This is a genomic window from Candidatus Gastranaerophilales bacterium, assembly GCA_028693235.1.
Classification (GTDB): Bacteria; Cyanobacteriota; Vampirovibrionia; order Gastranaerophilales; family Gastranaerophilaceae; genus JAQUVW01.
In genome coordinates this window covers 57,672-115,342 of record JAQUVW010000001.1, presented here as the reverse complement: position 1 = coordinate 115,342, position 57,671 = coordinate 57,672, and the positions used below count along the sequence as shown (strand labels likewise).

Annotated in this window: 60 protein-coding genes (2 of these 60 cut by a window edge); 13 read left to right on the top strand and 47 right to left on the bottom strand. The window is 35.1% G+C overall.

The window, feature by feature from the left end; all coding sequences use genetic code 11:
- From fliP to rpmH, 5 genes are all read right to left on the bottom strand, one after another.
- On the bottom strand, positions 1-361 hold the 5' portion of the coding sequence (gene fliP, locus PHV37_00580) for a flagellar type III secretion system pore protein FliP (protein ID MDD3236575.1). Its footprint begins 281 nt before the window's first position; the window shows 361 of its 642 coding nt (coding positions 1-361); it begins with the start codon at positions 359-361; its stop codon lies off the left edge, out of view.
- A gap of 42 nt (positions 362-403) precedes the next feature.
- A complete protein-coding gene (locus tag PHV37_00575) occupies positions 404-829 on the bottom strand; it encodes a flagellar biosynthetic protein FliO (GenBank protein ID MDD3236574.1) in 426 nt (141 codons plus the stop codon).
- A 33-nt stretch (positions 830-862) separates the two neighbouring features.
- Positions 863-1,933: a FliM/FliN family flagellar motor switch protein gene (locus PHV37_00570; protein ID MDD3236573.1), complete on the bottom strand. Its 1,071-nt coding sequence runs from the start codon at positions 1,931-1,933 to the stop codon at positions 863-865.
- Positions 1,934-2,189: 256 nt separating this feature from the next.
- Positions 2,190-2,543 carry a ribonuclease P protein component gene (rnpA, locus tag PHV37_00565; protein ID MDD3236572.1) on the bottom strand — a complete coding sequence of 118 codons (354 nt, stop codon included), beginning with the start codon at positions 2,541-2,543 and terminating at the stop codon, positions 2,190-2,192.
- 88 nt (positions 2,544-2,631) lie between these two features.
- Complete coding sequence (gene rpmH / locus PHV37_00560; protein MDD3236571.1) at positions 2,632-2,784, bottom strand: 50S ribosomal protein L34; 153 nt, start codon at positions 2,782-2,784, stop codon at positions 2,632-2,634.
- Between the two features lie 95 nt (positions 2,785-2,879).
- Here rpmH and proC point away from each other — a divergent pair, with 95 nt between their 5' ends.
- From proC to PHV37_00545, 3 genes are all read left to right on the top strand, one after another.
- On the top strand, positions 2,880-3,686 hold the full coding sequence (gene proC / locus PHV37_00555; protein MDD3236570.1) for a pyrroline-5-carboxylate reductase: 807 nt from the start codon (positions 2,880-2,882) through the stop codon (positions 3,684-3,686).
- The gene (locus PHV37_00550; protein ID MDD3236569.1) at positions 3,686-4,762 is read left to right on the top strand and encodes a DNA recombination protein RmuC; all 1,077 of its coding nucleotides are present in this window, start codon (positions 3,686-3,688) and stop codon (positions 4,760-4,762) included. Before proC ends, PHV37_00550 begins: the two co-directional genes overlap by 1 nt.
- A gap of 86 nt (positions 4,763-4,848) precedes the next feature.
- Positions 4,849-5,235 carry a zinc-ribbon domain-containing protein gene (locus tag PHV37_00545; GenBank protein MDD3236568.1) on the top strand — a complete coding sequence of 129 codons (387 nt, stop codon included), beginning with the start codon at positions 4,849-4,851 and terminating at the stop codon, positions 5,233-5,235.
- Positions 5,236-5,237: 2 nt separating this feature from the next.
- Here the strand turns inward: PHV37_00545 and PHV37_00540 are convergent, their stop codons facing one another.
- The gene (locus tag PHV37_00540) at positions 5,238-6,077 is read right to left on the bottom strand and encodes a ZIP family metal transporter (protein MDD3236567.1); all 840 of its coding nucleotides are present in this window, start codon (positions 6,075-6,077) and stop codon (positions 5,238-5,240) included.
- 55 nt (positions 6,078-6,132) lie between these two features.
- Entirely contained in the window at positions 6,133-6,783 is a 651-nt protein-coding gene (locus PHV37_00535; GenBank protein ID MDD3236566.1) for a hypothetical protein, read from the bottom strand.
- A 97-nt stretch (positions 6,784-6,880) separates the two neighbouring features.
- Here PHV37_00535 and PHV37_00530 point away from each other — a divergent pair, with 97 nt between their 5' ends.
- Positions 6,881-7,543 (top strand): hypothetical protein, encoded by a 663-nt coding sequence (locus tag PHV37_00530; protein ID MDD3236565.1) that lies wholly within the window; start codon positions 6,881-6,883, stop codon positions 7,541-7,543.
- Here the strand turns inward: PHV37_00530 and PHV37_00525 are convergent.
- From PHV37_00525 to mfd, 13 genes are all read right to left on the bottom strand, one after another.
- Positions 7,533-8,297, bottom strand: coding sequence for a hypothetical protein (locus PHV37_00525; GenBank protein ID MDD3236564.1), 765 nt, complete (start codon positions 8,295-8,297; stop codon positions 7,533-7,535). The two genes, PHV37_00530 and PHV37_00525, sit on opposite strands and share 11 nt — an antisense overlap.
- 87 nt (positions 8,298-8,384) lie before the next feature.
- Positions 8,385-10,166: a threonine--tRNA ligase gene (gene thrS, locus PHV37_00520; GenBank protein MDD3236563.1), complete on the bottom strand. Its 1,782-nt coding sequence runs from the start codon at positions 10,164-10,166 to the stop codon at positions 8,385-8,387.
- A 172-nt stretch (positions 10,167-10,338) separates the two neighbouring features.
- A complete protein-coding gene (locus tag PHV37_00515; protein MDD3236562.1) occupies positions 10,339-12,018 on the bottom strand; it encodes a diphosphate--fructose-6-phosphate 1-phosphotransferase in 1,680 nt (559 codons plus the stop codon).
- Between the two features lie 103 nt (positions 12,019-12,121).
- A complete protein-coding gene (locus PHV37_00510) occupies positions 12,122-12,868 on the bottom strand; it encodes a type II secretion system protein (protein ID MDD3236561.1) in 747 nt (248 codons plus the stop codon).
- Between the two features lie 77 nt (positions 12,869-12,945).
- Positions 12,946-13,224, bottom strand: coding sequence for a hypothetical protein (locus PHV37_00505; GenBank protein ID MDD3236560.1), 279 nt, complete (start codon positions 13,222-13,224; stop codon positions 12,946-12,948).
- 91 nt (positions 13,225-13,315) lie between these two features.
- Positions 13,316-14,425: an aminopeptidase gene (locus PHV37_00500; protein ID MDD3236559.1), complete on the bottom strand. Its 1,110-nt coding sequence runs from the start codon at positions 14,423-14,425 to the stop codon at positions 13,316-13,318.
- A 20-nt stretch (positions 14,426-14,445) separates the two neighbouring features.
- Positions 14,446-15,225, bottom strand: a complete 780-nt coding sequence (gene lpxA / locus PHV37_00495) for an acyl-ACP--UDP-N-acetylglucosamine O-acyltransferase (GenBank protein MDD3236558.1) — start codon at positions 15,223-15,225, stop codon at positions 14,446-14,448.
- Between the two features lie 27 nt (positions 15,226-15,252).
- Positions 15,253-15,702, bottom strand: coding sequence for a 3-hydroxyacyl-ACP dehydratase FabZ (gene fabZ / locus PHV37_00490; GenBank protein MDD3236557.1), 450 nt, complete (start codon positions 15,700-15,702; stop codon positions 15,253-15,255).
- Positions 15,703-16,515, bottom strand: coding sequence for a UDP-3-O-acyl-N-acetylglucosamine deacetylase (locus PHV37_00485; protein ID MDD3236556.1), 813 nt, complete (start codon positions 16,513-16,515; stop codon positions 15,703-15,705). It lies immediately after the preceding gene.
- A 9-nt stretch (positions 16,516-16,524) separates the two neighbouring features.
- The gene (gene lpxD, locus PHV37_00480) at positions 16,525-17,601 is read right to left on the bottom strand and encodes a UDP-3-O-(3-hydroxymyristoyl)glucosamine N-acyltransferase (GenBank protein ID MDD3236555.1); all 1,077 of its coding nucleotides are present in this window, start codon (positions 17,599-17,601) and stop codon (positions 16,525-16,527) included.
- A gap of 87 nt (positions 17,602-17,688) precedes the next feature.
- A complete protein-coding gene (gene rfaE2, locus PHV37_00475) occupies positions 17,689-18,156 on the bottom strand; it encodes a D-glycero-beta-D-manno-heptose 1-phosphate adenylyltransferase (GenBank protein ID MDD3236554.1) in 468 nt (155 codons plus the stop codon).
- Positions 18,157-18,243: 87 nt separating this feature from the next.
- The gene (locus tag PHV37_00470) at positions 18,244-19,380 is read right to left on the bottom strand and encodes a peptidylprolyl isomerase (protein MDD3236553.1); all 1,137 of its coding nucleotides are present in this window, start codon (positions 19,378-19,380) and stop codon (positions 18,244-18,246) included.
- A gap of 27 nt (positions 19,381-19,407) precedes the next feature.
- The gene (gene mfd / locus PHV37_00465) at positions 19,408-22,914 is read right to left on the bottom strand and encodes a transcription-repair coupling factor (protein ID MDD3236552.1); all 3,507 of its coding nucleotides are present in this window, start codon (positions 22,912-22,914) and stop codon (positions 19,408-19,410) included.
- Between the two features lie 113 nt (positions 22,915-23,027).
- On the opposite strand from mfd, the gene PHV37_00460 reads away from it, so the two are divergent.
- The gene (locus PHV37_00460; GenBank protein ID MDD3236551.1) at positions 23,028-23,456 is read left to right on the top strand and encodes a hypothetical protein; all 429 of its coding nucleotides are present in this window, start codon (positions 23,028-23,030) and stop codon (positions 23,454-23,456) included.
- A gap of 81 nt (positions 23,457-23,537) precedes the next feature.
- Here the strand turns inward: PHV37_00460 and recJ are convergent, their stop codons facing one another.
- From recJ to PHV37_00430, 6 genes are all read right to left on the bottom strand, one after another.
- On the bottom strand, positions 23,538-25,940 hold the full coding sequence (gene recJ / locus PHV37_00455; protein MDD3236550.1) for a single-stranded-DNA-specific exonuclease RecJ: 2,403 nt from the start codon (positions 25,938-25,940) through the stop codon (positions 23,538-23,540).
- A 22-nt stretch (positions 25,941-25,962) separates the two neighbouring features.
- Positions 25,963-26,355, bottom strand: a complete 393-nt coding sequence (locus tag PHV37_00450) for a hypothetical protein (GenBank protein MDD3236549.1) — start codon at positions 26,353-26,355, stop codon at positions 25,963-25,965.
- A gap of 14 nt (positions 26,356-26,369) precedes the next feature.
- On the bottom strand, positions 26,370-26,669 hold the full coding sequence (locus PHV37_00445) for a 4Fe-4S dicluster domain-containing protein (GenBank protein MDD3236548.1): 300 nt from the start codon (positions 26,667-26,669) through the stop codon (positions 26,370-26,372).
- The gene (locus PHV37_00440; protein MDD3236547.1) at positions 26,669-27,970 is read right to left on the bottom strand and encodes an FAD-dependent oxidoreductase; all 1,302 of its coding nucleotides are present in this window, start codon (positions 27,968-27,970) and stop codon (positions 26,669-26,671) included. The genes PHV37_00445 and PHV37_00440 overlap by 1 nt, the downstream gene beginning before the upstream one ends.
- Before the next feature lie 100 nt (positions 27,971-28,070).
- Complete coding sequence (locus PHV37_00435) at positions 28,071-28,841, bottom strand: hypothetical protein (GenBank protein MDD3236546.1); 771 nt, start codon at positions 28,839-28,841, stop codon at positions 28,071-28,073.
- A gap of 34 nt (positions 28,842-28,875) precedes the next feature.
- A complete protein-coding gene (locus PHV37_00430) occupies positions 28,876-29,658 on the bottom strand; it encodes a hypothetical protein (GenBank protein ID MDD3236545.1) in 783 nt (260 codons plus the stop codon).
- 52 nt (positions 29,659-29,710) lie between these two features.
- On the opposite strand from PHV37_00430, the gene PHV37_00425 reads away from it, so the two are divergent.
- The gene (locus tag PHV37_00425; protein MDD3236544.1) at positions 29,711-31,168 is read left to right on the top strand and encodes an N-acetylmuramoyl-L-alanine amidase; all 1,458 of its coding nucleotides are present in this window, start codon (positions 29,711-29,713) and stop codon (positions 31,166-31,168) included.
- On the opposite strand, the gene PHV37_00420 is transcribed toward PHV37_00425, so the two are convergent.
- Positions 31,165-31,665, bottom strand: coding sequence for a hypothetical protein (locus PHV37_00420; protein MDD3236543.1), 501 nt, complete (start codon positions 31,663-31,665; stop codon positions 31,165-31,167). The two genes, PHV37_00425 and PHV37_00420, sit on opposite strands and share 4 nt — an antisense overlap.
- A 134-nt stretch (positions 31,666-31,799) precedes the next feature.
- Here PHV37_00420 and mnmG point away from each other — a divergent pair, with 134 nt between their 5' ends.
- Together mnmG and PHV37_00410 are read left to right on the top strand one after the other, a co-directional pair.
- Positions 31,800-33,674, top strand: a complete 1,875-nt coding sequence (gene mnmG / locus PHV37_00415; GenBank protein ID MDD3236542.1) for a tRNA uridine-5-carboxymethylaminomethyl(34) synthesis enzyme MnmG — start codon at positions 31,800-31,802, stop codon at positions 33,672-33,674.
- A gap of 323 nt (positions 33,675-33,997) precedes the next feature.
- Complete coding sequence (locus PHV37_00410) at positions 33,998-34,774, top strand: hypothetical protein (protein MDD3236541.1); 777 nt, start codon at positions 33,998-34,000, stop codon at positions 34,772-34,774.
- A gap of 12 nt (positions 34,775-34,786) precedes the next feature.
- Here the strand turns inward: PHV37_00410 and PHV37_00405 are convergent, their stop codons facing one another.
- From PHV37_00405 to PHV37_00395, 3 genes are read right to left on the bottom strand one after another with little or no spacing between them, the layout of a single operon-like run.
- Positions 34,787-36,088 carry an NCS2 family permease gene (locus PHV37_00405; protein MDD3236540.1) on the bottom strand — a complete coding sequence of 434 codons (1,302 nt, stop codon included), beginning with the start codon at positions 36,086-36,088 and terminating at the stop codon, positions 34,787-34,789.
- A gap of 7 nt (positions 36,089-36,095) precedes the next feature.
- The gene (locus tag PHV37_00400; protein ID MDD3236539.1) at positions 36,096-37,319 is read right to left on the bottom strand and encodes a sugar ABC transporter substrate-binding protein; all 1,224 of its coding nucleotides are present in this window, start codon (positions 37,317-37,319) and stop codon (positions 36,096-36,098) included.
- Positions 37,320-37,323: 4 nt separating this feature from the next.
- Positions 37,324-38,571, bottom strand: coding sequence for a hypothetical protein (locus tag PHV37_00395; GenBank protein MDD3236538.1), 1,248 nt, complete (start codon positions 38,569-38,571; stop codon positions 37,324-37,326).
- A gap of 276 nt (positions 38,572-38,847) precedes the next feature.
- On the opposite strand from PHV37_00395, the gene rpsB reads away from it, so the two are divergent.
- The 3 genes from rpsB (at position 38,848) to PHV37_00380 (ending at position 41,678) form a co-directional block, all read left to right on the top strand.
- Positions 38,848-39,645, top strand: coding sequence for a 30S ribosomal protein S2 (gene rpsB / locus PHV37_00390; protein ID MDD3236537.1), 798 nt, complete (start codon positions 38,848-38,850; stop codon positions 39,643-39,645).
- A gap of 86 nt (positions 39,646-39,731) precedes the next feature.
- Positions 39,732-40,592 carry a translation elongation factor Ts gene (gene tsf / locus PHV37_00385; protein ID MDD3236536.1) on the top strand — a complete coding sequence of 287 codons (861 nt, stop codon included), beginning with the start codon at positions 39,732-39,734 and terminating at the stop codon, positions 40,590-40,592.
- Positions 40,593-40,679: 87 nt separating this feature from the next.
- On the top strand, positions 40,680-41,678 hold the full coding sequence (locus tag PHV37_00380) for a HAMP domain-containing sensor histidine kinase (protein MDD3236535.1): 999 nt from the start codon (positions 40,680-40,682) through the stop codon (positions 41,676-41,678).
- On the opposite strand, the gene ricT is transcribed toward PHV37_00380, so the two are convergent.
- A complete protein-coding gene (gene ricT, locus PHV37_00375) occupies positions 41,675-42,592 on the bottom strand; it encodes a regulatory iron-sulfur-containing complex subunit RicT (GenBank protein ID MDD3236534.1) in 918 nt (305 codons plus the stop codon). The two genes, PHV37_00380 and ricT, sit on opposite strands and share 4 nt — an antisense overlap.
- A 157-nt stretch (positions 42,593-42,749) precedes the next feature.
- Between ricT and PHV37_00370 the strand changes: the two genes are divergently transcribed.
- Positions 42,750-42,902 (top strand): hypothetical protein, encoded by a 153-nt coding sequence (locus PHV37_00370; protein MDD3236533.1) that lies wholly within the window; start codon positions 42,750-42,752, stop codon positions 42,900-42,902.
- Positions 42,903-43,062: 160 nt separating this feature from the next.
- Here PHV37_00370 and PHV37_00365 read toward each other — a convergent pair whose 3' ends face one another.
- From PHV37_00365 to murC, 12 genes are all read right to left on the bottom strand, one after another.
- Positions 43,063-43,260, bottom strand: coding sequence for a DUF1858 domain-containing protein (locus PHV37_00365; protein ID MDD3236532.1), 198 nt, complete (start codon positions 43,258-43,260; stop codon positions 43,063-43,065).
- A gap of 237 nt (positions 43,261-43,497) precedes the next feature.
- Positions 43,498-44,007: a bifunctional nuclease family protein gene (locus PHV37_00360; protein ID MDD3236531.1), complete on the bottom strand. Its 510-nt coding sequence runs from the start codon at positions 44,005-44,007 to the stop codon at positions 43,498-43,500.
- A 56-nt stretch (positions 44,008-44,063) separates the two neighbouring features.
- Positions 44,064-44,816 carry a type I methionyl aminopeptidase gene (gene map, locus PHV37_00355; protein MDD3236530.1) on the bottom strand — a complete coding sequence of 251 codons (753 nt, stop codon included), beginning with the start codon at positions 44,814-44,816 and terminating at the stop codon, positions 44,064-44,066.
- Positions 44,816-45,457 carry an adenylate kinase gene (locus PHV37_00350; GenBank protein MDD3236529.1) on the bottom strand — a complete coding sequence of 214 codons (642 nt, stop codon included), beginning with the start codon at positions 45,455-45,457 and terminating at the stop codon, positions 44,816-44,818. Before PHV37_00350 ends, map begins: the two co-directional genes overlap by 1 nt.
- 102 nt (positions 45,458-45,559) lie before the next feature.
- Complete coding sequence (gene secY, locus PHV37_00345; GenBank protein ID MDD3236528.1) at positions 45,560-46,903, bottom strand: preprotein translocase subunit SecY; 1,344 nt, start codon at positions 46,901-46,903, stop codon at positions 45,560-45,562.
- Positions 46,903-47,355: a 50S ribosomal protein L15 gene (gene rplO, locus PHV37_00340; GenBank protein MDD3236527.1), complete on the bottom strand. Its 453-nt coding sequence runs from the start codon at positions 47,353-47,355 to the stop codon at positions 46,903-46,905. The genes secY and rplO overlap by 1 nt, the downstream gene beginning before the upstream one ends.
- A gap of 32 nt (positions 47,356-47,387) precedes the next feature.
- Positions 47,388-47,576: a 50S ribosomal protein L30 gene (rpmD, locus tag PHV37_00335; GenBank protein ID MDD3236526.1), complete on the bottom strand. Its 189-nt coding sequence runs from the start codon at positions 47,574-47,576 to the stop codon at positions 47,388-47,390.
- A 15-nt stretch (positions 47,577-47,591) separates the two neighbouring features.
- Positions 47,592-48,095 (bottom strand): 30S ribosomal protein S5, encoded by a 504-nt coding sequence (rpsE, locus tag PHV37_00330; protein ID MDD3236525.1) that lies wholly within the window; start codon positions 48,093-48,095, stop codon positions 47,592-47,594.
- Between the two features lie 262 nt (positions 48,096-48,357).
- The gene (locus PHV37_00325; GenBank protein MDD3236524.1) at positions 48,358-49,242 is read right to left on the bottom strand and encodes an FtsQ-type POTRA domain-containing protein; all 885 of its coding nucleotides are present in this window, start codon (positions 49,240-49,242) and stop codon (positions 48,358-48,360) included.
- A 1-nt stretch (position 49,243) separates the two neighbouring features.
- A complete protein-coding gene (locus PHV37_00320; GenBank protein MDD3236523.1) occupies positions 49,244-50,197 on the bottom strand; it encodes a D-alanine--D-alanine ligase in 954 nt (317 codons plus the stop codon).
- Positions 50,152-51,081, bottom strand: a complete 930-nt coding sequence (gene murB, locus PHV37_00315) for a UDP-N-acetylmuramate dehydrogenase (GenBank protein MDD3236522.1) — start codon at positions 51,079-51,081, stop codon at positions 50,152-50,154. The genes PHV37_00320 and murB overlap by 46 nt, the downstream gene beginning before the upstream one ends.
- Positions 51,081-52,475, bottom strand: a complete 1,395-nt coding sequence (murC, locus tag PHV37_00310) for a UDP-N-acetylmuramate--L-alanine ligase (GenBank protein MDD3236521.1) — start codon at positions 52,473-52,475, stop codon at positions 51,081-51,083. The genes murB and murC overlap by 1 nt, the downstream gene beginning before the upstream one ends.
- Positions 52,476-52,644: 169 nt before the next feature.
- Between murC and PHV37_00305 the strand changes: the two genes are divergently transcribed.
- Positions 52,645-53,997, top strand: coding sequence for a dicarboxylate/amino acid:cation symporter (locus PHV37_00305; GenBank protein MDD3236520.1), 1,353 nt, complete (start codon positions 52,645-52,647; stop codon positions 53,995-53,997).
- A 106-nt stretch (positions 53,998-54,103) separates the two neighbouring features.
- Here PHV37_00305 and PHV37_00300 read toward each other — a convergent pair whose 3' ends face one another.
- The 4 genes from PHV37_00300 to lpxK form a co-directional block, all read right to left on the bottom strand.
- Positions 54,104-54,322 (bottom strand): hypothetical protein, encoded by a 219-nt coding sequence (locus PHV37_00300; GenBank protein ID MDD3236519.1) that lies wholly within the window; start codon positions 54,320-54,322, stop codon positions 54,104-54,106.
- Between the two features lie 271 nt (positions 54,323-54,593).
- Positions 54,594-56,255: a dihydroxy-acid dehydratase gene (ilvD, locus tag PHV37_00295; GenBank protein ID MDD3236518.1), complete on the bottom strand. Its 1,662-nt coding sequence runs from the start codon at positions 56,253-56,255 to the stop codon at positions 54,594-54,596.
- A 78-nt stretch (positions 56,256-56,333) separates the two neighbouring features.
- Entirely contained in the window at positions 56,334-57,368 is a 1,035-nt protein-coding gene (gene waaF / locus PHV37_00290; GenBank protein ID MDD3236517.1) for a lipopolysaccharide heptosyltransferase II, read from the bottom strand.
- On the bottom strand, positions 57,361-57,671 hold the end of the coding sequence (gene lpxK, locus PHV37_00285) for a tetraacyldisaccharide 4'-kinase (GenBank protein ID MDD3236516.1). 760 nt of this gene lie beyond the right edge of the window; only the last 311 of its 1,071 coding nucleotides appear in the window; its start codon lies beyond the right edge, outside the window; it ends in the stop codon at positions 57,361-57,363. The genes waaF and lpxK overlap by 8 nt, the downstream gene beginning before the upstream one ends.

The window sequence follows — 57,671 nt, the reverse complement described above, 5'->3', positions numbered from 1 at the left end:
CAACAAAAAACGACAAATCTTCTTGCCTCGTTTGTTTCATCATAAACTCTTTTAAGGGTTTTGAGCCTTCAGCAATCGCCTCGACTAAAGAGCCGTTTTTTTGATAAGGAACAGACCCGACATCCCACATTTGCTGAAAGACAGGTCCCATTGTATAAAAGGTTAAAATTATTGACAATCCGATTAAAACAATAGCAGGCGGTAACTGTTGGGTACCAAGAGCCTGTTTCAAAAAAGAAAAAACAATCGCATACCTTAAAAAGCTCGTCATACAAGTAAAAACAAACGGCAACAGTGAGAACAATGTCATCACCGTGAGCATTTGCAATACAGGGTTCATATCCTTTAATACACTATCCATTTTTTATTTACCTTCTACCCTTAGAATCTCTCTTAATCTTTGCTATGAATTTAATTTTCTAAGCAATTCTCTCATAACAGGGAGCTTTGTCACATTAGAACTTTTATGAGGCAACAAATCTTCCCCAATTTTTATTCCCGCTAAAGCAGGTTTATGTTCTTCTTTTTTTGCAAAAGAAACTTGATTAGCAATATTTGTAATTTTTTCTGTAGCGTCTTTATCGTCAAGTTTAGCCAAGAATGTGGTTTTATCGATATCAGAGGCTACTAAGAATTTTTCATCACCCGCTTTAATTACATAAATAGTTTTTCTGCCTGATAAATTTACACTGTTTTCAACTTTCAAATACTCTGCTTTGTTGTTTATGTTTACATCAATGAAAGTTTTTTTATAAACAATAAGGCATAATGTAATTATTCCAACCATAGCACAGGTATAAGCTGCGAATTGAATTAAATATTGTCCCATTTTTATCTCCTTATTTAACGAATACGAATTATTTTAGATATTTTCATCTTCGATTTCGAAATTACCATAATCGAAATCTTCTTCATTGAAATCATCATTTTGTTCAGCAGGTTTTTCTTGAGGTTGTGGCTCCTTTTCATCGGCTTCAGCCACTTTTTTGGTTTCTGAATGTTCATTATAAACCTTGTCTACACGCACACCATATCTATCATTTATAATGACAAGTTCGCCTGAGGCAATAGTTTTATTTTCGACTTTCAAATCAATTTTATTTTCATAAACCGAACCAATGTCGACAACAAGCCCTTCAGAGATTTGTCTTAAATCCCCCAAAGGAATTTTGACCTGTTCAAATTCAGCCGACAAATCAACCTGAATAGAATCCCACATATTTCCTGTGTGGATTGTTTTTTCATCCATGTTTAGTCCTCCATCATTATCGCTATCACCATCGAAATCAATAATGAGCGATGGATCTGGTACAAGTTTAAACGGTTTGTTTTCACCGTTTACTTTTAAAATCATTTTGTTGATATTGCTATTTTCCAATAGCACAATATCATCTACTTCAATATTTTTAACATCGTTTAACGTCAACTTTGAGCAACCTACTGCGAGGTTTACTTTGACTTTTGTTTTTGGGAAATCATCAATAGAGAAACTGTCAACTGGGCTAGCTGGGGGCAATTCAGGGATAGCAGCTTCCGGAATAGAAATAATCAATTTTCCTAACTCGTAGCCATTTGATTTGATAAAAAATGTAAGATGGGTATCAAAAAGGTTTTTCACCTTTTTATACTTAGACAAATCTAGCAAAAATTGAGAAAAACTTTTGAATACAAAATCATTATAAGAAGTGATAAGATTAGCCTCAAGTTCTGTAACAGATTCAAGCTCGAATTTTCCTTTATTTTCTCCGAGTATATTTGTAAGAATACCGTCGATGGCTGTTTTGGAAAGCCTTATTAGAATATTCAAATCTTTTGTAATTCTTATTTTAGTTACAAAATATTCTTCACCCGCAAACAAAATGTTATCTCTTTCGGTGACGCTTACGAGTTTTAAGTCGACGTTTGGAGCCAAGTATTCTTTTGTGGCAGACACAATATTTTTATAAAATTTTTCATAGAACCAATGGTAATTTTTATATAAATTACCCTCAAATAAAGTCCTAATCTTATATTTTGATTGTTCTGCTTGCACAGTTATCTTGCCCTATTTCCCCTAGTCTATACGTATAAAGGCATAATTTCCCTAGTTATACAATATAAGTTTTAGGGGGGCGGGACATCATTCATTTGTTGTATATTAAGCCCACTAAAAGTAAATTTAAGAATAAAAGAAAAGAAATCAAATTTTATTATAATTTTTCAAAAATATTTTCCATGAAGAAAACGACGTCAGAAAATTTAGGATTGAGAGCCCTCTGTTTTGGGATGATAATCAAAGATTGATATTTCTCAAAACTTTTTGCCCCATCTTTTTTCAGAAACAACCTGACAGCCTCTCGCATAAGCCTTTTTATTCTATTTCTTTTGACTGCTCTTTTATGGAATTTTTTACTAACAACAAAACCAAATCTAGTAGGCAAAGAGGTATCTTTTTTTTCTCTACCTAAATAAGCTACGAAAAAGTTGTTTGCAATAACATTTTTTTGCTTGTATGTTGCATTAAATGCTGATTTATTTTTAAGCCTGTATTGCCTAGGGAGCATGCGAATTTTCCTAAATATCTGCTATATAAAATATACTAAAGGCTATCCGATAAGGATAGCCAATAAAAAGTTTGTTTAACTAAAAAGACTAAGCACGTTCTTTTGCTTCGATAGCCAATTTATGACGACCTTTAGCTCTTCTTCTGTTAAGAACTTCTTGTCCGCCGTTTGTTGCCATTCTAGCTCTGAAACCGCTTACGTTTTGTCTTTTTCTTTTAGTTCCTTCAAGCGTACGTCTCATTTTATTTCTCCTTGAATATTATACTCACCAGTTGTATCATAGTAAATAAAACAAAGACTAAAGTCAATTAAAAATAGGAGAAAAGGTTAAATATTATGAACGATAAAATAGGATTCATCGGTGCAGGCAAAATGGCAAGTGCCATTATAAAAGGAATAATCGGAGCAAAAAGTTATAAACCATCTAATATTTTAATTCACGACTTGAACAAAGATGCCTTAGATAATGCAAAAAAAGATTTCGGCATCACAATTGAAGAATCAAACATAAATGTCGTCAAGAATGCTGATGTTATTGTATTTGCAGTAAAGCCTTTTGTCCTACCGACAATTTTAGAAGAAATTAAACACACTATTACAAAAAACAAAGTAGTTATATCAATCGCAGCAGGAATTGCCACTAAAACAATGGAAGAAAAATTGGGCGAAATCCCAATAATAAGAATTATGCCTAACACGCCGGCTCTTGTAAACGAAGGAATGAGTGCCGTTTGTAAAGGTAAATATGCGAAAGATGAACACGCTAAAATCGCCCTTACTATCTTCGGCAGCGTTGGAAAAGTAATAGAGCTTGACGAAAAATATCTCGATATAGTAACAGGGATTTCAGGCTCAGGACCTGCTTTTTACTATTATATAATCAACGAAATCGCAAAAGCAGGCGAAAAACTCGGACTAGACTATGAAACCTGCCTAAAACTTTCAGCCCAAACCGCCTTCGGCTCTGCAAAAATGATGATGGAAACAGGAGTTTCACCGGAGCAACTGATTATCAATGTAACAACACCAGGCGGCACAACAGAAGTCGGTAACAATGTCTTAAAACAAAGTAACATCTCCGATATCTTGTATGATACAATTAAGGGCACAACTGAAAAATCTAAGGCATTGGGAGCTAAATAATGAATTTATTAATTTTTATCGCAGGACTTTTGATAGGATGCGGACTAACTTATTTTTTGTTAAAAAACAGCGATAAAAATCAAAAAAAATCACAAAATGAAGCCGAAGAACAAATGAAATTAATCTTCGAAAATGTTGCAAATAAAATTCTGAAAGAAAATACCCAAGACTTTTCAACAATGTCAAAAGAAAGAATGACAGAACTTTTGGAACCTTTCAAAGAACGAATTGAAGACTTCAAAAAAAGATTTGAACAAAACAACGAAAAATTCACCACGCTTGATGTACATATCAAAAGTGTTATTGAAGCAGGTAACAAAATAAACCAAGACACAAACAAGCTTTCTCAAGCCCTAAAGGGCGATAACATGAAGCAAGGCAAATGGGGTGAATTGATTCTTGAAAGAGTGTTAGAGCTTTCAGGCTTAAAAAAGGGCGAAGAATATTTAACCCAAGCCGGTATTGGCTCTCAAAGACCCGACGCAACAATACTTTTGCCCGAAAACAAAGCAATATTTGTCGACGCAAAAACAACTCTGGCTTCATACGACGCATACATTAACGCTGAAACCATAGACGAGCAAGAATATTATCTAAAACAATTTAAAGACTCTGTAAAAACACATATCATGGGGCTTTCCAAAAAAGAATACTTCGCTACAACAGACTACTATTCACCCGAATATGTTCTAATGTTCATTCCAATTGAAAGCTGCTACTCTATGCTATTTTTAGAAGATGCACAACTTTGGGAATTCGCTTGGAAAAACAAAATAATGCCGACATCTCCATCAACACTTCTTGCTGCATTAAAAATAATAAACAGCTTCCATGTTGTAACAAGGCAAAACAATAACGCTATTGAGATAGCGACACTTGCAGGCAAAATGATTGACAAATTTGCAGATATGATAAAAGACCTCAACTCAGCACAAAAATCAATAAACAATATATACACAAAGCTCACAGGGCGAGATAATATTGTCCGACAAATCGAAAGATTGCAAGACTTGGGAGCAAAAGCTAATAAGCAAATCCCTGAAATTTCCGAAAATAACAATCAACTTAATATATAAAATTATCCTAAGCGGAAAATATGTTAATTTTATTCCTCTTAAATTTGATATTATAAAAAAGGTATAAAATTTAAGAAAGGTCTATTATGTATTGTTCAAAATGTGGAAAAGAAATCAATGATGATGCAACTTTTTGCCCGACTTGCGGAGCCGAATTTGTTGCAGAAACAGCAACAAAAGTGAAAAAACACCCTTTTTTAATAGGGTGCTCAAGTTTTATTGTCGGATTAATAATTTTAACTTCTTTTGTAGGAATTTTTTCTGATACAGAAATGTCGTCAATAGAAAACAAAGTAGCTGAAGATGCAGTGGAACAATATAATATAGCAAAAGCTCAAGGCGACAAAATGCAAGCATGCGTGCAAGCAGGATTGGTTTCAGCAGCATATCTACAAGCTAAAGATTCTGACAACTATAACAAATGGAAAGCAACAGAAAAAACGGATTGCAATAAAGCAGGCATAGCTTATTAAATTTAGATATAAATAACAATCAAACCTATTATTATCCCAAACATTACAAAAAATGCAGGAAGCTTACTTTTGTACATCAATATTGATTGGGGCAAAATTTCGCCGAATACAACATAGAGCATCGCTCCGCTTGCGAAACTCAAACTCAAAGCCAAACCCAACGGTCCGATATCACCAATCCACCAACCGACAATTGCACCCAATATAGTAGGTGCACCCGCCAATGCTGTAATTAGAATTGCCAATCTTTTTTTAACACCACCACTCATTAAAGGAACTGCGATTGCCATTCCTTCCGGAATATTGTGAAGTCCGATTAACACAGCCAAAACCAAAGCGGAACCCGCCATTTCGCCATGTGAATTAGCAAAAGAAGCACCTATTGTCATACCCTCTGGAAGATTATGCAAAGCAATAGCACAAGCCATAATAACACCTGCAACAAAAAGTGAAATAGTATTGTCATTTTTATTAATATGCATTGAAAGGTGATTACTGTGAATAATTTCATCTAAATCATCAGCTGTTTCAGGGTGAGAATGGTCAATATGCATAACTTCGTGATTTGTCATTCTATCAATAATTAAATTTAATAAATAAACCAGAAAAACACCTGCCATTATACCTGCACTGACAATTAATACATGAGTACCTGTTTTAACAGCACTAATTACCAAATCAAAGCAAACAATAGCAGTCATAACACCTGCAGCAAAACTCAATAACAAGCTTACGGTTTTATTCGAGTCTTTTTTAAACAAAGAACCAATAACACCGCCTAAACCTGTTCCGCCAATGCCAGCTAACGCTGTAGCTTTAACTAATAATATAAATTGTTCCATGTATAAGTTTTCCTACTCTATCTAAAATATTTTAGCACGAATAGAAAAATCAAATCTAAAATCTCGGAAACATTAATAAAGTACCGTCATCTTCTCGCCAACGCATCCAGCCGATTTTGTTAGTTTTGCCGACATCAACCGTTCTTGCAAGCATCCAGTTGCCCCTGATAACTGTAAAATTCATTCCATTTGGCTTAATGACCTGTTCAAGTATTTGAGAGGCTGTGTCATCTGAACTATACATCCTCTTTTTTTCGTCTGTAACATCTCGAAACATATATATTCCGTTAGCCTTACCCCAACTGTTGAAAACATCTTTCCACGGCTTAAAATTAGATAAATCATTTTGTCTTACCCAACCTGTGGCACCTGATTTTTGGTCATAAAATATCTCAAACCAGCCATTTTCCGTATTAGAATCAACAGCAACCAAAGCGATTTTTTTCATCGGAGCATAAACAATAAGCGTATCTTCAATACCCATTGAATCAACAATTATATTACTGTTTTGCACCAGTTCATAATTAACTGTTTTCAATATCCTTGAAGTTTCATAAGGCTCCTCATATATGCTGAAAGAATCCGGCATATTCAAAACGCCAATACCATAGTGGGCAATGCTCGTTGTATAAACAGGCACAATATCTGCCATCGAAGACAGCGTTGTTAATAAAAGAACTGATAAAATTAATAAAAATCTTTTCATACCAAGATTATAATAGTTAAAGATAAAATTGTCGAATTGTAAAATAGCAAAATTAATATTCACATGTTTTTATGCAGTAAACTAATGGTTAATAAATATGTTGCAACTAAATTCACAAATTTCATTTTGCGGACTAAAACAAAATCTTCGAGTTGGAGAAGATGTTTTGCGTAGCTTTAAAAAAGAATTCCCCGCCCTCAAATCAAACACTCTTGTTGATTTGCATATTATGAATGTAAAAGACACTGAAAGATTTCAAAGCGTTTTACCCGATTTAAGACGGCTCTCAGAAAGATACGGCGACAACCTATATCAAGTAAGACGTGAGATTATTACACCTTATAAAGACGAACAATTACCGCGTTATGTCGAAAGAACCGGAGAGCTTTTGAAGAAAAAGCCATATGCAAACTGCTCCGAATCATCATATTTCATAAAACAAGCTTTAAAAGAAAAAGGCGAAACTCCAACAAGATTGACTATGGACGTGATAAACAAAAAAAACGGCTATCCGGTCGATGGGAAAGACCACGTATTTAATATTTTCGGACTAAAAGAAAACGCAGACCCAACGAACCCGAAAACTTGGGGCAATCAAGCTGTCGTTGTTGATGCGTGGTCAAACTTTGTAATGGAGGCTAAAAACGCACTTGAAACTTTTAATAGAATTTTCAAAGTTGACCAAAGCAAACACGAAGTTAAATATAGCACAGGTGATATGTTAGTGCGTTCAATTCCAGTACAAACCTTTAAACTTTAATATTTACAGGAGAAAAGCCAGAACTCAAAATATTTGCATCAATCAAAGATTGCACCTGCTTTTGATAATCTGCTATCTTCTCAAATTCAGAAATAAGATTTGTGACAGAATCAATAAATGGGGTATTATCAAGCTCTGACGTGTTTTTATCAATCAATTCGACCAAATAATCCGTGAGGTCTTTTTTAGTAACCTGCTTATTTTTCAAAAAAGACACGATGTCAGACATTTCGATTTTTTCAGAATTTTGTTGTAACAAGTTGTCTTCCTCGACTTTTTTATCTTCTTTTTCCAACTTACTTGCTTCGAGCCGTTCCAATAGCTTTTCCTTTACTTCTTGAAGCGTTTCTTTAAGTGCTTTTTGAGATTTTTCCCATAAAGCATTCTTTTTTTCGTTTCTGTTAATCTTTGACAAATCTGTTTTGTGGTCATCATCAGATTCTATCATCGCGGACAAAAACAAAGGAGTCAATTTGTTGAAATCTTCTTGAGAAATGCTGTCTTTTTTGTTGAACAAATCATCCCAATCTTTTTCAAGAGTTTTCAAATTTTTCAAACGAGTTTTGCCGACCTTTACCAAACCGTCATCAGCCTCCTTGATAAAAGAGCTTAATTGAGATTTTGTAATGGAAGTCCCATCGCCACCGATAGACAAGGAAAACATAGCAAAAAGCTGCTTTGATGTCATTTTTGTTTTTGAAGACACCAAATTTGTATAAGAAATAATCAATCCTGAATTTAGAGCGTAAACCATTTGCATCCTGCTATTCGGTATAATATAGATATACCACGAGAGGTATGATTTCAAACCATACCTCTCAATAAATATAAAAACTAAAAACTAGAAAGTAGTTTCGTTAGCTCTAGTTCTTATTTCAGCAACGACTTTTTCAGCAAAAGCATCAACACTCATAGAGCCGACATTACCTTTGCCTCTTACTCTAACTGCAACGTCACTTGTTTCAATTTCTTTATCGCCCATAACGATTACATAAGGGATTTTCTTGTCTTGGAGAGCTTCTCTTATTTTATAATTCATGCTTTCAGAACGGTCGTCAAGATTTGCTCTCACACCGTTTTCAAGAAGTTTTTTATAAACTTTTTCAGCATAATCATTGTGTCTGTCAGCGATTGGAACCACTTGAACTTGAATTGGAGCAAGCCAAGTCGGGAAAGCACCTGCATAATGTTCAATCAAAATGCCGTGGAATCTTTCCATTGACCCGAATATTACACGGTGAAGCATAACAGGAGTCTTCATTAAGCCATCTTTGTCTTGATATTTAATATCAAATCTTGCAGGCAAATTAAAGTCTAATTGAATAGTTGCACACTGCCAAGTTCTGCCAATTGCGTCTTTGATTTTGAAGTCGATTTTAGGTCCGTAAAAAGCACCGTCACCTTCATTTATTTCATATTTCATACCACGCTTGTCCATGGCTTCTTTTAATCCTGCTTCGGCTAGATTCCAGTTTTCAATCTCACCTACATAACTTTCGGGACGAGTTGAGAGCTCAACTTCAAATTCCATTTTGAAAATTTTCATAGTATCAGCGACAAAATCAATGATAGAGTTAATTTCATCAACTAATTGTTCAGGAGTGCAAAAAACGTGAGCATCATCTTGAGTAAACCCTTGAACACGAGTCAAACCTGAAAGTTGACCTGATTTTTCTTTTCTGTAAACAGTTCCGAGTTCAGCCATTCTCAATGGCAAAGAGCGGTATGAATGCCTGTTAGCTTGATAAATCATAATATGAAAAGGACAATTCATCGGCTTAACGACATATTGGTCATCAGAGTCGTCATCTTTTTGAATAAAGAACATATTTTCTTTGTAATGGTCCATGTGTCCTGAAATTTCCCACAATTTGGCTTTTGCAATTTGAGGAGTATGAACTGTTACATAGCCTCTTTTTCTATGTTCTGAACGCCAATAATTTTCGATTTCTTCACGAACAACAGCCAAATTCGGATGCCACAAAACAAGCCCAGCACCAACTTCTTCTCTTACAGAGAATAAATCAAGTTGGGCAGCAAGTTTTCTATGGTCACGTTTTTCAGCTTCTTCTAAGAAGTTCACATATTCAGCCAAATCTTCTTTTGTCCAAAACGCAGTAGCATAAATACGTTGAAGCATTTTTTTATTTTCATCACCACGCCAATAAGCACCAGCAACTTTTAACAATTTAATTGCATTGCCTTTAATGTAAGAAGTATTGGGGACATGCGGTCCACAGCAAAAATCATTAAAAACGACTTCACCATCTTTGTTTTTAGTTACATATAAAGTCGGAGCATCGTTTTTATGTTCTTCAAGGAGTTCTGCCTTATATATTTCGCCTTGAGCTTTGAAATCAGCAATTTGCTTTTCGACATCAGGGATTTCAAACTTTTCAAAAGAAAGATTGTCTTTCAAAATCTTTTTCATTTCGTCTTCAATCTTAACCAAATCATCAGCCGTAAAATTGTGTCCATCTAAATCGAAATCATAGTAGAACCCTGTATCAATCGCAGGTCCTATAGCCAATTTAGCTTCAGGGAAAAGTTTTTGAACCGCTTGAGCCATAATATGAGAGGCTGAGTGGCGTAAAATATGTAATGTATCTTTGTTTTTTTCCATAAAAATCCTTCACTCTCTTATTTGATTGCATTGGGGACTTTCGAACTTTTTATACAAAAGGAAATCGGTCCCTCTTTATTCTGTTATACCATTATTAGTATTTTTTCACAAGAAAAGCCGCTCTGTAAATCCAAAGCGGCTTTTAGTTTAAATTGTTTTTCTTTTTGAAAAATTATGCTTTAACGAAGCGCGCTTTGCATTCATGTTGAAGCGTTTGCGTCGTTATGTCGCATACAGCACTTGGGCCAAAGTATTGAATTGCTCCGGGGAAGATATATTTTTCTTCCATAGCCCAAGATTCTCTGTTCTTTTCTAATTGTTTAAATACAGGTCCATCAAGCTCAACCAAAGCTTTTTGGATAACAGGTTTCATTTCACCGTGACGTTTTTCCATATTCATCATCATAGTCAAAGGAACACCGCCTGCTTTCCATTCATTAGCAGAAGCAGAAAGGTTTCTAACTGATGACAAATATCCTGTTAAGCCGAAGTTAATCAAAGCAAAAGCGTTGAAGCCAAGTGAATAGCAATAATCAGCGTCAAAGTTAGAAGGGAATGCACATCTACCTTCATAGCCGAAGAAATGTGCTTGAGCTGAGAATTTGCCATTGTATTTACCTTGTGCTTTAAGGATATCTAATTTTTCTTTAATCATTTCAATTAACAGTTTTTCAGTTTCAATTTTAGAAACTTGAACATTACCGTGAGGGTCTCTGTCCATCAACAATTGTGATTTGATTAAATTAGGCAAAGATGAAAATACTTTGGAGTTTTCGCTTGAAAGAGTATTTTCAATAATCGCAAATTTTTCAGCATTTTCACTTGAAGAATATTTGCTGTCTTTTTCTAAAGAAGCCATAATATCATTCAAATTAGCAATCATAGATTTCATTTCAGGAATAAATTCAATCAAACCTTCAGGAACTATAACTGTACCGAAATTTTTGCCCTTTTCAGAACGTCTTACGATAATGTCAGTCATATAAGAAACGATTGAATCAAGTGACATTTTCTTTTGTTCAACTTCTTCAGAAATCAAAGTTATGTTTGGTTGAGTTTGAAGAGCAGCCTCTAAAGCCACGTGGGAAGCACTTCTACCCATAATTTTAATAAAATGCCAATATTTTTTAGCAGAATTAGCGTCACGTTGAATGTTTCCGATTAATTCGCCATAAGTTTTTGTAGCAGTGTCAAATCCGAAAGATATTTCGATTTGGTCATTTTTCAAGTCGCCATCGATTGTTTTAGGGCAGCCGATAACTTGAATACCTGTATTGTTGGAAACGAACCACTCAGCCAATAAAGCAGCATTTGTATTAGAATCGTCACCACCTATAATAACAACAGCAGAAATATTCAAATTTTTGCAAACAGCGAGTGATTTTTGGAATTGTTCTTCTGTTTCAAGCTTTGTTCTGCCTGAACCGATTATGTCAAAACCGCCAGTATTTCTGTATGCATCAATAAATTCATCATCAAATTCTACAAATTTTCCATCAATGATACCAGCCGGTCCACCGAGGAAACCATATAATTTATTACCTGAATTAGCTTGTTTCAAAGCGTCATAAAGCCCTGCAATAACGTTGTGTCCACCTGGAGCTTGACCACCAGAGAGGATAACCCCTACATTTTTTTGTTCAGAAATCAAAGCGTCATCAGAAGCTTCAAATTCCACAAGAGGTGCACCATAAGTATTTTTAAATAAATTTTGAATTTGTTCTTGATCTTTGATAGATTGAGTTTTTTTACCTTCGTTTAGAGAGAGATTGTTTATCCCGCAAGCCAAACATTTAGGCAACTTCGGTTGATATTTCAATCTTTCTATTTGCAATGATGAAAGTTCTTTCATGCTAATACCTTTCTTATTCGTACAATATTTCACGAATATTCTAGCACAAAAAAAGTTTTCAACAAAAACAGGCATCCAAAACGGGTTGCCTGTTAAGTGTTTTTTAATAATCCATTTTTCCGCCGTTTGTCGCCAGATATCCGGCACATCCCCAGCCTTCAGGAGTTCCGGGGCCACTCCCGATTTTATCACCACATCCAACAGACTCGACGTAATACGCACCGTTATTAATCACCCACTGACCAGTGCCTTTTGGTTTTACATTTCCGTTTGTATCAATCCAGTACCAAAACACATCGCGTCCTATTTGATTTGGTTTCTTTTCGCCGTTTACATCGACATAGATATCGCCCCATTTCGAGAGGTTGCCTCCACCAATTGAATTTGCAAGGTATGATGAATCTTTAGACAAATCCAAATAGAGAATCATTCCATCATTCAAAACCAAAGTAATCATACTCCCCAGCCTTGAATCACAACCACTTGTTAACAAAAATTTGTATCCAAATGAGCCATTGCAATTTATAGATGACTCGTTTTTATATGTACCTGGTTGATAAATACCAGAAATACTAAATACTCTCGATAAATCAGCAACCAATGCAGATTGATTTCCTGATTTTGTATTACTGCCTTGGATTTCTTGCATATAAGCTGTAACATCAGATGCCCCATCCAAAGCCATTAAATGACGAAACGCCGAACTAATAACAGAACTTGATTTTAGGAATGCCGATGACAGCTCTGTATTTTTTGTACCTGCTAATAATGCCGGAATAGTCATCGCCGCGATAACTCCTATTATGACCAAAGTTATAAGAACTTCTGCCAGAGTAAAGCCTTTTTGCATAAAAACTCCAAATAACTATCTGCGAATATTGTACCCTCTTTTTGAATTTATAACAAGCAAAAAGGTAAAAACGATAATCACTTGCAAACAGTTTTACAAATATGATTAAAACAAACAAGTAATCCGGTAGCAATAGCGATTACAGGATAAACAGTGGTTTTGGCAGCATTATTAATTGTATTTTTTTCTTTCACAATTTCAACGACTTTTTTTTCAGCTGTTTCTTTGATTTCTTTTGGAGATTTACAAAAAGAATCAGAAGAATTAACTCTTTTGAAGAAAGAAGGCTTCTTTGAAACATCATTTGAGGGTTTTTTACCCATAAATGCAGTTGCTGAATTAATTGATACAGACATATAAACCACCGATTGTGTACAATTATAGAAAGGGCTCTAAAAAAATTAGTTGCCCTTTCTTGATAAAATTATGTATTTTTATTTACAAAAATTATATTATGAATTTTCCGTTTTTATAAATCAAAATATCATCAGCGTATATTTCGCCGCCGTTTTTCATATTTTTAATCAAATCCCAATGCAAACCGGAAACGTTTTTACCGCCTGTTTCCGGATAAGAAGCACCTATTGCCATATGAATTGCTCCACCAATTTTTTCGTCGAATAAAATATTTCCGGTAATATCTTGAATATTTTCATTCGTACCGATAGCAATTTCGCCAATTCCTCTTGAACCCTCATCCATGTTTAACATATCAAGCAAGAAATCTTCGCCTTTTTCAGCTTTTGCATCAACAACTTGACCATTTTCAATCTTTAAAAGAATTTTATGAGATTCGTTACCTCTATAAATTGCAGGGTAATCAAAATAAATTTGACCATTTACACCGTCTTCAACAGGAGATGTATAGATTTCACCATCAGGAAAATTGCATTCACCCGCACAGCTAATCCATTTTCTGCCTTCTGTTGAAAAAGTAATATCGGTTTTTTCACCAACAACTCGCAATTTTGAAGTTTTATTTAAGTAGTCTGCCATTTTTTGTTGCATTACGCCGACTTTTTTCCATGATTCAACGGGGTTTTCATCATTTAGCTTACAAGAATTAATCAAAAATTCAGTATAATCTTCAAGCGACATTTTTGCTTCTTGTGCAAGAGCTTGAGTAGGATAATCAGCAATAACCCACTTCAATTCACCTTTAGAAGCTCTTTCTAAAAGCAATTTTGATAAATGATTTGTTGCCTTTGAGCGTCTTGCCATTTTTTTAGAATCAGCTTTCGCCATATTTTTAGTGTTTAGTGGAGCACCGATTGAAATCATTTTTTGAGCTTTTTGATATTCAATTTCTGTCATAGGGTCAACATAATCCAGTTGCTCGTCGTTTGCGTATTTAATATAAGTTTCACCGATTCCATCGATAGAACAACGAGTCACAGGATTTCCACCACTCAATAACACTTGTTTATATATTTCATTGACTAGAGGTTGAGCCTCTGAGCTTGTCGCCCTAATTACAGTCAAATCACCTTTTTGAACGTCAACTGAATATTCGACAAGGACTTTTGCATATTTTTCCAATAATTTTTTATCGTACATAATTGACTCCAATCAAATTTTTAATTTTTGCCTCTAACAACAATACCTCTCTTAGACGTTCTAATAAAACGTACAAGATTTTGGATATATTTATCATTTGTCAAAGTATCTTCAATAACATCAGCTGCTTTAAGAGTTGTGTAATCACCTGATTGAATAATTTTAAAAGCATTCTTTAAGTTTGTTCTTTCAGCAAGTGTAATACCTCTACGTTTTAGACCGATAACATTGATTCCATGAGGAACAGGAGGACGTCCGTCGCCTTTGCAGTATGGAAGAATATCCATTCTGGAAGCTGAAAATCCGCTTATGATACACATTTCACCGATTCTAACATTTTGATGAAATACACTCATTCCGCCGATAAATGCACCGAAACCGACTTTGCAATGTCCGCCGATAGTAGCGAGGTTAGCCATAATAACTTCATCTTCCAAAACACAATTATGTGCAACGTGAGATGACGCCATAAGCAAACATCTGTCGCCGACAATTGTAGAATTGCCTTCGCCTGATGCCCTGTTTACGGTTACATATTCTTTAATCAAACAATCTTTTCCGATTATAGCTTTTGTGGGTTCATTTTGATAGCTCAAATCTTGAGGAGGCGTACCAATACTTGCAAAAGGAGAAACAACGCTGTTGTCACCGATTTCGCAACATTCTAAATAAGCATTTCCTATAATTTTAACATTTTCGCCAAGTTTAACATTTTCACCGATTATAACATTCGGTCCAATGACAGCACTTTCAGGAATAATGGCACTATCAGCGATTACGGCAGATTTGTGAATTGTCATAAATATCTTCTTTCTAATTTTATTAAATTATTTTTTATCAACCATTGAAAACATTAAATCAGCTTCGCAAGCCAATTTACCGTCAACAAAAGCTTTTGCATGGGCTTTCACTATGGGACCTTTTACTTTTATAAGCTCAGTTTCCATATCAAGTCTGTCCCCTGGGCGAACGACACGTTTAAATCTTGCAGAATCAACCCCTGCATATAGAACCAACTTGTTGGCGTATTCAGGAAGTGGCATCAAAATACCGGCTCCGAGTTGAGCCATAGCTTCAAGCTGCAACACACCCGGCATAATTGGATTATTAGGAAAATGACCTTGGAAAAAAAGTTCGTTAAAAGTTAAATTTTTATAGCCTTTGCAATATTTTCCAGGGACACATTCAGTAATTCTATCCACTAATAAAAAAGGATAGCGGTGCGGAAGCATCTCCATAAGCTGTAAAATATCAAATTGTAATGTTTCTTCGCTCATTTATTTCTCCTCTGTAATTTTGTCTTTCAGTTGTTTTGCGATTATTGAATGAACGGTATGTCCGGCTTCTTTAACAATAATCTCAGCTTTTAAATTCAACGGATTAAACCCTGTTAAACGCAAATCGCCTATCAAATCGAGTATTTTGTGTTTTGCAGGTTCATAGTCACTTCTTAAATCTGTCGTATAAGAGCCGTCATCTTTCATGCCAACAGTATTATCAATAGTGACGCCTCTGCCATAGCCTGCAAGTTGGTATAGTTTCAACTCTTTTAAATACCCAAAAGTCCTAGCTTCAATTATTTCATCAAATTTTTTCGAATCATAAGAAACCCAGCGGTGCGTCAAATCAGGATGTTTATAATTCACACTGTAGGAAATTGAAAGCTTGTCAGATGGCAACATAACCAAATGGGTCTTGCCATTTAAGTATTGAACAGGTTCTTTTAAGATATATTTTCTATTTTCTTTAATTTGCAAACCCGCTTTTTTGAATAAAGCAACCCAAGTTTTTGAACTACCGTCTAAAATCGGCATTTCATAAAACGATAAGTAGACATCTAAAGAATCAAGATTACAAATAGCACAAGCTGCCATAAAATGCTCAATTAAAACAATTTTCTTGACATCTTTGTTACCAATAACCACGCAATGTTCGGTTGAAACAAGATTATCAACATGGGCTTCTACAGTTTTACCATCTAGGTGAAATCTTATTCCTTTTTCTTCTGAGGGAAGAACTTTTGCGGTGCATTCTTTGCCGGTCATAAGACAGACAGATGTAATTTCAACTTCTTTTTTTAAGGTATTCATTATTTTTTATTAATCCTCTGAATCAAGCAGTGTTTCGTATTTTTTGAATTTTTTCATAAGCTCAGCAGCTTTTTTCATTGTTTGAATTTGTTTAATAAATTCTTTTCTCGGAACAGCAGGAGCACCTACGATAATTGACTTATCAGGGAAACTTTTTGAAACTCCGGCTTGAGCCATAACGATTGAATCGGCACCGATTTTTATATGGTCAGCCAAACCCGCTTGACCGGCAATAACTGTTCTGTCCCCGATAACGCAACTTCCTGCGATACCGACTTGAGAAACAATCATACAACCTTTGCCGATTTTGCAATTATGCCCGATTTGAACCAAATTATCAATTTTTGTTTGCTCACCGATTACAGTGTTTTCGATTGTACCTCTGTCGATGCAAGCATTTGCACCGATTTCAACATCATCTTCAACAACTACAGAACCGATGGAAGGGATTTTAAAAATCACTTGTTTAGTATTTGATTCTTTAATTTCTCCATCTTGCTTAGCTTGTTCAATATTATTTGGATTTTCGGTTACGAAACTGAACCCGTCAGCACCTAAGCTTACACCGTGTTGTAAAATAACCTTATTTCCGATAACTACATTATCACCAATGTTACACCCTGGGTGGAACAAGCAATTTTCACCGATTTGAACTGAACGTCCGACGTAGCAATTAGCTAAAATCGTAGTATTATTACCAATTGAAGCATTTCTTGAGACTACAACATTTGGACCTATAGAAACATTTTCGCCTAATTTTGCATCAGGATGAACAGTTGCTGTAGGATGAATTCCGTTATTTGACTCAGGCGGCATATAAAACAAATGTAACAATTTCATCATAGCCAATCTCGGTCTTTCAACTTCAATAGTTGAGATATTGTCCAAATTTACACCCAAAGGAACCAAAGCTGCTTTGGCTTTTGTCTTACCTAAATTAGCAATTTCATCTTCACCCAAGGCTAATGCCAATGTATTTTCATCAGACAACAATGGTGGAGCTATTCTGCCGATTTCAGCCACTTCGACTTGAGTAAGCAAACCTCCTACAATTTGTGAAATTTCTTCTAAGCTATAAAATTTCATGATTATTTCCCCTTTAAACTAATTTTTATCTTCTAATTTTAATACTTATAATAAAAAATATCAAATTATTAACCTGCAAAAAGCAAATTAATGCTTGATTTTTTCAATTAAAGATGTAGTTGACTTCCCTTCGACAAAACTTATAAACTCAATACGACCGCCGTTTTTCATGATAGTTTTAGCTTCAGGCAATGTTTCAACAGTATAATCTGCACCTTTTGTGTGAACATCAGGCTTAATTTGAGCAAGTAAGTCCATCGGAGAATCCTCATCAAATAAGACCACGTAATCAACGCACGCCAAAGCATTAAGGATTTCAGCCCTGTCATTTTCATTGTTAATAGGTCTTGTCGGGCCTTTTATACTTTTTACGGACTTATCAGAATTGAGAGCTACAATCATAATATCTGCAAAACTTTTTGTTTTTTGCAAATAACGAACATGCCCGACGTGCAAAATATCGAAACAGCCGTTAGTCGTAACTATTGTTTTTTTATCTGCTCTTAATCCATCTAATAAGTTATTCAAATCTTTTCTTGCGACCAATTGACCCACAATTCACTCCTTAAATTATTCAAAATAAAAAGGAAAGCGATATACTTTCCTTTTTAATTTTACTATAAAAATGTAATTATCAATAATCTAGTCTTTAGCAGATTTTTGAGCATCATTCAAAGCCGGATTTTTTTGAGCTTGTTCTTTAATTTGTTTTTGGATTACTTCAGGATTAAAGCTTGGGTCTTGGTAAACGATTTTTGCACCTGATTTTAGACTATCAACAAACTTTTGAAGAATTTTGACTTTTTCTTGATTTACTAAGTAATCTTTAATTTCGTTTTTGACCTTAGACAAAGGCTCAGTACCAGCCTTAATTCTGTCAGAAACCATTATTATATGGTAACCGTATGGAGTTTTAACTAAATCGCTGATTGTATTCGGTTGCATAGAGAAAGCTTTTTTAGAGAAGGTGTCAACCATTTCTTCTTTAGCAAAGTAGCCCAAATCGCCACCTTGTTTAGCACTCATAGTATCATCAGAATTTTCTTTAGCTAGTTTTGCAAATTGAGATGGGTCTTTTTTAACTTCTGCAAGTAATTTATTAGCTTTATCAAGCTTAGCAGCTAATTGTTCGTTAACTTTTTGTTCCACTTGTTCTTTAGACAATTTTTTGCCATCAGGTGTTGAAACAATAGATTGTCTAATTTCTTGAGGGTCAGCACTAATCAAAATATGAGAAGCTCTAACTTTGTCAGGATATTTGAATTTGTCGATATTTTGCTTGTAGTATTTTTGCACTGCAGAATCACTGACAGACACAACATCCAAAGAATCAACAAGTTTTTTAACTTTAACTTCTTCAGACAAATCTTTTTTGAATTGTTTAGCAGAAATCCCGTTTTGTTTAAGAATTTCATTAAATTTATCTTTAGAGCCGACTTTATCAATCATATTTTTCAATTCTTTGTTGATATCGTCATCAGTAACTTTGATATTACGTTTTTTCATTTCTTGTTCAAGAAGTTTTTTGACAATCAATTCATTAACAACTCTATCTTTCAACATCAAATACAAAAAGCTATTTTGGTCAGACTTCAAATCAACTCCCATTTGAGAAAACATAGGATTAGAAGCAACAGCGTCAAAAGCTTTGCTGTAATCTTGTTTTGTAATAGGCTCATTATTTACCAAAATGAGTGCATCTTTTTTGTTATTAAAACCACAACCTGCGAGGGCAAATGCCATCAAAGCGATTGTGCATAACAGTTTCAATTTTTTCATTAGTCGTCTCTCCTTACAAAAACGTTATTATTTCTGATAATCACACGTTATTTTAAATATATAATAAAATAAATTAGCCAGAATGTTAAATAATTCATCAAAAGTTAATAATCTTATGTTAATTAAAAGTATTGAATCACCGTCCTGACAGGTTTTGGGTGCTTCAACAAACTTGATATATTTTGTAATATTTGATGGTAAATTGGCATGGATAATATTCCACTCTGCTCTTTTGTATGGCAAATAGACTCTTACGTCGGTATCTGTTTCTCTGATTAAAGAGATGTTGACCTGATTGGCAAGAAGTCTTAAGTGAACCAATTTAATTAAATTTTCAACGGGCTTCGACATTTTCGAAAAGCGGTCTTTCCATTCAGCAGTAATCAAATCGAGCTCAGAAATAGATTCGACATCGGCTAAACGTTTATATTCAATCATTTTTTGTTCTTTTGAACCGACCCACTCATCAGGCAAATATGCAGTTGCATTAATATCAATGATGGTAGGCTTCTTCGTAACTTGTTTCTCATTTTGAATGTCGTTAATTGCTTCTTCTAAAAGAGCACAATATGTATCAAAACCGACATTAACCATTTGCCCGTGCTGTTTTGTGCCGAGTATGTTTCCGACGCCTCTAATCTCAATATCTCTTAGAGCAATTTGGTATCCGCTTCCGAGGGTTGTAAATTCTTTTATGGATTTAAGTCTTTTAATAGCTTCTTCGGTCAATTTTGCAGGATTTTTGTATAAACAATAGCAATAAGCTTGACGCTCAGAACGCCCGACCCTTCCTCTTAATTGATAAAGTTGAGCCAAACCGAACCTGTCTGAATCATGGATTATGATTGTGTTGGCGTTGGGGATATCAAGCCCTGACTCAATGATAGTAGTACATAGAAGCACATCATAATTTCCCTCAAGGAAATCTAGCATAATTTGTTCTAATTGTTTTTCGTCCATTTGCCCGTGAGCAACTGCTATCCTTGCATTTGGGACAAGTTCTTTTAACTGAGCACCAAACTCAAAAATAGTTTCGACTCTGTTGTAGAGATAAAAGACCTGACCGTCCCGCTCAAGCTCATAATTAATAGCATTTTTAACAATACTGTCTTTAAACTCACCTACGAATGTTTTGACGGGCAAACGGTTTGTTGGTGCGGTATTTATAATACTCATATCTTTTATACCCGACAACGACATGTATAAGGTTCTGGGGATTGGAGTCGCACTCATAGACAAAATATCAATATTTTTCTTGAGCATTTTGAGCTTTTCTTTGTGTTTAACTCCAAATTTATGCTCCTCATCGATTATAAGAAGTCCTAAATTTTTGAAAATAATATCATTTTGTAAAAGCCTGTGAGTTCCAACCACTATATCACACTCACCTAAAGCAAGGTTTTTCAAGGTTTCTTTTTGTTCTTTTTTGGTTCTAAAACGTGACATAAGTTCAACTTTTATAGGAAAAGGCTTAAATCTTTCTTTTAAAGTTTCGTAATGCTGCATAGCAAGAATTGTAGTAGGAACCACGACAGCAACTTGTTTTGAGGACATAACAGCTTTAAAAATAGCTCTTAATGCAACTTCGGTTTTGCCGAAGCCCACATCTCCGCAGATGAGCCTGTCCATGGGCTTTTCAGCTTCCATATCAGCTTTTGTATCGTTAATAGCCTTCATCTGGTCGGGGGTTTCAGTGTATTCAAAGGCTTCTTCCATCTCATACTGCCAAACCGTATCCGGCTCAAAAGCGTAGCCTTTTGCGAGCTCTCTGCGAGCATATAGATTTATGAGGTCTTGAGCGATATCTTCAATTGCTTTTTTAACTTTGTTTTTAGTGTTATTCCAGTCGTTGCCGCCCATTCTTGATAGGGAGGGCTTAACACTGCCTGAGCCTCTATATCTGCATAAAAGATTTATTTGTTCAGCCGGCATAAACAACTTGTCTTGATGAGCATATTCTATAGTCAAATAATCTTTTTCTTCACCATCAATTACTTGCTTAGAAATCCCCTTAAATACGCCAATACCGTGAACCAAATGGACAACAAAATCATCGACTTGAATATCATTTATAGATTCAATAAACTCTTGATTTTCCTTGTAATAGCCTGTTTTTTTCGCCGTAACATCTTTTGAGCGTTTGTTAAAAAGCTCTTTGTCCGTGAGGACAACAAGGTTATACTGCTGAATGACGCTTCCTGAAAAAGCGACATTTCCTGTTATAAAAATATTATTTTTTTCGGCAATATTATATGAAAAAGGGAGTTCAAATTCTTTAAGGATTTCCTCAACTCTTGAGTGGTAATCTGTTGCAATAACTACTTTTTGCCCTTGTTTTTGCTTATCATATATAAATTCAATAATATCTTCGATTTTGGAAGAAAAACTCGGAATTAAATCTGTGTCAAACTCAACGAGATATTCAGTTTCGTCATTTATGAAATTGTCAAAATAAATTTTTAGCTCGGGTGCAATCTCTTTTTTAAACTCATCAAACTGAATATGACTATATGAACCAAGAGGCAAATTCATACCGCTATGAAGATTGTCCGAATATTGTTTTTGGAGATTTGCATCATAAAACTCATATTTATTTTTAAACTGAGTGTACTCGTCAAAAACGATAATATAATCCTCTTTTAGAAAGTCTAAAACACCTTTCAAATCAGGATTTAAGTAATTTTCATAATATTCAATACCCTCAAAATATTCTTCTTCAGAGAGTTTTTCTTGAAATTCTTTAAATTTATCCTGAAGATATTCTCTGGTTTCAGATTTTGATGACGTTTTTGAATAACTTTCGATATTTGATTGAATATCTGACAAAAATTTCTTTTTATTTTTTTCATCAATAACAAATTTATACAAAGGTAAAATTTCAGTAGACTTCAATTTTTCAACGCTTCGTTGATTTTTGTTGTCGAAAGTTCTTATATCCACAACAGAATCGCCCCAAAGTTCAATTCTGACAGGTTTTTCATCAAGCGAAAAGACATCTATTATGTCCCCTCTTATGCTGAACTCTCCTGAATCTACCACCATTGTAGAGCGTTTGTAGCCTAAAGAAACAAGTTTTTTTGCAAATGTTTCAACATCAATAGAGTCGTCGATTTTAACTTTGATGGAATTCTTTTTTATGAAAGAAGTACTCGGAAACTTTTCAAAAAGTGCTTTTAGAGGAACTGCAACAACGTCAGGAGCGTTAGCCGTCGAGATTTCTTTCAGTAACTTTATTTGTTTTGCATATTTATAAGGATTTTTTGGCGTAACGTCATAGATAGAAGCATCTTGATAGGGAAAAATGTCCGAGTTAATATTGAGCAATTTTTCCAAATCATTGTTAAATTTCAAAGCAGTTTGCTCAGAATCCGTAAGCAAAAGGATTTTTTTACCTTGAACTTTTGAAATATAACCTATAACTAATATTTTTAAAATATTCGTAACACCAGAAACAGCAAATGACCGCCCCCATTTAATGTAAGATGAGATTTTGTCGTTTATTTCAAAATGTTCTGAATCCAAATACTTTAACATTCACCTATTTTAGCCCCGATTAAAATAATAATCAATTATTCATATGAAGATTTTCACCTTATAAATGGTTATACTGTTGACTATACGAATATAATTATAATGAGGGAACATCTATGAAAAAATTATTAAACATCGCAACCTTAATCACACTCGGTGCTCTTAGTTCAAATATAGCACTTGCTGACGGAATGGTATTCGACCCAGTTGACTACCCTGCTCCACCAAAAACAACCCCAAGCATTGAAAAAGCATCAACAAAAGCAGTTCCTGCAAAAAATGCTGCTGCTAAAACAACAAACTTGACAGAAACCGTCACAAAAGAAAATGACAACTTGCAAAATGCTATGTTCCAAATAGATAGTGCTCAAGTTGAAATAAGAAATACACTTTTGGAATACAAATCAAAATACACCGATGTTGACAATCAATATAAATTAATTAAAGAAGAAAGAAAAGTCTTGAATAAACAAGTTAAAGCCATCGAGAAAAAAATTAAAGACCTGGATAAAACAAAAGAAAAAATCAGAAAAAATATGATTTAGTCCTAAATCAAAGCGTTGAAAACGTTAATTTCTATACGATACAACACTAATAAAGAAGCCCCTCAAAAGGCTTCTTTTTCTTTATATGTTCAACAACTTTTTAATTTCCGAAACATCAAGCGTGTTTAACTTGTTTTTGAAGCTGGCGACATTGCTCAATTCTTCTTTTAAAGAAGAATAAAAGGTGTTTTCTCTTATTTTTGACGCATTGACAGACTCTTTAAATGCAATATTATAAACAGTTTCATCCTCCAATTTCTTAACCGAAATAATCCCCGAGTCAGCTAATAGCGAAACTGCAAGCTCAACAGAGTTTATCGAAACGTTTATATATTTTGCGACATCAAAAACGTCAAATTTCCCGTTTTTATTTTTGCAAGAATATCGAGCCATGCCTGATACAAGCTTTATAAATTCATCTATGGAAGGTGTTTTAGAGTCAAAATTCATCAAATGAATTAAAGAAGGCGAAGATTTTGAGATAATTTTTTCAAACACATCTTTAGACGGAGGGCAATCAAAAAACATAATTTGAGCAGCGTCATCAGGGGCGGATTTTCTGTCAAAGATGCAATATGATTGATTTTCAATGCCTGAAACAAAATCTTTTGCTCTTTTTGACTCGATAAAAAGAGCAGTTTTTTCTTTAGAAGACCTTATATAATCACAGATTTGAGAGAACATATCTGTTTTTTTTCGAGAATCAATTATGTCGCAGTCTTTTGCAGAACACAAAGCATTTTCTTGTAAAAAATCAGAATGGACATCAGATAAATCCAACTGAACCGAAACATTTCCGTTAAAAGAATTTATTTTAGGCGAAAAAGCAATATCCAGTGGCGAGCCTAAAGGCAGAGAAAATGATGGTACATTCCACTTTACACACTCTAACATGGTACCGTTTGATGATTTTACAAAAAGTTTCAGATGATTTTGATTTTGTCCCATCATTTTGAAACTGTTTACCGATAGATTTCTCAATGCAAAAACAGGAGCAGGATTCATCGCCCCAAATGGTTGCAAAGCATTGATTTCAGCGACCAAATCTATAGACAAAGACTCCGGAGTAAGCTCAAAATCAATATCAATTATAGGGGTCAAATCAACATTTAGAGTAGCCTCAACGATTGTTGAATTAAGCTCCGTTCTAAAATTTTCAAAAGAAATTGTATTTTCATCAAAACTGAAACCTGCAGCTAAAGAGTGCCCCCCAAAACCTATAAATAAATCCGAATGAACAGACAATACCTCAAAGACATTCACCTGCGGAATACTTCTGCAAGAGCACCTGATAACACTATTTTCCTCTTTATCCTTAGTCATCATAAAAACAGGAACATTGAATTTTTCGACCAGTTTTGACGCAACAATACCGATAACACCAATGTGCCAACCGTTTTTAAAAAGAGCAATAGAGCTTTTATACAGTTGAGGCTCAGAGTTAATCATATCAAGTGCCTCAAGGTAAATATCATCGCATAATTGTTGACGCTCAGCGTTTAATGTATTCAAAACCTCGACACATTTTTCAACTTCAGACTCATTTTCTGAAGTTAAAAGCCTAAATGCGACATCTGCAGTATCTAACCTGCCTGCAGCGTTAATTCTGGGAGCTACCGTAAACGCTATTGTCTCAGAATTAATATTATCAAAATTTTGTACACCTGCAGTCTTTAAAAGCTTAGTCAAGCCGTAATTTCGCTCGTTTTTTATGAGCATGAGCCCCATTTCGACAAAACATCTGTTTTCACCTAAAAGAGGAACAACATCAGCAATAGTACCTAAAGCGACAAGCGGCAACAAATCATTAAAAGCCTCAACCTTGTCAAACTCTTGCAAAACAGCAACTGCAAGCTTGAATGCGACCCCGACACCTGCCAGATAATTCAGATTTTCAATTTCCTCAAGAGTCAAATCCTCAGACAAAGCACCTTGAGCCTTAGGGTTTAATATTGCATACGCAGGAGGAAGCTCCTCGGGTGCCTCATGGTGGTCTGTCACAATAACATCTGTTTTAAACCCGTTTGCAAATTTTATCTCTTGAATATTTGAAACGGCACAATCCACGGTAATAATAAGCTTTGCCTTGTTTTTAGAAATTATATTTACTAAAGCTTTTGTGTTGAGCCCGTGACTTTCAGTTTCTCGATTTGGTATATAATAACTTACATTTGCCCCTACTGTTTTTAAAGTTTTAAACAAAACAGAAGTCGAGGTTATGCCGTCAGCGTCAAAGTCACCGTAGATTGTAATGTTTTCGCCCGCAGCAACGGCTATTTTTATTCGGTCTACAGCCTTTTGCATATCAGAAAAAACATCTGGCGGAGTAATTTTCATTTTCAAAGGATTAAGAAAATCAACAGCTTTAGAAGCATTATCAATACCTCGATTCACCAACAACCGAGCGACAATGTCACTTTTCGCTACGTTTAAAACATCATTAGGGACTTTTTTAAGTCCCTTGATTTTCCAAATTCTTTTCAATTATTCTCCCGCAAATTATGGTTTAAATATCTTCAAGCTCGTCATCGGCTTCATTTTCGAAATCTTTATCTTCTTTAATTTTATCGATAACGATTTTAGCCATTTCTTTAGCGATGATATGTTGAGTTTCAGAAGGACAATTTTCGAGCATATTAATAGCTGTTCTCAAAGTTTTGTCGATATCATACCATCTGCCACCTCTATCAGGAATACCTTCATCGACCGCTTCGATAATTTCTTCAACATCAGAATATTCGCTGTAAGACAAATTGTGCTCAACAATAATTTTGATAAGGTTTAAAGCAACTTTAATTTGAGTTTCATCATCTGATTCTTCAAGAGTTTTCATAGAACGAGATAAGATAGGATCTTTGTCATACCATCTGCGTGCGTTTTCGCTGTATTCGTCGCGCATAATTTTCTCCCTTTTTAGCCTTGTTTAAAACTGACCCCGAAGCCTGCTCTCGGATAACGCCAGTCTATACATTTTTTTTCGCAAGCTATTCTGCAAGCACCGCACTCCAGACAATTTTCATATCTTACAAGGAGTGTTTTATCCTCAGCTCTCCAAGCATAAACATTTGCGGGGCAAACATAAGTGCACGCTTTACTTTTGCATTTGATACATTTTTCCTGATTAGGATTCAAATGACATTGCGTATCACAAGTATATTTTACACTAAACAATTTGTCATCTATATTTGAATTTAATTTAATATCATCAGCCATTATTTAAGCACCCCGATTCCCATTTTCAGTGCGTCACAAGCATCTTTAAAGAGATCAGAAATTTTTCGATTTTTAATAAAATTCTTAATAAATCTTCTAAAATTTTCTTTTTTAGGCATGCTGTCGACATTAGTAAAAGTGTGGAAGAAAGCATTTATTTGTTCAGGATAATATCCCAAGAAAGACTTTGAGTTGGAGTGGACAATGCCAATAATATCCTTATAAGACTTCAAATCTTTCATGATAAAACTTGAATCCAATTTTTCCTGATAAAGAGCCAACATATTTTCAGAAAAATCATGAGCCTCAAGAGCCTCAATTGCGGTTTCAGCAGCTAATTTTCCACTGACAAGAGCAAGATTTGTACCTTCCCAATGGACATTGTTTACGAGCATGCCGGCGTCACCGGCAACCATCAAACCGTCAGTGTATAGCTTTGGAATAGAGTTGTAGCCACCTTCGGGGATTAAATGAGCAGAATACTCAAGCAACTCACCACCTTTAATAAAAGGTTCAATAGCAGGGTGGAGCTTTAGCTCGTTCAAAAGGTCGTATGGCTTCAACTTGCGTTTTTTGAGCTCATCTAAAGTAACACCTAAACCGATGACAACCGATTCTTTGTTTGTGTAGAGATATCCCAAGCCGAGCATGCCTGAGAGGGGTCCTCCTATAAGCTCAGAAACAGAGCCCGTATCAGAATCGAGATTAAATCTTTCTTCGAGGATATTTTTAGGCAATTTAATAACTTCTTTAATTCCGAGAGCGACGGCATTGTCTTTGATATCGCTTCTTAGACCTGCTTTTTTTGCCAAAAGTGAATTGACACCATCAGCGAGAATAACTATATCAGAATAAAAGCTTTCCAAATCAGTTTTAACTCCAATAACTCGTCCTGAGCGTTTTATCAAATCCCGAACAACAGTTCTCGGAGCGAAGTAGGCACCTGCTTTTTTGGCTTCATTTATGCACCACCTGTCCCATTTAGCACGAATCACCGTAAAACTGTTGTAAGCGTCTTGTTCTTTGTGCTTATAGCTTATGGTAGTAGCGTCTGAGCCTGACATAACAACATATTTATGCTCGACATTATTTCTTTCAACGGGGGCTGTTTCCCAAAAGTTCGGAAAAATTTCAGCAGTAGGTCTGGCATAAATAGCTCCACCGAACATATTTTTGCTACCTGCAAAATCCCCACGTTCAATTATCACGACTTTTTTACCGGCACGAGCGAGAGTAATCCCTGCACTGACGCCTGCAGGACCTGCCCCTACGACTATTACATCTACTTTATTTTCGTTCATCAAATCACCCTGTCTAACGAAATAATTATACAATTATAACTACATTTTAGGCAAGCGAAAAATGAATAATAAAACAACAAATTTTTGACTATAAAATCAGCTAAAATTGATATTTATTTTCAACACGGCTTATGTAAGAGTCAAAATCTTTTTCATCAAGGATATAACACCACTCGCCGACACCGTTTTTGTGATGTTTTTTGAACCCGATTTTATCATAAAATTTATCATTTATAGAAGTAAGAGCAACGGCACTTTTCCCTTGTTCTTTGGCAACTTTTACCGCCCCATAAATAGCTAGCTCACCTGCACCTTTCATAGCCGGCGGTTTTGTTCCCAAATATTGAGGAGCAGCTTGCAAAAATGATATGTTCAGAGCATCTGGGAATTGGGTATATTGAGGTGACGCTGTCTGCATTAAAGACATAACTTTTTTTTGAAAAGGAAGATTTTCGTCTTTTAATTCAATTGCATAATAATCTACAAAATCTCTTTTTTGTATAAAATTGTTAATCAACGCACCGCTTAAATCCAAATAGCCCCAAACAGATTCATGCATTTTTGTCATATTTTCAAAATCTTCAGGATTATCAATTTTTAATTGAGAAAATGAAGCTTCCTGAGGTGCATAAATTCCTCGTTTTCCATTTAAACCGACTAATTTTTTCAATTTGACATCATATAACGGAGTGCTTGTGAAAGAAACAGATTTTGCACTTTTCAAAGCAAAACCACAGCCGAAAGAGCCTTTGATTTTTTGGGCTGAATAATCGTTATATTCACGCTTTACAATTGAATCTGTAGCTGTTACAGGCTTTTGTAAAGTATAATTATTGCGGCGTGATAAATTTGGCAGTAGATTTACTCTCATACTCTTGAGTAAAAATCAAACAAAATATTTTTTGCTAATTCAATTTATATTTTTTAGCAATCTTGTCTAAAAACTCGTCAAATTTTTCAGCAGGAAGCTCGTACCAACCACCGGCACCGTCTTCGTATGTTTCAACAGCAGAAAAGCCCATCTTGTTGTAAAAAGAATTATTTGTAGAAAGTAGCCCCACTTTGCTAAACCCATGCTCTTTCGCCTGACGAACAGCACCATAAAGTGACATTTCGCCTGAGCCTTTTATTGATGTAGTTTCAGCCTTGTTTGCGATTTTCGGAGAAGCTTGCAACAATTTAACTTCAAACAAATCCCTATCTTTTGTTTTCTTAGGATTTGTAGTTTCAATAAGGCAAGTAATCCTATCTTGCAATTCTTTTACAGCATCTTTTAGTTCAGTAACGAAGTAAGATTTATCTTCTTTTCGTTTTATGAAGTTATCGGCAAAACAATCCGCATAATCAGTTTTCCCAAGCCTTTTCCATATATCTTGAACGTTGAGCATTGCCCACTCATCGCCCTCATTTTTTATAATAAGTTCTGAAAAATTGGCAGGTATAAGCTTCTGAACACCATCAACTACTTGACGCAAATTAACATCATAAATCGGGTTTGCACCGAACGAAACTGATGACTTAGCCGTTTTTGCAGGCAAAATCCCATACGCACCTTGCAAAAGTTTAGACGAAATCTCACTTGTCTTTATTGCACCACTATCTTGTGGAGCTAATGGCTGAGCAGCAAGTGCTTCTTTTTGATTATTTAATGTTTTTTCTTGTACCAAAGGAACTGCTGAAATTTTCATACTGTATTTAAAAATATATTTGTGACAAAATTGCCTTGAAAAGAGGTCTAATATGAAATTTGAAACAATGAGAAACATTTTGTTGAGTGCAATTTTATCCCTAATCTCAATAAATCAAGCACTGGCAGTCAATATTGTCTACCCGAAAGAAATTCAGACCTCTGTTGATGCAAATTCAACATTTTTTATCGGCTCTGCAACGCCCACTTCAAAAGTTTATATTAATGATGAAGAAATAAAAGTCTGGCAAGACGGCTCATTTGTCCACGTAGTTCCTCTAAAACTAGGCGAAAACCTGTTTAAAATAAAAGAAATAAGCGAAACAACCACTGATGAAAAATTCTATATGGTAATAAAAAAACCACGAGATATTTATTCAATTGAAACTCAAGACTACCAACCATTTGCGGCAGGTGAATATTTAACGGCAAAAACGATAAAAGACAATGTTCCACTCCGAAATGCACCCAATAGCGATGGTTTTAGACTTACTCATCTTTCAAAAGATACTGTTTTGTTTTTAGAAGGGAAGCAAGCAAATTATTATAAAGTCGGAATGGGTAACGGTGAAGTATTTTGGATTGACGAAAACCTTGTTTCGATAGAAAACTCAACTGTAGAACGACCAATGGCAAATATTTGTGAAACAACATTTTCAGCAGATAAAAATTACAACTACCTAAAAATCACCCCCACAATTCAAGTCCCCTATAAAATCACAGAAAGGGGGGCAAATATTGACTTGACGTTATACGGAATTAAATCAACTTTTGATTTGGCACCTAAAATCAATACCCAAAACTTTTTCCCTCAAGTAAAAATAACAGCCTACGACGCAAACAACGTAAAAATAACATTCCCGTCAACACAACGACTCTGGGGATATGATTGCAAATATATCGACGGAAGCCTTGTTTTTCAACAAAGGAAGGCCCCTTGCGTAAACCCGAATTGCCCGCTACTAGGAATTACAATAGCACTTGATGCAGGTCACGGAGGCAAAGAGCCGGGCTCTATAGGACCTACGGGTGCTAAAGAAAAAGACATAAATCTTGATATCGCAAAAAAATTGAACGAAGAGCTCACAAAAGCTGGTGCAAATGTTGTAATGACAAGGGATACAGACAAATATGTCGATTTATATGAAAGAGTAAAAATCGCACAAGAGAATAATGCCCTAATGTCAATAAGCATACACGCTAACGCCCTAGCCGACGGAGGCAATCCTTACGTAAAACACGGAACAGGAGTTTACTATTTTAATCCCGAATCGATGAATTTAGCACAAACGGTTAAAATGAAAATGATAACAGAACTCGGGACAAATGATGACGGTCTTTTCCGCTCAAGCCTTGTGCTTACACGTCCTACAAACCCGCTTTCAATCCTTATTGAAACAGCATATATGATTCATCCGGAGGAATATCAGCTTCTTTTAGATGAAAATTTCCGCCGCAAAGCAGCCTTGGCTATAAAAGACGGGCTAATTGAATATTTGTTAAAACCCTAACCTCTATAATATTTAGAAATATCTTCAAAATATTTTTCAAGAGCCATATAACCGTTATAAACCTCATTAGTCAAGGCTGTATAGCGAGTAGCTACTAAGAATTTTAATTCTTTAGCTCTTACTTGAATTATTTCATCAGCATCAATTCTCAAATCAACATCCAAGGATAATGACCATTTTTTAAGGAAAGATAATTCTTCATTAATCTGTTTGATTGTCGAAAATTCAAGAGGATTAAAATCATATTTAGCTAGTAAAGACTGTTCTTTGTTATTTATTCTTGATTGAACAACAGGGAATCCATAGACTTTTTTGATTATCATATAATTGTCTGCAACACGCCTGTGAGAAGAAGGAACGCCGCCCCTTGCAAGCATAGCAGAAGTACTTAATGTACTAAAACTGTCACTATCATCAGAAAGTGAGCAAATATCTGTAGTTTCTGTATATAGCCTGTCTACGGGTATCTTTATCTCGTTAATTGTCCTAATCTCCATAAAATCTTGACCTTATAAGTATAAGTCTATGATATATTCTAAATTTCCATTTGTCATGGATTTTTGAACTTTTATTAAGTTTTATAATTAAAAAAAACACAACGCTAAAATCATTTTTGATTTATAATACTGATATGTTTAAATTTGATGTAATAGTAGTAGGTGCAGGTCACGCAGGATGTGAAGCGGCAATAAGTGCAGCAAGACTCGGTGCAAAAGTCCTTCTTGCGACGTTGAATATTGACAATATTGCCCTTATGCCATGTAACCCTGCCATCGGTGGTCCAGCAAAATCTTGCCTTGTCCGTGAAATAGACGCCCTAGGCGGAGTTATGGGGATTTGTACCGACGCTACATACGTGCAACTCAAAATGTTAAACTCCTCTAAAGGACCTGCTGTTCGAGCTCTAAGAGCACAATCGGATAAAAAAGAATATATGGCATATATGCGTCATATACTTGAATCAGAAGAAAATATATCGCTTAAACAATGCACTATGTCAGAACTTTTGACTGAAAACGGTATAGTTAAAGGCTTAAAAGACGAATTCGGACTTAAATATTTTGCACCTGCAATTATTTTGACAACAGGTACTTCGCTTGAAGGAAAAATTTGGATAGGATTAAAATCACTCGAATTCGGAAGACTTGGAGAAGCTAGTGCGAAGGGGCTTTCAGGCTCATTGAAAAAACACGGACTAACGATTTCAAAGTTAAAAACCGGCACTCCTGCAAGAGTTGACGGAAGAACCTTGGATTATTCAAAAATGCAAGAACAACCTGGCGACAAAGACCCGACTTTCTTTTCTTTTGAACCTAACCGACCGATTAGAGAACAACACCCTTGTTTTTTAACTCGCACGACCGATAAAACCCACGAAATAATCAGAGCAAATCTTGACCGTTCTCCTATGTATTCAGGAATGATTCACGGAAGAGGTCCAAGATACTGCCCGTCTATTGAAGATAAAGTTGTGAGATTTGCCCACAACCCCTCACACCATATTTTTATTGAACCGGAAGGGCTACATACTTACGAAATGTATGTTGGCGGATTTTCTACAAGTTTACCTGCCGAAGTTCAAATTGATATGCTGAAATCTTTACCAGGATTAGAAAATGTCCATATAATAAAACCTGCTTACGCTGTTGAATACGACTATGTTCCTGCCGTTCAACTGGAGCATTCTTTGATGACAAAAAATATCAAAGGACTATTTTGTGCCGGTCAAATTAACGGAACAAGCGGTTACGAAGAAGCTGCCGCACAAGGTCTGATTGCAGGGATTAACGCTGTTCAATACTTGAATAAAAAAGAACTTCTAACTCTATCTAGAAGTTCCTCCTACATCGGAACTTTAATTGACGACCTCGTTACCAAAGATATTGATGAACCCTACAGAATGTTGACTTCTCGCTCTGAATATCGATTAATTTTAAGGCAGGATAACGCAGACGAAAGGCTTACCGAAATAGGTTACGAAGTAGGTCTGATAAGTGATGAACGCTTTGAAAGATTTAAACAAAAACAAAAAATGATTGCTGACGAAATCGAAAGAATGAAAACAGATAAAGTTTCTGCTACCGCTGAAACCAATCAAATTTTAGAAAAATACGGTGAAAAGTTGGAGCGTGGTTCCAAATTAATCGAGTTAATAAAACGCCCGAATATCAATTATAAAATTTTACAAGAATTGAGCTCAAAAACCAAAGAACTTAATCTTCCGAGAGATGTTTATGAACAAATTGAGGTAAAAATAAAATATGACGGCTATATAAAACGACAACTCGACCAAGTCCAAATGGCCGGAAAGCTTGATAACATACACATTCCGGCATCGATTGATTATAATGAAATCAGCCACATTTCAATAGAAACAAGAGAAAAACTCTCAAAAATCCGCCCTGCAACTATCGGGCAAGCTGCCAGAATCGGGGGCGTAAAACCTGCTGATATTTCAGTTTTAATGGTTATTATAGAATCTCACGGCACAAAAGCTCGTGGCTAAAAGTTGCAATACATTTCAAGACAATGTTTTATAAAACTTGTAGAACAATTCAATATTTGTTAATTCCTCTTTAATTGCAAAAATAAGCTCTTTTTTCATTTTCTCCATACTTTTCAAATTGCTTGCATCTGTATCAAGTACTTTGAGCAATTTTGAGAGAGTTTGACTGCTTTAAGTATTATCCTAGGGGAAATAAAATGAACTATTATAATAGCTCGCCGATATGGCTTAAACACTTCACCCATACTAATTTTTTCAAAATCTTGTAAAATAACAATGCACAATTGTTTCAAATTCATTCGGGAGAAATTATGAGGGTATTTTTGAGCATATTAATATCTTTTTGTATGAGCCTCACTGCTTTTGCAGGCACAGTAGCTGGCGGGGTTACAAAGCAAACCCAAAATCAAATTAAAAGCGGAAATCAAGTAATCGACGCAACTAGCGGGCAAGCCATTCCTTACGCTGTCGTTACCATTCCTCAAAAAAATTACAAAACAAAAACAAACGACGAAGGAAAATTCAAGCTCGGTACAAAAATCAACGCTCCGACAATAATGTCTGTCCAAAAAGACGGCTACAAACCTTTTTCTCTAACCTTAGATGAAAAATCAACAGGAAAACCGCTCGTTGTAGGAATAGAAAAAAGTAACCCTAAAGATATCATAATCGAGACTGATATGATTCACTTAGGAGATGATAGTTTTTCCGCTAATTCAGCAAACGCAGGAGATTTTGCAGTCCATTCAATTGGACCGTTTTACTCTAAAAGCTTCAACATAAAGCAAATGACTTTTGACGAAAACGCCTACATAGTTTTAGGTTCTGTAATAGGAATAGATACAATTATGGCTCAAGAAATCGGGCAATCGCACGTCACAACAGCTTATGCAAATCCCCCACAAGTATATTGCAACGGAAACAAAATTGCCGAAATAAAAATAAACGGCGACGGGCAGCAAATCAAAATTCCAAAATCCGTTATAAATCAAGGCAATTCAAACGACATAACAATAAAAGCAGGGAAAAACATGATGCAAACTGCTTACGTCGATTATGACGATATTGAATTTACGAACATAATTATTGAAATAAAATAATTCTATTCATTTTTAGTGCGGAAACAAAACAAAGAAAATCACTGAAAATACAGCAAAAATCCAAGTTGCAGCATTGGTTTCTTTATACCTACCCGAAAAAACTTTTACCAAAGGATAAAGAATAAAACCAGCCGCCATTCCTATTCCGATGTTATAAGAAAAAGTCATAACAGCTACTGCAAAAATTGCAGGCATATACTCTGTTACATCATCAAAATTTAAATTTGCAACCACTGATACCATCATCAACCCAACTATTAAAATAGCTGGACCATACGCAAAAGCAGGAATCATTGCAAACAAAGGTGCAAAAAACAATCCTGATAAGAACAAAATACCTGCGACAATTGCTGTCAATCCGCTTTTTCCACCATCAGCAATTCCTGTTGCGGATTCAATATAAGCTCCACTCGTAATAGAGCCGAGAAAGCTTGAAAGCATTGTTGTTATTGAATCACAAACCATCGGACGTTCAATTTGAGGCAATTTCCCTTCTTTATCAAGCAAATTAGCTTTGTAGCACAAACCAATCAAACAGCCTGTCGTATCTAAAAACACAAGTAAAAAAACAATAAAAAACACAGGTAAAAATTTCAACTGAAAAACAGACATTATATCAAGTTGCCCCAATGTTGGAATCAAACTCGGAGGCATAGACATTATTTTTGATGGCAATTGGACTTCGCCCAACATAATCCCGACAGCCGTAGATGCAAGAATTCCAATAAGGATAGCACCTTTAATCCTGCGAGCTAATAGCACTAATATCAAGGTAAAAGTCAACAACGCCAAAATAACGGTCTTTGAATGAAAATCACCGACACTTAGCGGAATTGAATCTGTTGTGAATTTTATAATCCCCGTTTCGCTTAGCCCGACAAGCAACAAAAATAATCCGAGCCCCGTTGTAAACGTAATTTTCATAGTTTCCGGCATTGAATTCACAAGCCAAGGTCTTACCTTTAACAAAGTTAAAATAAAAAATATCAAACCACTTACAAATATAGCCCCTAAAGCAGCCTGCCACGTAAACCCGAGAGCCAAAACTACTGTATAAGAAAAGAATGCCGTTTCACCAATATAAGGAGCCACCGCAAAAGGTCTGTTGGCGACAAGCCCCATCAAAACAGAGCCGAAGAACGCCACCAAAATAGTAGCAGCAAGTGTAGCTGAAAACGGAATTCCCGAAACAGAAAGAACCTTTGGTACAACAATAAAAACGTAAGCCATCGTAAAAAATGTTGTTAATCCGCCTAATATCTCGGTTTTAACGTCTGTTCCGAGTTCTTTTAATTTAAAGAATTTTTCCATCATTCACCTTTTATTTTACTAATTCATCTAACTGTTTTTTGAGTCTTTTTGTCATTATTTCTTTTGTCTTCTTGGAGCCATTAAAAACGGGTTCCAAATGTTCTGCAAGTATATCATCAATACGTTGATAATTCTCATTTGTAGGGGTAGGTTTTGCGTTATTTAACATATCAACAAATATTTTAGAATTTTTCGGCTTTAAATCAGTAGACATAAACACCTCTGAATAGGCTACATCCTTGCGTGCAGGGATAATCAACCCAGACTTTGTAAATTTTTCTATTGAATTTTTGGAAGCCAAAAATTTAACAAAAGCAGTAGCCTCTTTTTTATGTTTAGAATTTCTTGAAACAGCCCACCCCGAAGCATCTACATAAAGCTTATTAGCACGGTTGTGAGGAAACTCCACAACGTCCCAATCAAACTTAATCATCTCTCTAAATTTCGGAACCATCCATCTTCCTGAAAGATACATAGCGATTTCGCCGTTCATAAACATTTGGGCACTTGTTTTACTCGCTTTTTGAGATTTTGTGGGAATGTAGTGATATTTATTTATGAAATCTGAGTAATATTCAAGAGCGGTAATTGTTTTTTGAGAGGTAAAAATCTCTTCTTTTTTATCATCAGAAAGAACACCGCCGCCCAATGCTGCCGCATAATAAAGCCAAAACAAGGACATATCTTCATAATTTAATGAATAATAACCTTTTTGTTTTAATTGTGAGGAGATTTTAGCTAAGTCGACCATATTCATTGAAGATTTTGGGTATGGAAGATTAGCTTTATCAAAAATGTCTTTATTATAAAAAAGAACTAAATTTGAAACATCTCTCGGTACGGCATAAAGCTCACCGCCATAAGAAAAGTCATCTACTGAAACCTTAAAATAATCAGATTTGTCAATCAAATTAGAAACATCATCAAAAAGCCCCGCCTTGATATAAATAGGAGAATAAATATTGTTTATAAAAATGACATCAGGAGCAAGATTTGAAGCAAAAAGCAGATGCAGTTTTTGAAAATAATTTTGCGGAATATGCAAAAAATCAATTTTAATATGAGGATTTTCAGCCTCAAAGTCTGTTATCAAGTCATTAATAACAGCAACTTCGCTTTGAGAGCCCCAGCTTGAAAACTGAATAACAGTCTTTTGCGAAGATTGCACTTTATCACAACCTGTTAAAACAAAAGAAAAACATAAAATAATTGATATTAATATTTTTTTTAACATTTAATTAAAACTCTGTAATCACGTGCATTTCAGTCTTAGACAAAGATACCAGTGCTTTATAATTTCCAAGTCTGATTATAAAGCCTGCTTTCGTTTTACTTCTTTCGTGAAGCCTCACTTGAAGCTTCTTATTATACAAATGTTCAAATTGTTTTAATACAAAAATATTTTCGCCGATATGCCCAATCAAAGAATATTGGTCTTGATATTGAATCAAATAGAAGCCTTTATCCTTTGCTACATCAACATTTTCAAGGAGCATTGGTTCATTAGGGTCTGCTTCAATTATTTCGAATTCTTCATCAGACTCATCCAACATATATTTTGCCGTTTTATTTTCTTTTATAGGTGGGTTTTTAGCATTATTGTCGAGTTCTTCAGGCAATTGCACTGAATCATTTTCAACAATCGACTGCACTCCGATAGGAGAAATTATTGGAGAATTCGCCATAGGTTCTTGCATTTTGGGCTTTGCAATTATCGGCTCTTCTTGCTCAACGCTTGGAAAAAGAGCATCCAATTGAGCATCGAACTCACTTTTAGATTGTTTTTCTTGTGAAATTTTTTCTTCCGAAATAACAGATGAAACTTTCTTTTTCACTTTTTTTTCGGGATTTGCAAGTTGTTTTTTTATTTTCAACTTTTTATAAATTGCTCTCAATGCCACCATAAAAATAAACAACAACAATGAAATTTTCATAATCACATCAAGATAATCAGAGCCCACTTTATTTTTACCGACTTTATCAAGATTTTCAGCCCCACCTTGGTTTTGCACAACTTCATTTTCTTTGCTGCTATCATTACCTTCAATCGCCACAATATTTTCAGGTTTGACACTTTCAGGGTGAGAACTTAGCTTAATATCAGACTTTAACTCAATTCTAACAGGTTTTTTTGAATGAATTCCTACAGATAAATAGCCGTTATTGATATCTTTATCCAAATATTCATGCTTTGATACCTTCACCGAAACATCATCTTTTTTTCCCTCATAGATAATATTTACAGGCAAATCATTCAATCTCGTTTGAGGCAAAGTAACTTCATAATCAAATGCAGACTTTTTCTGCAAGCTCAAAAGTTCCTTATAATCATCGACAAAAAGTAAATTCACAACACAAACATTGTTCTGCAATGGTTTGACATTTATTTCCCTCAACGTATTTTTATATACAGAATCAGCCGCAAAAGCCTTTAGAGCCAATGCAAAAACCATTACTATGAACAAAATTAATATATTTTTTTTCATCGATTACTGCTTTATATTCTTCTTCATTTTATCATCTAAATATTTTTTTGAAATTATATAAACGGAGTAGAGATACTCAAATATTAAGATTAAGAAACATGACTTTAAAGTTTTTTTTGTTTATATTACAATTCTAATGTAGCTTCGCCAGTACGATAGGTAATGAGCAAGGTCTTTTAAAAGCAGTATGTTTTACGAAACATCTCCCTCAACACTTAGTCTCGCAAGAGATGGGAAAGCCAAGCCACACGTTTAGAAAACAAAAGGAGAAGAAAGATGCCAGTAGCATCAATGATTGAATTACTCGACGCAGGTGTACACTTTGGTCACCAAACACAACGTTGGAACCCTAAAATGAAACCATATATCTATGGTGCAAGAAACGGGATTTATGTTTTAGATTTAAGAAAAACAACTGCTAAACTTGATGAAGCTTACGCTATTGTTAGAGAATATGCCGCTAAAGGTAAAAACGTACTTTTCGTAGGTACTAAAAAACAAGCCGCTGAAGTAGTTGCAGAAGAAGCTCTCAGAGCTAACTCTTACTACATCAACAGAAGATGGCTCGGCGGTATGCTTACAAACTTTGAAACCATTAGAGGCAGAGTAAACAAACTTAGAGAAATGGAAAGCTTCATTGAATCAGGTCACACTGAAAGACTTCCTAAAAAAGAAGTTGCCCAAATGAGCAGAAAATTAGCTAAATTAACTAAGACTCTAGGCGGTATTAAAGAAATGCGTGGAATGCCTGATCTTCTATTCGTTGTCGACCAAAAGAAAGAAGATATCGCTATTGCTGAAGCTAACAAACTTGGTATCCCTGTTATTTGTTTAGCTGATACAAATGCTAACCCTGATGGCATCGATTACATCATTCCTGGTAATGATGACGCTATCCGTTCTATCAAATTAATTACTTCAAAATTGGCTGACGCCGTTCTTGAAGGTAAACAATTAAGAGAAAATAAAGCTAATCAAAACGCTAAAGTTGAAGCTGTTAAAGCTGAAGATGCAGGCGTTGCCGAAGAAACTAATGAAGAAAAAACAACTACTCAAGAAGTAGCTGCTGAATAGTTTATTTTTTTAATTTACACTTAAATATTTACATGAGATTTTCACACCGTGGAAATCTCATGTCCACAATAAGAAAGGATATTTTGATGAGTATAACAGCTGGACAAGTTAAAGAATTGAGAGAAAAAACAGGTGCCGGCATCATGGATGCTAAAAAAGCCTTGGTTGAAACCGATGGTGATATGGAAAAAGCAGTAGAAATCCTTAGACAAAAAGGTGTAGCTTCTGCAGACAAAAAAATGTCAAGAATTGCTGCTGAAGGCGTTATCGCTTCTGCAATCGTCGACAATGTAGGTGCTATGCTTGAAATCAACTGCGAAACTGACTTCGTTGCTAAAAATGAAGAATTTAAACAATTAGCTAACGACATAGCAAAATTGGTCGTTACTGCTAATCCTGCTGATATCGACGCTTTGAGCGAAGTTCAAACCGCTGAAGGTATGAGCGTTGCAGAATTAATTAAAGAAAAAATCGCAAAAATCGGCGAAAAAATCACTTTGAGAAGATTTGTAAGATACGAAGGAAACATAGGAACATATATCCATAACGGCAAAATCGGTGTGCTTTTGAACACATCTGCTCCCGATGAAGCTCTTGAAAAAGATATCTGCTTACATATAGCAAGCTCCGCTCCTGAATTCGTTTCAAGAGCTCAAATTCCTCAAGATGTTATCGACGAAGAAACAAGAATAGAAATGGGTAAAGAAGACTTAGCTAAAAAACCTGAACAAATCAGAGCTAAAATCGTTGAAGGACGTGTAAACAAACTTATGTCTCACAAATGTCTTCTTGAACAACCATTCGTTAAAAATCCTGACGAAACTATCGCTGACTTGGTAAACGGCAAATTTGAAATCTCTGCTTTCACTCGCTGGAACCTTGGCGAAGGTCTTGAAAAAAGAAACGATAATTTCGCTGAAGAAGTTATGAATCAAGTTAAAGGCTAATTTTAACTTTATTTGATTTATATTTTAAACTCTACAAAAGGTGGCTTTTTAAGTCGCCTTTTTGTTTTAATATGTTATAATCGGGGTATGAAAATTTCCTTTACATTTTTGTTTTTATTAATCCTCTGTGCTTTTGCACTTGGACTTTTGCTTCGCAAATATTTAATTTTAAGAAGAAAAAATAATATTGTCCAAAAGGATTTTCAAAAACTTACCCATACATTGCAAAAAGTACGGTATGGTCAACTTGCATTAAAGTCAAAAGATTTGTCGAATAAGCCGCTACAAAAATCCGTAAATCGTTTGATTGAAACTTTATTTGACAGAGAAGCTATGATTTTAGAATATCAAAAAAGTCTTTCTGAAAAGAACAACTCGCTTGAAAAAATGATAGAGCTAGAAAAAGAATCTCAAAAATTTAAAGAAGATTTTATCGCAACTTTGACTCACGATTTAAAAACACCAATTATAGCTGAACTTAACTCTCTCGAAATTCTTTTGTCTGAACGACTTGGACCATTGAATGAAAAACAAAAACATGCCTTATCCCTTATGAAAAGCTCCAACGAAGAACTTATCGAAATGTCTGAGATATTGCTAGAAACATACAAACTACAACAAACAGCACTTGTTTTAAAAAAACAAAAGTCGCAAATTGTCGACTTTATTGAAAATATAATTGAAGAAATGCAACCTATTGCTATAAATAACGGAATGAACATAATCTTTGATACCGACTTTGACGAAGAAATCAACATCGATAGATTTCAACTAAAACGAGCAGTCAAGAATTTGCTTTTGAACGCAATTTCTTTTAGCCAAAAAGGCTCCGTTATTCAAGTAAAATTAATAAATTCTGATGATAAAATATCAATAAATATAACAAATCAAGGAGAAAGTATCTCTAAAGAAGATTTAGAGATGATTTTCAAAAAATATTATTCAGGTGCAAAAAAATACCGCAAACTCGGGACCGGATTGGGACTCTACCTAGCAAATCAAATTGCGATTGCACATAAAGGTGCCATCGACGTAATTAGTGCCGATGGCGAAACAACCTTTACTGTAATGTTGCCGAAATCTTAAATATTACCTGTAGAGCTGTTTTTATCATCTTCAAGCTGTTTGATATCAACATTTTCTTCAGTTTCTTCAGTATATTTATAAGGCGTGTCAATATTGATATTAACATCGACATCAACCATTTCGATTTCGTCTTTTTTGTATTCTTTGATTTTTCCGTCTTCAAGTTTAACAGACAATTTGTCATTTAAAATTTGAAGCGAACAAACGCACCCGACCCCATCAGGAGTCATAACACCAGAGCCAACAGGACACATTTTTTTAGCAGCTTCAATGTAATTCGGATATTCGTAGTTTAAACAACATAGCAATCTTCCGCAAGTTCCTGAAATTTTTCCGGGAGTTATTGGCATACCTTGGTCACGAGCCAATTTAATATTTATAGATTCAAATTGACGTTTAAAAGAGCAACAGCAAAAGGGTCGCCCACATAGTCCGTTACCTTGACACAATGAGGTTTCATCTCTAACCCCGATATGTCTGAGGTCAATACGAACTCTCTTAAAGACTTGGGTTAAATCTTTCAACAATCCTCTAAAATCAACTCTTTCAGGGGCTGTATAATAGAATGAAACTTTTTTTCTATCAAATGTATATTTACATTTAATCAAATTCATAACAAGTTTATGCTGTTTTATAAGTTCATTGCAGCTTTTGTAACCTTCTTCTTCCATTGCTTCAAGCTCTTTTAAGGATTCTAAATCCTTATCATTTAGAACTCTAATCAAATGAAGTTCTTCGGGTTTATTTTTTTTCCAAATTTCTGCAACACCGGGAGGCACAGCTATTGCCTTAGCAACTTCTTCACCCTTTTCGGTTCTTATCAATATCATCTGGTTTTGTTCTACATGAACAGACTCAGGCACAACCAGTGGATAGAATTTATTTTTTAACAGTTTAACTGCAAATTGCGTCATTTTTCTTTACCTCATTGGAAATATTATATCATATATTTTTTATTATTGTTTACTCAAAGCTTTAGAAGACTAAAAATAAATCTTAAAATTAAGGCAATTTTTGCAACTCAAAATACTTTATATATATGTAGGTAAGGTATTTTTATGGGGTAGTTACATGAATCCGCAATTATTGAAATTTATCATCAAGAATAATCTTGAAGAATCAAAAGCCATTGAAGGCAAAAAAGAACCTAAAGAAATCAAGCTCGGTACAAAAATGACTGCATTTTCAAAACTTGCATCAGTGCCGGTCAAGATACAAGAATAGGTTAAGTGTACCAATTAGATAGAGGAATTTTTTTACGTCTGAATTGACGGACATTTATGTAAACACTCAAAGTGACTTCTTGTTCACTTTGAGATTGGTTATGCAATCCATTAAAAAACCGACTTAAAAAGTCGGTTTTAACAAGTATAATTATAGATTACTAATCAATCATTGCATTGATTTCATCAACCATCTTTTGTGGGTCGATACCATGAACTTTAGCACCAGCTTCTAAATTTTCAAATTTTGCAGCGGCACAACCGATACAGCCCATACCATATTTAGCAAAAACTTCAAGTGATTCTGGGTGAGCTTGAACGATATCAATAATGCTCATTTCTTTTGTAACTTTTTCCATTCGGATATCCTTTCATTTTATTGATTTTTTGATTATTTTCATTAAGTTTATTATATAACAAATAATTCAGAAAGTTTAATATGCAATTTTTTGAAAAAATCCTAAACGACGAAACCTTCATCGGACTAAGCACAATGGGACTCAAAACTGCAAAATTAAATAAACTTTATAAAAACAGGTACAGTCCTCTGCTTTTCAAAATTGACTATAAAAAGCCCTTTAAAAGTACCTTATTTCTTATTGATCAGATTCTGTGTCTTTGTTAATCAATTTTTCAAAATCAGAAGGTTTAATGCTCTGAATAAAATCTCTAAATTCTTGAGCTTCTTCTTCATCTTTTGCAGCATCACAAGAAACAGACCCGTCCGCCAAAACCTTTGCTGTAACGAAAATAGGGGCATCAACTCTAATCGCAAGAGCAATTGCATCAGATGGTCTTGAGTCAATTTCAACGACTTTTCCTTCGTTATTTTCTATAAAAATAGTTGCGAAATAAGTTTCTTTATCGACATCATTAATTTCGATTTTTTCTATTGAAAACCCTGTTTGCTTGATTACATCGACAATCAAATCATGTGTCATCGGACGTGTCACATTCAGATTTTCAATTTTTCTGATAATTGCACTTGCTTCAGCTGAACCAATCCAAATCGGAAGAGCTTTCCTATTATCTTTATCGTGAAGAACAACTATTGGTGACCCGGAACGAGTATCGATAGCTATTCCCATAACTTTCATTTCTATCATTTGTTTAAGCCTTTCTGATTTTATTATAGCCTAAAGTGCTAGATACAATCAATTTATCATTGAAGCTTTGTTAAAATTTCGCACCCGTCATCTATAACGAGTATAGAATGTTCAAAATGGGCTGAAGCCTTGCCGTCGTTAGTCATAACAGACCACCCATCATCTAGTTGATGAACGTCATCACAACCTAAATTTAACATCGGTTCAATAGCGAGCGTCATTCCGGATTTGATAACAAATTTATTTCCTACTCGATAGTTATAAATAAAAGGTTCTTCATGCATTGAATGACCAACGCCGTGTCCACCGTATTGACGAACAATACCGAGATTATATTTATTAGCAACGTCCTCAATCGCACCGCCGACAACATCTAATGTAACGCCATCTTTTACAACACTTAATCCTGCAAAAAGTGACTCTTCTGTAGCTTTCATCAACCTTTTTTTATCATCGTCAATTTCACCGACAGCATAAGACCAAGCACTATCTCCGACAAGTCCCCTAAAAGTAGCACCAACGTCAATAGCAATAATATCGCCGTCTTTAATTATGGTATCCTTAGAAGGGATTCCATGAACTACTTTATCGTTGATGGAAGCACAAATACATCCCTCAAAGCCATTGTAACCCAAGAATGTCGGCTCACATTTATTATCTTTTATAACCTGCATAGCAATATCATCAAGATACTTTGTACTTACACCCGGTTTTACTACCTTTTTCATTTCTTGATGAACCATTGCAACAACTGAGCCTGCAATTTTCATCAATTTAATTTCTTCACGAGATTTTTTGTGTACTGACATTATTTTATCGCTTCTTTCAATTTTGTATAAACTTCATCAATTGAGCCTTGAGCATCTAATCTGATAAGTTCGCCTCTTTTTTCATAAAAATCTACCAAAGGAGCAGTTTGTTTGAAATACGTATCAAATCTTGCTTTAGCGATTTCTTCCGTATCATCTGCTCTTTGAACCAAATCGGCTCCACATGCCTGACATTTATTGATATCTTTCATCTTCATAGTTTTAATATTGAAAATAGCTCCACATTTTGGACAAGAACGTCTGTTTACAATTCTTTCAACTAAGTTATCAATAGGGATATCAAAATATATAACTTTGAGTTTTGAGCCCTTTTCCAATATAGAATCTAAAGCTTCAGCTTGCTCAAGGCTTCTTGGATAACCGTCTAAAATAAAGCCTTTTTCGCAATCCTTCTGAGCCAATCTTTCTTGAATTATTTTTGCGACAAGCTCAGTTGGTACAAGATTACCTTTTTCAATAAAGCTATTTGCAATTTTGCCCATTTCAGAACCCGATTTTATGGCACTACGCAACAAAGAGCCAGTATCAACGTGAGGAAGACCTGTTTCTGCAGCCAATTTCTCAGTTTGAGTACCCTTTCCGCTGGCAGGAGGTCCGACAAAGACTAATTCCTTTTTCATAGACAAATCCTTTTTAATGTAACATTCAGGATAATTATACCACTTGAACGAAAAAAAGGTAAATGCTTATGACATTTACCTTATAATTTTGTTTTTATGTCTTTACTCTTTTAAAAAACTTTCATAATTTCTTGCAAGTAAATGGGTTTTTATTTGATTGATAAAATCAAGAGCAACCCCAACCATGATGATTAAAGATGTAGCTCCCAGCCCTTGCAAAGTTGTGATATTGGTAATATTGCTGGCTAAAGACGGTATTAAAGCAATAACACCTAATCCAACAGCACCAATAAATGTAACCCTGCTAAGAATTTTATCCAACGCTTCACAAGTAGGTCTGCCAGGTTTTATACCTGGAATTGATGAGCCATACTTTTTCAAATTATTTGCAATTTCTTTTGGTTGCATATTAGGCATAATAGACGCATAAAAGAAAGTTAAAGCAACAATCATAAAGAAGTATATTGCATTGTAAGTCCAGCCTGATGGATTGAATAACATTGAAAGTTTTGTAATAACATCACTCAAAACGCCGTTCGGTAAATTAGCCTGCCCTACTATATTCAACACAGTAGTAGGGAATAACAAAATCGCTACTGCAAAGATGATAGGCATAACACCTCCAGGATTAAGTTTGAAGGGGATAAACGTATTCATTCCGCCATAGACCTTATTTCCGACTTGTCTTCTCGGATTTACAATAATAACTTTTCTCGCAGCTTCGTGCATTATGACAATCAAAACCATTGTCGCAAAGAAAATCGCAAGCAAAACAACTAATCCAAGTTGTAATGCAGGATTATCTGAAACAATTTGTCCTGTACGTTCAGCATAGACTGGGATTCTTGAAATGATACCGCAGAAAATCAACATTGAAGCACCGTTTCCGATACCTTTTTCTGTCATTAATTCTGCAAGCCACATTACAAAAACAGAACCACCTGTCAAAATTATAGTTGAGCCAATCAAAAACATAGTATGATTTACTTCAGGCATAATGGCAGCCGATGCAGTTCTTGTTAAAAACAACAAAAACACAACAGATTGAACTGCCGCAATAATAACGGTAAACAATCTAGTGTACTGTGACAACTTGCGTCTGCCAGCTTCACCTTCTTCTTTTTGCAACTGCTCCAACTGAGGAATAACAACAGTCAAAAGCTGCATTATGATTGAAGATGTGATATAAGGTCCTATGCCCAAAGCAATTATTGATAAATTACCTAAGGCACCACCTGAAAACATATCTAAAAACCCGATAATGTTTTGATCTCTAGCCAAAGCTGAGAACAACTCATTATTTATACCAAATAAAGGAAGTTGTATGCACAAACGGAAAACAGCAATCATTACCAAAGTAAAAATTAATTTTTCTTTTATGCCCGATACCTTAAACATAGATACCAATTCATCCATTGATGGTGGTTTTATCTTTTGTTGTTGCATTATACTAACTGAGCCTTTCCGCCTGCTTTTTCGATTTTTTCTTTAGCTGAAGCTGTAAAATATCTAGCTGATACAGTAACAGCTTTAGTCAAATCGCCACAACCAAGAACTCTCAATTCTTCTGTTGAAGAATGAGCTTTGCCCATTTCTTTCAAAACCTCAAGTGTAATTTCATCTTTACCAAGAGTTTCGAAGTCACAAACATTAATTTCAGCGTATTTAATAGCGTTGAAGTTAGTAAAGCCTTTCAATTTAGGCATTTGTCTGTAACCCGGCATTTGTCCGCCTTCAAATCCTCTTTTTGAGCTTCTGCCTGATCTTTGACCTTCGCCGTTATTACCGCGACAAGAAGTTTTTCCGTGTCCTGAAGCTCTGCCTCTGCCTACTCTTTTAGTTTTAGAAGTAGCACCGTCAGCAGGTCTTAAATCTTCTAGAGTTATTCTTTCTGACATTTTATAATTACCTTTCTTATATATTTTTGTTGTTATTTAACTATTTGAACCAAGTGAGGAATAGCATTAACCATACCCAAAATTGTTGGAGATGCGTAATGTTCAACCACTTGATTTGTTTTAGACAAGCCTAAACCTTTAGCAACACTAATTTGTTTTTTAGTGGAACCGATTAAGCTTTTTACCAATTTAATTTGAATTTTTTCTGTTTTATTAGCCATTGTTTATATTTCCTTTTAGTTAAGCATTTCTTTTACTGTGATACCACGTTTTTTAGCAACATCTGAGAAGTTTCTCAAGTTCTTTAGAGCTTCCATTGTAGCATTTGCAGCGTTCAATGGAGATTTTGAGCCTAAAGATTTACTCAAGATATTTTCGATACCTGCAAGTTCAAGAACTGCACGAACAGCACCACCTGCGATAACACCTGTACCTTGTGAAGCAGGTCTTAGCATAACGCTACCAGCACCTGAATCGCCTGTAATCGGATGAGGAATTGTGGTTTTAAAGATAGGAACTGATACAAGATTTTTTCTTCCGTCAGCTACTGCTTTTTGGATAGCGATAATTACTTCAGCTGCTTTAGCACAACCTACGCCTACTTGACCTTTTTTATTACCGACAATTACGATAGCTCTAAAACTTAATTTTTTACCACCTTTTACAACTTTAGTAACTCTGCTGATTTGGATAACTTGTTCTTTCCATTCTGATTGCGGAGCTTCTTCTTTAGTTTCAATTTTTCTTTTTTTAGATCTTACTTTTGTTTCTTTAGTTTCTTCCACTTTGAATTACCTTTCATCTAGTAACTTTAATATTTTTGTAATAAAAAAAACATACCTCAATCGGGCTATTGATTTACATCAATTTGCTAGAGCATGTTTCTTATGGAGTTTTAAATTTTCTGACCTTATTATCATATAATATAAAAAATATTATGCAATAGGCTCAAAAGTTATAGAATAACAATCTTTACATAGAAAAAAAGTAGCAACATCCTTACTAATCTTCAATAACCTCAGCGGGTGTGTCGCCTTCTTTTGTGTTGTATTTCAATTTTAAATAGTTAGTTTCTTCCCATCTCAAATCGACATATTTTACCTTATTTTGGAAAGATTTAACCTCCGGCAAAATTGAACTGATTGACTGAATTCTTTTAAATACTGAATAATCCAAATCACCCAATCGCAATTTCGCACTAGGTATTTGAACATAAACATCTCGAGGATTACGCATGTCTATATATAGAACTTTTTCCTTTGAATAAGCAGTTACTGATTTTGACAATTTATCCAATAATTTTATTTTAGCCAAATCCCAATGACGATAATCATCTCCACGAGTTCCATAGGTTAAAACGAGCGTTGTATTGTATGATTTACGCAAAGGAAGATATTCTCTGCCAATGAGTTTACCTTCTTCTGTAAAAAATGCAATCGGAGGAACTTTTTCTTTAGGCGAAATTATCAAAAGCGGCTTACGCTCATCGACAATAACAGTAAACCTTCCGGGCATCCAAAACCTACGGATATAAACACGTTTTATCGTATCTATTTTCATGACTTCTTTTGCCATCTTGGCGGTATCAATTACATATACGGGGTGATTTTCAATAGGGATTTTTCTCAACGCATCGAGAATTTTATAATCTGGCGTAATTTCATTACCTACAATCTTCAAATACTGATTTTGAGGTGAATTAAATGCAGCTTTGTTGACATACCAATAATGACATTTTACCAAACGGTATGTAAAAAATATCAAGCACAAAACAATCAAAAAACGCACAATTGCAAAAATTCTGCGAACTTTAAGCTGAGTGCGACGCACCTCACGTTGCATTTGATTAGCTTTTATTCTGCGTTGTATTGAATCGTTTTGTTCCATCTTATCGGTTTAAGCCTGCGTTATTCAAAATTGTCAAAACAAGTTCGTCGTAAGTAATTCCCATTGCATTTGCCTGAGCAGGAAGGTCGCTCAAATCGGTCATTCCCGGGCTTGTGTTGATTTCTAAAACATAAGGAATATCGTCAACTATCAAAAAGTCTACTCTGCTAACACCCGAGCAAGAGCAAGCTCTGTGAGCTTTTACAGCAATTTCTTTGACTCTTTTTGTCATGTCATCAGTCAATTCCGCAGGGAGTATAAACTCGGTCATTCCTGCTGTATATTTTGACTCATAGTCATACCATTCTGTTTTCGGCCTGATTTCCAAGATTTCAGTCGCAAAAGTTTTGTCCTCATCATCAAGAACGCCAACTGTCGCACAAACACCGACTAAATATTCTTCTATCATAATATCTTGCTTGCAAGATAATGCCTTGTTGAAAAATTCTTCAAGTTGAGCAGGTGTTTCAACCTTATACATACCAATACTTGAACCTTCAGAGACAGGTTTTATCATCATTGGATAATTCAATCCTTGGACTTTTTCTTTTACATTTTCATTTTGTCTGATGAAAACTGATTTTATCAAAGGGATATTCGGGAAATTTTTCAATATATTTTTGGTATTTTGCTTATTCATACACGCTGCACTTGAAAAAACACCGCAACCCGTATATTCGATACCCAACAATTCTAAAAGCCCTTGGATACAACCGTCTTCGCCGTATTTTCCGTGAAGAGCATTAAAAGCTACTTTAAAATTTCCTTCTTGTAATTTTTGAGCAACATTTTTATCAACATCAACAAGCTCAACATTTTTATACCCGAGCCTTTTTAATGCTTCAAACACATTTTTACCGGAACGTAAAGAAACCTCACGTTCACTGGACATTCCGCCGTTTAATACAGCTATTTTTGTATCGTCTGAATATTTTTTCCTGTTAATTTTTGCCATAATTTATCTTCTTCTATATCCGTTTTACCTATAAATTTCACTTCTGATTTTAACTCGATTGTATATTTTTCTTTGACAAGAGAATACATTTTATACATTAAATTAATTATATCGTGAGAAGTCGCATTTGATACATTTACAATGAAGTTTGCGTGATTTTCCCACACTTTTGCCCCACCAAAGGAAAGTTCTTTGGCCCCTGACAAATCCAAAAGCCTGCCAGCTGAATCATTTTCAGGATTTTTAAAAATACTTCCTACATTTGGCAATTTCAAAGATGGTTGATGCAATTTTCTAAACTCAAGGTTTCGTTGCATTAACTCTTCAATTTCGGCTTTTTCTTTCGGCTGCAAGTCAAAGACAGCCTCTAAAAGTACATAAGGTTTTTTCGCCAAAATTGATGTCCTATAATCAAACATCATATCATTTTTTGAAAGATTCAATATCTGTTTAGAATTTCTGTCAAAAACTTTTGCACTCACAAATTTATCAGAAACAGCCTGCGAATGAGCAGACGCATTCATATTGACCATTCCGCCCATTGACCCCGGGAAACCAATCATAAATTCAAAACCGGAAAGATTTTGAGCCAAACATTCTTTTGAAAGCAATGGTGCTCTTGTGCCACAGGAAACTTTTATAGAATTTCCCGAAAATAAAAAATCTGAAAGTTTTGAAGTTATAATGACATCTTCTTCTACGCCATCTGATGAAACTATAATATTAGAGCAGCTTCCCAAGACAATTGAATTCGGATTTTTTTTGAGCAAAAAGACAAGTTCTTGAACCGTTTTCGGGAAATAAACATTTTTAGCCGGACCACCGATTTTAAAAGTGGTGTGAAGCTTTATGTCATAGTCCTTTTGAGTTTCAATATCCATCATTAATTGCCCCGATTATAGATTTCATTCATAAGAGGTCCGATTTTCGTAACATCGCCCGCACCCAATGTTAAAACTATATCAGATGGCTTCAATAGTGGCAATATTTTTTTAGCCGCTTCGTCCATTTTGCCGGAGATATAGACCGCATCTTTGTGGCAGATTTGTTTTACAAATTTTGCAGGATCAGCTTCTGTAAGTGGTTTTTCAGACGCAGCGAAAACATCAACGACAATTAATTTGTCGATTGAGTCAAAAGCATTTAAAAATTCGTCCCAAAGCCCTATAAATCTTGAATATCTGTGTGGTTGAAAAACAGCGACAATGCGGTGTCCTTTTATTTCTTTTAACGCAGTCAGCGTAGCTTTGATTTCACTCGGGTGGTGAGCATAATCGTCAACAACTGTTATTCCGCCAAATTCAGCACTTTTTTGGAAGCGTCTTCCCATACCCGAAAAAGTTTCGAAGTGTTTAACGAATTTTTCAGGGCAGATACCTGCTTCATATAAAGCTATGAAAACTGCTAATGAGTTATAAACATTATGATATCCGGGAACCGAAAGTTTGATTGTAGTGATAATTTTTCCATTTTTGTTCACATTAAATTCAGAGCCAAAGCCAATAAATTTAATATTTTCTGCGACATAATCCGCATTTTTGAGTCCGAATGTAATATATTTTTTATTGGGATTTCGTTTCATTAACTCAAGATTGCCCTCGCAATCCGTATTTATAATCACTTTTGCGTTAGGTTTTAAATTATTTAAGTAAGTTGAAAAAGTATTCAACAAATCTTCAAATCCATTTTTATAGAAATCGACATGGTCAAGTTCAAGATTATTGATAACACTTGTATCAGGTTGGTACTTAAGAATTGTGCCATCAGACTCATCTAATTCTGCTGCAAAATAATCATGCGAAGCAAATTGAGCATTTGTGTGAAGTTCAGGAATAATTCCGCCGACAACAAATGATGGTTTTAATCCGGCTTTTTCAAGCAAATAAGAGCATAAACCGCTTGTTGTAGTTTTGCCGTGAGTACCAGAAAAGCCCATAAAATTAGACTTCGGGTTCTCCGAAAATACTTTCGCAATTGACTGCAATAAATCAGACCTGTGAATAACGGGAATATTAAGTTCTTTTGCACGCTGTATTTCTACATTGTCAGCTTTTATTGCAGTACTGGCAATAACAACATCTGCCCCATCGACATTATGAGCCTTATGCCCAATGCTGACAATAGCACCCAAATCCCTAACCTGAGCAACATATTTACTATCAGAAACATCTGAACCTGAAACCTTGTACCCCTCTTGCAAAAGGTATTTAGCAAGCCCGCTCATACCGACTCCGCCAATTGCTATAAAATGAAATCTCTTGTTTTTGTCACCTAACATAATTAAAAACCTACAACTGTCTTCTATAATTTATAATATATATATTAGTACAAAATTTAATTTCTGTGAACGAAAAACAAAAAATCCATTGTTTGTATTGTTGTCTAAATTTGAAAAAAATAGTACAATGGATTTTGCTGTAAAGTAGAAAAAATTAAAGAGGTATTTTATGAAATTACATATGCAGGTGCTAATCGCCTTGGGACTAGGCATTAAGCGAAACGGACACATTTTCTTCGGGCTGATTGCCGGTATAATTTTAGGTATAATTATACACTCCCACCGCTCGGTAACGGGTGAAATTAATAATCACATGATTAGTGTTTTATTAAGCGTTTTAACATTTATCGGTCAAGCATTCATTAGATTAATTCAGATGGTCGTTATTCCGTTAGTATTTAGTGCTATTATTGTTGGGATTTCAAGCATCGGCGACAACAAACAATTAGGCAAATTCGGCTCTAAGATGATTTTATACTATGGTATAATCACTGTCTTAGCAGCTGTTTTGGGTGCAATTCTCGCTATAGGTATCAAACCTGGCATCGGTGCTCAACATTATATCAACCAAACTTCTGCGGTTGAAATTCAAGCTCAAGTTCACCACGCTATTACAGAGCAACGTGGCAATATTTCTCAAATATTCTTGAATTTAATACCTCAAAACCCATTAGAATCACTATCTAAAGGCGATATGATTCCGATTATATTCTTTGTTTTGGTATTTGCTATCGCTCTTGCAAAAGTGGGCGAAATTAACAGACCTGTAGTTTCATTCTTTGAATCCATTTTTGCCGCCACGATGAAGGTTACAGATTGGATTATGTACCTTGCAGCTCCTGGTATTTTTGCATTAACAGCAGTTGCAGTTTCATCATTTGGTGCCTCAATTTTTGACAGCATCTCGAAATACTTCTTAGTATTATTATTGGGTTTTGGTGCTCAACTGTTTATAATTTATCCACTCTTAATGAAAATTTTCAGCAAAGTACCTATCTTAACTTTCTATACAGCGATAACTGAAGCTATGATGGTAGCTTTCGGTACAGCCAGCAGTTCTGCAACATTGCCTTTGACAATTGCCTGCTGTGAAAAAAGAGGTATCTCTCATAAAGTTTGCAGTTTCGTTTTGCCGTTAGGTGCAACATTAAATATGGACGCAACCGCTTTATTCCAAGTGGTAGCTGTATTCTTCTTAACTCAAGCTTACGGCGTAACTCTTGAACCTATTCAAATAATCCAAGTAATCATACTTGCAATCATCGCTTCAAGCACCTGTGCAGGAATACCGGGAGCAGGTCTTATCACCATCGCTCTTGTATTAAACGGCCTTGGATTGACACCTCACCAACTCGTAGAAGGGTTCGCATTCTTGTTTGCTATGGAAAGAATAGTAGATATGTTAAGGACTATGGTAAATGTCACCAGTGACGCCGTCGTCGCAGCTGTTATAGCTGATAACGAAAACGAAATAAACTATGATTTGTTGAATAATCCTGAATCTTATAAAGAGATAATTTAAGAGGTTTAAATCTAAACAAAAAAAACCTGAGCTTTTTAGTTCAGGTTTTTTATTGCACTAAAAAAGAGGCTCTAGAAAGAACCTCTATTTATTTAAAGCTTTAAACTTAGTCAATCAAGACTTGTTGCATTTCTACATCAGGTTTTCCTAAAACCCTAACCAATTCCAAAACGGAAGCTTTCATTTGGCAACGTTGTGATGTGCCGTTGAAAAAATCAGAATAAAAGCATCCTTCACATACACAGCCTCTCTTATAGCATTCAAGAGCGGTATTGGTCCATCTTCTGACTGCAATAGCTCTTCCCATATCTCTGCTTCTAAGCACGATAAATCCTCCAAAAATATTTTATTTTCCCCAAGTGTTAAGTTCACTCTTGAACTGTTTTTTAGCTTAATTTTATTATAGCTTTTCCGTTTTCATTTTCAAGGCAACCGGAGGCAAATTATTACATTCTGATACATACTCTCTGATTTCAGTCATAATGGGAACATAGACATATTCAAAGAAAAAAGAAATCGTGAATTTGTTAAAAAATCACGATTTCCACTACATATATTCAGCATGGATACATGCCAAAATTGCTAAATTTTACAATTTAGACGCCTGTTACTGCACCTAAATTTGCACTTTTTACAGTTCGAGCATATTTAGCTAGATAGCCCTTGCGTTCTTTTGGTTGAGGCAATACAAATTTTGCTTTTCTTTCAGCGATAACACTATCGGGGACATCAAGGGTAAGTTTTCTGTTAGGTATATCAATTTTGATTTTGTCGCCGTTTTCTACCAGCCCAATCAAGCCGCCATCAGGAGCTTCAGGACAAATATGTCCAATACAAAGCCCTCTTGTGCCACCTGAAAAACGTCCATCGGTAATCAAAGCGACTTTTTTGCCTAAACCTTTACCGACTATTAAAGAAGTAGGAGCAAGCATCTCCCTCATTCCGGGGCCGCCCTTAGGTCCTTCGTAGGTAATTACAACAACATCTCCAGCCACGACCTCATCAGCCTCTATAGCCCTCATAGCGGCTTCTTCTGAAGTGTAAACTTTAGCCTTACCTTCAAAAGTCAAACATTCTTTTTCAACGCCTGAAATTTTCACAACAGCACCTTGCTCTGCAAGATTTCCGTACAAAACAGCCAACCCCGGATTTGAGGTTATCGGATTTTCTATTGTTTTGATAACATCATTGTCAGCCCAAGCTTTTTCTGCAATTTCTTTTGTCGTAATTCCACACGCAGATTTAGTATCATTGAATTCAGGAGTATGCCCATAAATAGTTTTGATAACACCGGGGATTCCACCAGCATTGTCTAAGTCAGACATCGTCAATGTCGAAGACGGGTCTAACTTTAATATTTGAGGTATTTTATGACTTAATTCATTAAAATCTTCTAATGAAATATCGACACCTGCAGCAGTAGCGATTGCGAGAAGATGAAGAATAGAATTTGTAGAACCGCCAAGAGCCAAATCTGTTATGATAGCATTTCGCAAAGATTTTTTTGTAATAATATCAGATGGTTTCACATCATTTTCAACCATTTTGACAATTTCCATACCGCTGTCAAACGCAATCCTTTTCTTCTTAGCTGACACAGAAGAAGCTGTAGCACAGAACGGCAAGCTCATGCCAATAACCTCAGTCAGGCAAGCCATAGTATTTGCCGTATATAATCCTTGACAAGAACCTGCTCCGGGGCAACATTCTTGTTCTAATTCGTATAATTTTTCTTCTGTTATTTCGCCGTTACGATATCTGCCGATTGCCTCAAATGAACCTCTTATGAAAGTTAATTTTTCATTTTTACAGCTACCTTCAAGCATAGGACCTGCGGTAACAACAAGACAAGGAATATCAAGCCTTAACGCTGCAATCAACATCCCCGGGGTGATTTTGTCGCAATTTGTAAGCAAAATTAATCCATCTAACTGATGGGCGGAAGCGACCGTTTCAACACAATCAGCTATCAAATCTCTTGAAGGAAGTGAATATTTCATTCCGCTATGCCCCATAGCAATTCCGTCACAAACTGCTGGAACCCCGAAAATAAAAGACTGACCGCCACCGGAGTGGATACCTTTTTCAATATATCTTTCCAAGTCACGCATATTTACGTGCCCGGGAACCAATTCGGAAAACGAACTTGCAATTCCGATAAAAGGTTTTTTCATACCTTCTTTTGAAACACCCGTAGCATAAAGCAGTGCCCTGTGCGGTGCGTGATTAATACCTTTTTTTAGATTATCACTTTTCATAAGATTACCTTTCTTGTCATCTTGTCGTCTTGAATATATTACAATTTTGATTAATTTAAGACAAGTTTGTGAACATTCCTATAACAACTTGTCAATAGCAGCTTTCACTTCATTTACAGAAACTTTTGACAAGCATTCTTTATCTCTGTCGCATTTTTTCTTTAGAGAACACGGCATACAAGGTAAATCCGATTTTAAAAGAATATTTTCATCTCCCAACGCATACCATTTTTCAAACGGCATTGGTCCATATATACCAATAACCTTTGTATGAACAGAAGCTGCCATGTGCAAATTTCCAGAATCATTGCCGACGAGTAAATCTGCTTTTGCAATCATTGCCAAACTTTCTTGCAAAGAAAATTCTCCGCAAAAATTCAAAGGCGTATTTTTTAATTTTTTCCCTATTATATCTTCAATTTCTGAATAATAATTTTTATCAAAATCTGTACCAATATATATAACTTGAACATTTTTTTCATCTGACAAATATCTGATAATTTCGGCAAAATTTTCCTTTGCCCAAATTTTTCCTGCGTTTGTCGCTGTAGCGTGAACTATAACGTGTTTTTTTTGAGAATGTAAATCCGTAGTCAAAAGTTCATCTATTTTTAACGCAGCTGCTTCTTCCACCCAATTTTCCAAATAGTTATCATTAACAGGTATATTATCAGCCCTTAAGACGTCTAAAAAGCATTCTACTTCGTGTTTATTTTTTGAATAAGGAACTTTCTTCGTCAGCAGGAAGCCTCGTCCTTCAGTATCAAAACCAACCCTTTCATTAATTCCGGAAAAGAATGCAAGAGCTGCACTAGAAAAGGAACGCTTTAAAACGTAGGCTTTATCGTATTTTTCATTTCTAAGTTTTTTAACGTAGCTCCAAAATGTTTTTGGTTTTGAGTCTATATTTTCATATTTGTGTTTTCTTGTGGTATCAAAATAAATAAAATTGTCTACGTAAGGGCAATTTTCAATAACTTCGCCGGATTTTGGAGCAACCAACATATCAATTTGAGCATTAGGATATGCGGCTCTTAAATTCCGCAAAAACGGCACTGCAAGAACTGTATCCCCGATAAACCTATATCTGAGGACAAGTATTTTTTTAGTCACGACAAATCTCCTCTACATCCAAAAAAGCTTTGAGTTTCAAAGCATATATTTCAATTTCGGTTTTATATTTTGATAATATTTTTTTTATTTTTACAGCATCTTTTTCAGTAGTAACCAGTTTGGTTATGGATTCTTTTGAGGCAATCTCAAACAATTCTTTAATATTTGATTCATCATAGAAGTGATGGTCTTCAAAATCGACTGTTACAGCAAGATTGTAGTCTTTTTTCACAAATTCATAAAATTCAGATGGTTGCCCGATAGCAGAAAAAGCCAACACTCTAGAATCTTTTTCAAGCTCCT

Excerpts from the sequence above, each read along its gene's own strand:
- PHV37_00575 (MDD3236574.1), bottom strand. The coding sequence starts at position 829 with ATGGGACAATATTTAATTCAATTCGCAGCTTATACCTGTGCTATGGTT.
- rnpA (MDD3236572.1), bottom strand. The coding sequence starts at position 2,543 with ATGCTCCCTAGGCAATACAGGCTTAAAAATAAATCAGCATTTAATGCA.
- rpmH (MDD3236571.1), bottom strand. The coding sequence starts at position 2,784 with ATGAGACGTACGCTTGAAGGAACTAAAAGAAAAAGACAAAACGTAAGC.
- proC (MDD3236570.1), top strand. The coding sequence starts at position 2,880 with ATGAACGATAAAATAGGATTCATCGGTGCAGGCAAAATGGCAAGTGCC.
- PHV37_00550 (MDD3236569.1), top strand. The coding sequence starts at position 3,686 with ATGAATTTATTAATTTTTATCGCAGGACTTTTGATAGGATGCGGACTA.
- PHV37_00545 (MDD3236568.1), top strand. The coding sequence starts at position 4,849 with ATGTATTGTTCAAAATGTGGAAAAGAAATCAATGATGATGCAACTTTT.
- PHV37_00540 (MDD3236567.1), bottom strand. The coding sequence starts at position 6,077 with ATGGAACAATTTATATTATTAGTTAAAGCTACAGCGTTAGCTGGCATT.
- PHV37_00535 (MDD3236566.1), bottom strand. The coding sequence starts at position 6,783 with ATGAAAAGATTTTTATTAATTTTATCAGTTCTTTTATTAACAACGCTG.
- PHV37_00530 (MDD3236565.1), top strand. The coding sequence starts at position 6,881 with ATGTTGCAACTAAATTCACAAATTTCATTTTGCGGACTAAAACAAAAT.
- PHV37_00525 (MDD3236564.1), bottom strand. The coding sequence starts at position 8,297 with ATGGTTTACGCTCTAAATTCAGGATTGATTATTTCTTATACAAATTTG.
- thrS (MDD3236563.1), bottom strand. The coding sequence starts at position 10,166 with ATGGAAAAAAACAAAGATACATTACATATTTTACGCCACTCAGCCTCT.
- PHV37_00515 (MDD3236562.1), bottom strand. The coding sequence starts at position 12,018 with ATGAAAGAACTTTCATCATTGCAAATAGAAAGATTGAAATATCAACCG.
- PHV37_00510 (MDD3236561.1), bottom strand. The coding sequence starts at position 12,868 with ATGCAAAAAGGCTTTACTCTGGCAGAAGTTCTTATAACTTTGGTCATA.
- PHV37_00505 (MDD3236560.1), bottom strand. The coding sequence starts at position 13,224 with ATGTCTGTATCAATTAATTCAGCAACTGCATTTATGGGTAAAAAACCC.
- PHV37_00500 (MDD3236559.1), bottom strand. The coding sequence starts at position 14,425 with ATGTACGATAAAAAATTATTGGAAAAATATGCAAAAGTCCTTGTCGAA.
- lpxA (MDD3236558.1), bottom strand. The coding sequence starts at position 15,225 with ATGACAATTCACAAATCTGCCGTAATCGCTGATAGTGCCATTATTCCT.
- fabZ (MDD3236557.1), bottom strand. The coding sequence starts at position 15,702 with ATGAGCGAAGAAACATTACAATTTGATATTTTACAGCTTATGGAGATG.
- PHV37_00485 (MDD3236556.1), bottom strand. The coding sequence starts at position 16,515 with ATGAATACCTTAAAAAAAGAAGTTGAAATTACATCTGTCTGTCTTATG.
- lpxD (MDD3236555.1), bottom strand. The coding sequence starts at position 17,601 with ATGAAATTTTATAGCTTAGAAGAAATTTCACAAATTGTAGGAGGTTTG.
- PHV37_00470 (MDD3236553.1), bottom strand. The coding sequence starts at position 19,380 with ATGAAAAAATTGAAACTGTTATGCACAATCGCTTTGATGGCATTTGCC.
- mfd (MDD3236552.1), bottom strand. The coding sequence starts at position 22,914 with ATGTTAAAGTATTTGGATTCAGAACATTTTGAAATAAACGACAAAATC.
- PHV37_00460 (MDD3236551.1), top strand. The coding sequence starts at position 23,028 with ATGAAAAAATTATTAAACATCGCAACCTTAATCACACTCGGTGCTCTT.
- PHV37_00450 (MDD3236549.1), bottom strand. The coding sequence starts at position 26,355 with ATGCGCGACGAATACAGCGAAAACGCACGCAGATGGTATGACAAAGAT.
- PHV37_00445 (MDD3236548.1), bottom strand. The coding sequence starts at position 26,669 with ATGGCTGATGATATTAAATTAAATTCAAATATAGATGACAAATTGTTT.
- PHV37_00440 (MDD3236547.1), bottom strand. The coding sequence starts at position 27,970 with ATGAACGAAAATAAAGTAGATGTAATAGTCGTAGGGGCAGGTCCTGCA.
- PHV37_00435 (MDD3236546.1), bottom strand. The coding sequence starts at position 28,841 with ATGAGAGTAAATCTACTGCCAAATTTATCACGCCGCAATAATTATACT.
- PHV37_00430 (MDD3236545.1), bottom strand. The coding sequence starts at position 29,658 with ATGAAAATTTCAGCAGTTCCTTTGGTACAAGAAAAAACATTAAATAAT.
- PHV37_00425 (MDD3236544.1), top strand. The coding sequence starts at position 29,711 with ATGAAATTTGAAACAATGAGAAACATTTTGTTGAGTGCAATTTTATCC.
- PHV37_00420 (MDD3236543.1), bottom strand. The coding sequence starts at position 31,665 with ATGGAGATTAGGACAATTAACGAGATAAAGATACCCGTAGACAGGCTA.
- mnmG (MDD3236542.1), top strand. The coding sequence starts at position 31,800 with ATGTTTAAATTTGATGTAATAGTAGTAGGTGCAGGTCACGCAGGATGT.
- PHV37_00405 (MDD3236540.1), bottom strand. The coding sequence starts at position 36,088 with ATGATGGAAAAATTCTTTAAATTAAAAGAACTCGGAACAGACGTTAAA.
- PHV37_00400 (MDD3236539.1), bottom strand. The coding sequence starts at position 37,319 with ATGTTAAAAAAAATATTAATATCAATTATTTTATGTTTTTCTTTTGTT.
- PHV37_00395 (MDD3236538.1), bottom strand. The coding sequence starts at position 38,571 with ATGAAAAAAAATATATTAATTTTGTTCATAGTAATGGTTTTTGCATTG.
- rpsB (MDD3236537.1), top strand. The coding sequence starts at position 38,848 with ATGCCAGTAGCATCAATGATTGAATTACTCGACGCAGGTGTACACTTT.
- tsf (MDD3236536.1), top strand. The coding sequence starts at position 39,732 with ATGAGTATAACAGCTGGACAAGTTAAAGAATTGAGAGAAAAAACAGGT.
- PHV37_00380 (MDD3236535.1), top strand. The coding sequence starts at position 40,680 with ATGAAAATTTCCTTTACATTTTTGTTTTTATTAATCCTCTGTGCTTTT.
- ricT (MDD3236534.1), bottom strand. The coding sequence starts at position 42,592 with ATGACGCAATTTGCAGTTAAACTGTTAAAAAATAAATTCTATCCACTG.
- PHV37_00370 (MDD3236533.1), top strand. The coding sequence starts at position 42,750 with ATGAATCCGCAATTATTGAAATTTATCATCAAGAATAATCTTGAAGAA.
- PHV37_00365 (MDD3236532.1), bottom strand. The coding sequence starts at position 43,260 with ATGGAAAAAGTTACAAAAGAAATGAGCATTATTGATATCGTTCAAGCT.
- PHV37_00360 (MDD3236531.1), bottom strand. The coding sequence starts at position 44,007 with ATGATAGAAATGAAAGTTATGGGAATAGCTATCGATACTCGTTCCGGG.
- map (MDD3236530.1), bottom strand. The coding sequence starts at position 44,816 with ATGTCAGTACACAAAAAATCTCGTGAAGAAATTAAATTGATGAAAATT.
- PHV37_00350 (MDD3236529.1), bottom strand. The coding sequence starts at position 45,457 with ATGAAAAAGGAATTAGTCTTTGTCGGACCTCCTGCCAGCGGAAAGGGT.
- secY (MDD3236528.1), bottom strand. The coding sequence starts at position 46,903 with ATGCAACAACAAAAGATAAAACCACCATCAATGGATGAATTGGTATCT.
- rplO (MDD3236527.1), bottom strand. The coding sequence starts at position 47,355 with ATGTCAGAAAGAATAACTCTAGAAGATTTAAGACCTGCTGACGGTGCT.
- rpmD (MDD3236526.1), bottom strand. The coding sequence starts at position 47,576 with ATGGCTAATAAAACAGAAAAAATTCAAATTAAATTGGTAAAAAGCTTA.
- PHV37_00325 (MDD3236524.1), bottom strand. The coding sequence starts at position 49,242 with ATGGAACAAAACGATTCAATACAACGCAGAATAAAAGCTAATCAAATG.
- PHV37_00320 (MDD3236523.1), bottom strand. The coding sequence starts at position 50,197 with ATGGCAAAAATTAACAGGAAAAAATATTCAGACGATACAAAAATAGCT.
- murB (MDD3236522.1), bottom strand. The coding sequence starts at position 51,081 with ATGATGGATATTGAAACTCAAAAGGACTATGACATAAAGCTTCACACC.
- murC (MDD3236521.1), bottom strand. The coding sequence starts at position 52,475 with ATGTTAGGTGACAAAAACAAGAGATTTCATTTTATAGCAATTGGCGGA.
- PHV37_00305 (MDD3236520.1), top strand. The coding sequence starts at position 52,645 with ATGAAATTACATATGCAGGTGCTAATCGCCTTGGGACTAGGCATTAAG.
- ilvD (MDD3236518.1), bottom strand. The coding sequence starts at position 56,255 with ATGAAAAGTGATAATCTAAAAAAAGGTATTAATCACGCACCGCACAGG.